Origin of the sequence: Nesiotobacter zosterae, assembly GCF_033843645.1 — a bacterium.
In the GTDB taxonomy this organism is placed as follows: domain Bacteria; phylum Pseudomonadota; class Alphaproteobacteria; order Rhizobiales; family Stappiaceae; genus Pseudovibrio; species Pseudovibrio zosterae.
Window position 1 is genome coordinate 230,687 of record NZ_JAWXVZ010000003.1, and the last position, 54,589, is coordinate 285,275.

A 54,589-nucleotide genomic window follows, 5' to 3' on the forward strand; every position below is an offset into this window, starting at 1 on the left:
GGCCCGCGGCCTGCTTCGTCCACCCCTGCGAAAGGGCCACCAAGCTCATTGCGTAGGGAATGTTCCCACTGGGCGTCAGGAGCCTCGGGAAATGCACTGTCAAATAGGGTCTGTGTATACGCCATATCGCATTTGTTACCTGAACGGATTAAGGGATCAAGAGGAACTGTACCGTCCAGACGGTTTTAGAACAGGGAAAGCTGCACACTGCCTTTTTCAGGCCCTATGAAATGCTCGGTTGAGAGTTTAGGCCCGCGGCTTGTAAGCCCCAAGCGCTTGCAGGTCAGTTGAAAGCGTTTGGAGAGCTGAGCAGCGTAGGGGCCGGCACCGCGCATGCGCCGGTTCCACTCTGCATCGTAGTCTTTGCCGCCGCGCATGGAGCGCATCAGAGACAACACATGGCGATAGCGGCCCGGTGCTTCGCGCAGCAGCCAGTCCTTGAAAAGCTCGCTCACTTCCCTTGGCATGCGCAGCAAAATATAGCCCGCCGCCGCCGCGCCCATTTCCTTGCAGTTTGCCAGTATCGCTTCAAGTTCATGGTCGGTCAGGCCGGGGATCACCGGCGCGATCAAAACACCCGTTGGCACGCCTGCCTCAGCAAGCTCTCGTATGGCCTTGTAGCGGTTGGCCGGTGTCGATGCCCGCGGCTCCATGGAGCGCGCCAGCTTCCTGTCTTCGGTGGTGATGGAAAGCCGAACGGAAACGAGATTCCGTTCAGCCATGCGGCAAAGAATATCCTTGTCCCTCAAGACCAGCGCCGATTTGGTAACGATGGTCACAGGATGTCCGGTGCGTTCAAGAACTTCCAGAATGCCGCGCATGATCTTCAGATTGCGCTCGACAGGCTGATACGGGTCGGTGTTCGTCCCAATCGCGATCGGTTTCGGCTGGTAGGAGGGCTTGGAGAGTTCCCGTTCCAAAACGTCAGCCGCATTACCCTTGGAGTAGAGGCGCGTTTCGAAATCCACCCCCGGTGACAAGCCGATATAGGCGTGAGAAGGACGGGCAAAACAATAGGTGCAGCCGTGTTCGCAGCCCCGATAGGGATTGATGGAACGGTCAAAAGGCAAGTCAGGAGAGGTGTTTCGGGTGATCACCGTGCGGGTCACCTCGTTTTGACATTCGGTTTTTATGGGCGGCAGATCCTCCAGAAGTCCCCAACCGTCATCCTCAAGTTCACGCTGCTCTTTTTCAAAACGCGCTGCCGGGTTCGTCGCCGCGCCGCGGCCGCTGACCAGATTCGCAGGAAAATGACCCGCGTCCTCGGCGTTTAGCTCGTTACTATCAAAGGCTTGAACCGATTTGCCCATTGCTGAAGCACCTTTATGAGAACATAAGAGGAACATCTACCATTCTTCAATAAAATTCAAGACGGTTCTTTTCAGCGCAGTTGAGCCGGTCTAAAACTCCAGCATGCTCAGTGTGATCATGACAACCCACAACAGCGAGCAATGTCTCGTACATACGTTGTCTTCCCTCGTGCCCGCCGCTGCTGAAGGCGTCTTGCGCGAGGTAATTGTAGTTGATCGCGGTTCCACAGATGCCACTCACGAGATAGCCGACGCCTCCGGCGCGCTATGGGTTTCGTGCGCTGAGGGAAATGTGCCCACGGTGGAACTTGCCTTGGAACACGCAAGACGCGGGGAGTGGTTCTTGTTCCTGCGGCCGGATGTCATTCTTGAACAGGGATGGCAGAACGAAGCCATGGCGTTTATTGAACGCGCCCAGCGGTCCAGCGCGGATACCCAGCTTGCAGTGCTGCGCTACAAGAGTGATGACTTCGGCTTCAAGGTGCGCCTCAAGGAAACGCTTGTGAATTTTTCCTCTCAAGTCCTCGGCATCACCCATCCATGTCAGGGACTTCTGGCCTCAAGATCTGCACTGCTGCGCAATTCCAACCGCACGGCCAAAATCAGCGCGCCCACTCCAGCGCAGATCCTGCGCAAGCTGCGGCAGGGTCGCCCCACCACCTTGCGCGCCGCAGCCATTCGCATCGCCTCACAATAAGTTCCTCTCCGCAATTGGCGTAAGGCCGCGCGTTTTTGTGGGCTCAAACTGCGTCCATGGTTGCATCCTGTGCCAGATCACATACCTAATAGTGCGTAGGTAGGACGCAGGCATTGGGGGGAATGCATGGACCTTTTGCGACAGGTAGACGCGTATTGCGAGCGGATGGGCTTTGAGTTCTGGGCCGAACCGATAAACGCGGTCACCAACCTTGCTTTCATAGTTGCAGCTCTATTGGCTTTCGCGGTCTGGACAAGGCAGGAGAACAAGGACGCTGGCTCCTTCATCCTCATTGCCTTGATTGCCATTATCGGCACAGGCTCTTTCCTGTTTCATACCTATGCCACCATCTGGGCCATGCTCCTGGATGTAATCCCCATCATGTTCTTCATGCTGGCCTACTTCTATCTGGCGACGCGGCACTATCTGCACTCAGGCATTTTGCAAAGCATCGTCGCCACTCTCGGTTTTCTTGGTGTGTTGCTCGGAGCACCGCAGTTCATAGAACCCTATCTCGGTTCTTCTGGCGGCTATGTGCCCGCGCTCCTCGCCATGTGGGGCTTTGCCGCCATCCTCATGCGCAAGGATCCTGAAACAGCCAAATCACTGGCACTTGCGGGCGCTGTCTTTACGGTCTCTCTGACATTCCGAACATTGGACGAACCGGTATGCGCGCAAATCAGCTTCGGAACACATTTCTTGTGGCATATCTTCAATGCGATCGTTTTGTATGTACTCACGCGCGCCTTTATCCGCTTTAAGCAGAGGAAAAATGCGTAAGGTGAATTGCGTGATGCTGTGTCCCGCTTAAAACCAGAGGGCACGCTCCATTCTGTGAACTCCTGCGCACTCTGTCTGTTCGTACCACACGCCAACACAAGAAGACCTGAAATGACCGACCCGAAGAAACCCGCAACACGCGATCTGGACGAAAACGCCCTCTACTATCACCAGTTCCCACGTCCGGGTAAGTTGGAAATTCAGGCCATCAAGCCGCTCGGAAACCAGCGCGACTTGGCGCTGGCCTATTCACCGGGTGTGGCTGCCCCTTGCCTTGAAATCGCAAAGAACCCGGAAAAGGCCGCGGACTACACGGGGCGCGGTAATCTGGTTGCGGTCATTTCCAACGGCACCGCCGTTCTCGGGCTTGGGGCCATCGGCCCGCTGGCATCGAAACCGGTGATGGAAGGCAAGGCCGTTCTCTTCAAGAAATTTGCAGGCGTTGATGTGTTCGACATTGAGGTGGACGAGCGCGACGTTGAGCGGTTTGTGGACGCGGTCACAGCACTGGAGCCCACCTTCGGCGGCATCAACCTTGAGGACATCAAGGCCCCTGAATGCTTTATGATCGAGAACAAGCTTCGCGAGCGCATGAGCATTCCTGTGTTCCATGACGACCAGCACGGGACGGCCATCATTGTGGCGGCGGCGGTCCGCAACGGTTTGGAGCTGGCTGGCAAACGGGTGGAAGATGCCAAGATCGTTGCCTCAGGGGCGGGCGCCGCAGCGCTCGCCTGTCTCAACCTCTTGGTTTCATTGGGCGCCAAGCGTGAAAACATCTGGGTGACGGATATTGAAGGCGTTGTCTATGAGGGCCGCGAAAGCCTCATGGATGAGTGGAAATCGGTTTTCGCCCAGAAGACTGACAAGCGCACGCTGGATGATGTGATCGGCGAGGCCGATGTTTTCATGGGCCTGTCGGCAGCAGGCGTTTTGAAGCCGGAGATGGTGGCCAAAATGGCTGCCAAGCCGCTCATTCTGGCGCTTGCCAACCCGAACCCGGAAATCATGCCGGAGGACGCGCTTGCGGTGCGCGATGACGTGGTCATGTGTACCGGCCGTTCTGACTATCCGAACCAGGTCAACAACGTGCTCTGCTTCCCCTACATGTTCCGCGGGGCGTTGGATGTGGGCGCAACCACCATCAACGAGGAAATGAAGCTGGCAGCGGTTGAGGCGATTGCAGGCCTTGCCCGCGAAGAACCCACAGACGTGGTTGCCAAGGCCTATGGCGGCGTCACGCACACCTTCGGCCCCAACTACCTCATTCCGTCGCCTTTTGATAACCGTCTGATCCTTCGTATCGCGCCAGCAGTTGCCAAAGCCGCCATGGACTCCGGCGTTGCCACCCGTCCCATTGAAGACTTCGACGCCTACATGGACAAGCTGAACCGCTTCGTGTTCCGCTCTGGTCTGGTGATGAAACCGATCATCCAGCAGGCCAAAATGGACAAGAAGCGCGTCATCTATTCAGATGGCGAAGACGAGCGCGTGCTGCGCGCCGCGCAGGTGGTGATTGAAGAGGGGCTGGCAACACCTATTCTCATCGGGCGTCCGAACGTATTGAAGACCCGCTGCGAGCGCTTCGGCCTCAAGATCCGCCCGGGTGTCGATTTTGAGTGCATCAACCCGGAAGATGATCCGCGTTACCGCGAGTATGTCGACACCTTGTTCTCGCTGGTTGGCCGCCTGGGCGTAACGCCGGAAGCCGCTCGCACCATGGTACGCACCAACAACACGGTCATCGCGGCCATTGCCGTTCACCGCGGCGAGGCAGATGCCATGATCACCGGCCTTGAAGGTCGGTTCGACAAGCACCTGCGCGACATCTCAAACATCTTGGGTCGAAAGGAAGGGGTGGCGGACTTCTCCACCTTGTCGCTGCTGATCAACAGCAAGGGGGCGTTCTTCCTTGCTGATACCTACGTCTCCGAATGCCCGTGTGCCGAGGAGATCAAGCAGATCACCAAGGCCGCCGCACAGCAGATCCAGCGGTTCGGCATCACGCCGCGCGCCGCCCTTCTGTCTCACTCCAACTTCGGCTCTCGTGACACGGTTACTGCGCGCAAGATGCGCGATGCCTTGGAGATGCTTTGGAAGGAATGTCCGGATCTGGAAGTGGACGGCGAAATGCATGGTGACGCAGCTCTGCGTGAAGAGGTGCTGAAGCGCTACATGCCACACTCCCGCCTGTCCGGTCCGGCCAACCTGCTGGTGTTCCCAACGCTGGATGCTTCCAACATTGCGCTGAACCTGATCAAGGCGATGACGGATGCGTTGCATGTGGGGCCAATCTTGCTTGGCACTGCCAAGCCAGCCCACATCATCACCCCGTCCATCACCTCTCGCGGCATTGTCAACATGACAGCCCTTTCAGCCGTGGATGCCCAGCCCCATCCCGATGAAGACTAGGGGCGCAGCCGTTTGTCACAGGCAGGCGGCAAACTGGCAGCGTCTTTGGCGTTGACCCTGCGAAGCATGGCGGTTTGCGGGCGGCATCATCACGGTTTCTTGTGTTTTTGCCGCCATCTACGTGCAATCAAGTATTGATCCGGGGGGTGCTCCCCGGCCATTAATGGGTTGTTCTCTTTTAAAAATCGAGAGCAAGTAGAGGAGCGTCGTGCAATCAGTACGCTGGTCGAGGGCTGACCCCCGAAAACCCCAGCGGAAAGGTGCCGATGCCGAAGGATTTGAGGCGTCATCCTCAGGTCCTGGGGCTGCATCAAACAGGTGCAGCACTGCCATAGGAATTCCCGCAGCATGCGGGGGCAACAATGACTATGGAGCGCTACTGAGATAAGAAGAGCTGCCGCGTTCAGGCAGGTGTTTTTATGAGGCCGCTGCGCCTTCTTCAGAAGCCTCCATCGTTTAGACATAAGAAGTAAAAACGATGGCGTTGATGAGCTATGCCGACTCGGCACTCTCCATTTTTCCACCGCTCGTTGCGATCACTCTGGCGATTGTGACCCGCAAAGTTCTGATCTCCCTGGGACTTGGCATTCTCATGGGCATCTTGATGCTCACCAACTTCTCATTGAGCGGCACCTTTTTCGAAGTCATCGACCGCGCCACAGGGCTTGTCTGGGATGGCTCGGGGCTTGCCCTCTGGAACATCTATACGGTCAGCTTCCTGCTGTGCATGGGCGCGCTGATGGCGCTCATCTCCGTCAGCGGCGGCACCCGCGCTTTGGCTCAGTGGGCACACCAGCGCATCGCCAGCGCCCGCGATGCCAAGCTCATGACCATCTTCTTGGGGCTGATCGTCTTCATCGACGACTATTTCAACGCGCTGCTGGTGGGCAATGTGGCGCGTCCGGTGACCGATCACTATAAGATCTCCCGTGAGAAACTGGCTTACTGCATCGATTCCACTTCCGCTCCGATTTGCGTCATCTCGCCAATCTCCACGTGGGGGGCTTACATCATGTCCCTTCTGGCGGGCATTCTTGTGGCCAACGAGGTGGTCGAATACAGCGCACTGTCCGCTTTCGTCTCCATGATCCCGCTGAACTATTATGCGCTTGTGTCCTTTGGCCTGTTGCTGTGCGTTGCTGTCATGCGCCTCGATATTGGTCCCATGGCCTCCGCCGAATACCGGGCCCAAAAGGGCAAGCTCTGGGATCCGGCCAAGGGGCTTCCTCCAGGCGAAGATGTAGGTCTGCCAGAAGCTGAAACCGGCAAGGTGTTCAACTTCGTTGGGCCGCTCCTTTTGCTCGTGGCGCTCGTTATCGGCTTGATGATGTATTCGGGGGCCTCCGGTCTTGCGGCCAACGGCGAAGCGTTCACGCTCATTGGCGCGCTTGAAAATGCCGATGGCGCATGGGCCATGGCTGCCTCAGGCATTGTCACGGTCGCGTTCACCGTGGCGCTTCTGATGGTGCAGGGCGTACCAACCGCACACATCGGGCAGGCGTTCGTAAAGGGCCTGCAGTCCATGCTGCCAGCGGTCTACATTTTGCTCATGGCTTGGACCATCGCAGGCGTCATTGGCGATCTTGAAACCGGCAAGTATCTGGCCAGTCTCGCCAGTGGCAACCTGCCGTCCGCTTTCGTTCCGGTGCTGGCGTTTCTCATTGCCGCTGCTGCCGCGTTTTCCACGGGCACCAGCTACGGCACCTTCGCCATCATGCTGCCCATCGCGGCCAACATGGCCTTCCATCTGGATGCCGAGCTGCTCATGCCAGCCATGGCTGCGGTTTTGGCGGGCGGTGTGTTTGGTGACCATTGCTCACCCATCTCCGACACCACCATCCTGTCTTCCACGGGGTCTGGCTGTCACCACATCGACCACGTGGCCACCCAGCTGCCTTATGCGCTGCTTGCAGCTCTGGTCAGCATGGCCAGCTATTTCACCGTTGGCCTCACCGGGTCATTGCTGGCCGGGCTGGGCGTCGCACTGGTCGGTCTGGTGCTCGTGGTGCTTGTTTTGCGTCGGCTCGCCAGCACCAGCACCCAAGGCAGCGAGAAGCTTGCGCACTAATTCAAAGCAATAAACCTTCCAGAAAAACAAACAGCGGCCTCGGTTTCGGGGCCGCTGTATTCATGTCGGGCACTGGCCTTTCGCAGTTCTAACTCCCCCGAAGGCCGCAGTTGTTTCCGCCGTCACCCTGCGGCACCTTAAGACCTCCATGTAAACTGGGAGGGAAACATGGGAGTTTCAGATACCAGCCGGCGGCGCATCGACCGCCTGCTTGCCGAATATGGCGACAGTCATCAGAACGGCCACAACAAGCTCATTCACTGGATTTGCGTTCCGGTCATCGTTTGGACGGTCACAGCGCTGCTGTGGAGCCTGCCGGTGCCCGCAGTGTTTCAGGGTGTGCCATATCTCAATTGGTGCACCATCGTGCTTGGCCTTGCCGTGCTGTATTATCTAACGCTGTCCGTCACCTTGGCCGTTGGCATGGCAGCCATTGCGGCGCTGTGCCTCTGGATCAACGCCAGCTACAGCTTCAGCCTGCCGCTATGGCAAACGGCTCTGATCGTCTTTGTTGTGGCTTGGGTTGGCCAGTTCATCGGCCACAAGATCGAAGGCAAAAAGCCATCCTTTTTCAAGGATGTGCAGTTCCTTTTGATTGGTCCTGCATGGCTCTTGCACTTCCTCTACAGGAAGGTTGGCATTCCGTACTAAGGATGTCGTCGAGTGCGCCGGTGGAGGAATGGGAACCGGCGCACTCGCTCACGACCCGATGTTGCGCGGATCGATGTAAACGTCATCCAGCTGGTGGCGCGTCATCTGACGCAGCTGCGGATGCGAAAGTGGGTTGTCGCAGTAGCCTGCCCGCTGGGCTGGCTTCGACTTCTGCGAGACGGCCCGATTGCCGCCAAGGGCCTGCGAGAGTGTCTTGAACAATTTTGTCATTGGGGGTCTCATTTATTTTTGTTTGTAATGGCATCAATATGAGAACACAATTAAGCTCGCGCCATCTCTGATTTCTGAACACCACTTTAGCGGCGCTATATGCGAAACCTCAATCAAGTCAGTTTGTCGGGCCTCAGGGCAGTCGAAGCCGTCGGCCGTTTAGGTAGCCTTAAGGCGGCCGCCGAAGAAATGGGCGTCACCAGCGGTGCCATAAGCCAGCTAATTCACCGAACGGAAGAGCAGCTCGGCCGCACCATCTTCACGCGCAAACCGGGCGGTGGGCTCGTGCTCACAGACAGCGGAGCCCTCATCTGCGAGGGGCTTACCGCTGGCATGCATCGCCTTTCAGAGGCCATTGCACTGGCAGATCGGGACCGGGAGGAAACGCTCACCATTTCCGCTGCACCCGTCTTTACGGAAAAATGGCTGGTTAAGCGCCTCAATGATTTCGTCACGCAGCATCCGGAAATCCGCCTGCGTGTTGAAGCGAGCGAAAAGATCGTCGATCTCAACACCTCTGATGTAGATGTGGGCATTCGCGTCACCAAGAAGGTTGAGGGCGATGTGACAGCGGACAAGCTTTGCAATCACTATATCTTTCCCGTCTGCAGCCCATCCCTTGCCGAGCAGCTCAAGGATCCTTCTGATCTGGCGCGTATGCCCATTGTCAGAGACATGCACTCCCAGTTCACGTGGGACACATGGCTGGAGCCGTTGGGCCTCAAGTCCTCCATCATCTCTCAGGGCACAGCTTATTCCAACTCATCCCTGTGTCTGGAGGCGGTCATTGGCGGGCAGGGGGTGTTCCTGGGGTGGGACACGCTGGCGGCAGATGCGCTCCATTCAGGCCTCTTGGTGGCGCCGTTCCGCCACCGCGTTCCAACGGGTATCGCCTATTGGTTCGTCACCCGTCACGGAGCGCTGCGAAACAAGAGCGTGTTGCAGTTCCACAAGTGGCTCAAGCACAAGCTCAGCAGCGACGTGGAGCTGCAAGAAGCCTTGCCACGCTAACCGTGTACCCAAAAGAAAAGGCCCGCAGCGAACAAACGCGCGGGCCTTTCTGTCATCTTGGTGGTGTGGATCAGGCTCAGCCGGAGATCTTGGAGAAGTCGGCAACCTGATGCATGGCACTGCGGATCTGCGAGAGAATGCGCAGGCGGTTCTGGCGCACCTCTGCGTCCTCCGCGTTCACGTGAATGTCTACAAAGAACGCATCCACCGGGCCGCGCAGCTTGGCCAATGCGGCCATCGCCCCAGAATAGTCTTCTGCTGCAACCAGCGGCGCAACTTCCTTGATGGCGGTGTTGATTGCACCTGTCAGTTCAATTTCAGCCTTCTCGGAAAGAAGCGCGTCAGATGGGTCGCCCTCTACAGGCGCGCCGTCCTTCTTTTCTTCCGCACGCAGAATGTTTGCTGCCCGCTTGTAGCCTGCAAGCAGGTTCACACCATCTTCAGAGCCCAGCAGCTCACCCAGTGCTTCCGTGCGCTTCACGATCAGCGCCACGTCGTCCTGATCGCCCAGGGCAAACACCGCATCAATCAGGTCATGGCGAACGCCCTTGTCCTTTAGAACCACCTTCAGGCGGTCCGCGAAGAAGCCGAGCAGATCATCAATCAAGCCGCTTTCCAGCGGGGTTTCAGGCACCTTGTCGGAGATCTTGTCGAGCACCGTGTCAGCAGCCTTGGAAACCAGAGCGAAGATGTCCTTTACAACACTTTCGCCCGCTTCGCCCTTGCCAATGAATGGCAGGTCCTTCAGGGCGCCTTCACCGCGTGCAGCTGCAACATCAGCAAGGTTCCGGCGCAGGCTCTGCACCAGCACGTCGCGCAGTGGCAGGCGCAGGTCATTGTCCAGCACAAGACGGATCACACCGAGCGCGGCACGGCGCAGGGCGTAAGGGTCTTTGGAGCCGGTCGGCTTTTCGTCAATGGCCCAGAAGCCGGTGAGGATGTCGATCTTGTCCGCCAGTGCCACAGCAATTGAAACCGGGCCGGTCGGCACGTCATCCGCAGCACCTGCTGGCTTGTAGTGGTCCTCGATTGCCTGAGAAACAGCGGCATCTTCGCCCTGTGCTTCGGCGTAATAACGGCCCATCAAACCCTGCAACTCAGGGAACTCGTAGACCATTGCAGAAACAAGGTCAGCCTTTGCCAGCTTTGCCGCGCGGCGCGCCTTGTCCACGTCCGCACCAACAAGCGGTGCGATTTCAGCGGAAAGGCGTTCCAGACGCTGGGTGCGCGCTGCAACGGTGCCAAGCTTCTCGTGGAACACGATGTCTTCCAGCTTGGTCAGGTTGCTTTCCAGCTTGGTCTTCAGGTCTGTATCCCAGAAGAACTTGGCGTCAGACAAGCGTGCCCGCACCACCTTCTCGTTACCAGCAATGATCTTCTTGCCGCCATCGCTGGCTTCAATGTTGGTGGTCAGCGCAAACTTGTTGGAAAGCTTGCCGCTCTTGGGATCGCGAAGCACGAAATTCTTCTGGTTCACCTTGATGGTCAGCTGAACCGCTTCATCTGGAATTTCAAGGAAGTCTTCCTCAAAGGAACCGATGAGCACCGAAGGCCACTCGTTCAGGCCCGCCACTTCTTCCAGAAGGCCCGCATCTTCAACCAGCTCAAGGCCAAGCGCGGTCGCAGCGTTCTTGGCATCGTGCAGGATCATGTCCTTGCGCCGTTCCGTATCCAGCACCACCTTGTGAGCTTCCAGCTTGCTCTGGTAGTCCTCAAGACGGCGCACTTCAAACGCCTCAGGTGCCATGAAACGGTGGCCCTTGGTCATGTTGCCAGACTTGATGCCATCCACCTCGAAGGGGATCACTTCAGGCTCTTCCGTTTCCGGTCCAAAGGTACACACGATGGAATGCAGCGGGCGCACCCACTTCAGGCTGCCTGTACCCCAGCGCTGAGACTTCGGCCATGGGAAGTTGCGGATGATGCCCGGCATCACGTCCGCCACGATGTCGGTGGTGTCGCGGCCCGGCTTTTCAATCACGGCAACGTAGAACTCACCCTTTTTCGGGTCGCTCTGCACCTGCGCCTCTTCAATGGAGGCAAGGCCCGCACCACGCAGGAACCCTTCAAGTGCCTTTTCCGGTGCGCCCACACGTGGACCCTTGCGCTCTTCGCGCGTTGCCTGAGAGCCGGTAGGCAAACCCGCCACCTGCAGGGCCAGACGGCGCGGCGTCACAAACGCCTTGGCACCTTCATAGGTCAGGCCAGCATCAACAAGAGCGTTGGTCACCAGTGATTTCAGGTCTTCAGCGGCACGTCGCTGCATACGGGCAGGGATTTCCTCGCTGAAGAGTTCGAGGAGAAGATCGGGCATCGGAAAATTACGCCTTTAACTGATCGTCAAATTGCAAAACACGTTGGGCTAGTGCCTAGCAACGAATGAGAGAAAAGTCACCCCTTTGCAGTGTTTTACCGGTGAGATTCACGAGGGCAGCCGCCTGTCGTGAGCTATCACCCACAGCGAACAGCTGAACAGCTGGATATCTGGCGGATATTGGGGCCTGATCGGTGCTTGCGGCACCGCAAATTCTCGGAACAACAACACTTTAAACGGGCATCTTGTTCATCATGCAGCTATTCTTGAGCGAGTCATTTCTGCTTTGGTGCCGAGCAAAGGGGATGCCCAGCCCATGTCCAGTTTCACAGATCCACTTGATATCCGTGTTCTGCAACGCGAGAAGGATGGCGCGGGCATGTATCAGCTGCTCTGCTCTTTCCGGTATTATCTGGGCAGCGAGGATGGACCGCGGTATGTGCTGGTGCCCATGGGGTTCGAGACGGATTTGGCCTCCGTGCCACGCCCGTTCCGTTGGCTCATTTCTCCAGGTGGCCTTCATGCCAAAGCTGCGGTGGTTCATGATTATCTCTACGAATTTGGCGTGATCCGAGGGCCAAACGGCCCCGAAAAGCCCACGCGCAAGCAGGCCGATGACATCTTTCTGGAAGCCATGGAGGTTCTGAAGGTGCCCTACATCCGCCGCCATGCCATGTACAGGGCAGTGCGCATGTTCGGCGGCCCGCTGTTCGACTAGCGCGGTTCGCCCATTCCGCACAGCTTTCAGGTTTGGCGAGATTGCAAGCGCGCTTCATTTCCAGCAGCATACCTGTCGCAGTAACCAGAAAGGGAACAGTGTGCCTGAAATAGTGCGCGCCACACCAGAAGATGCGGAAGGCTTGAGGGCCTGCGTCCTTGCAGCCTATGCCCGGTATCTCGGCATCGTGGATGATTTGCCGCCGGTTGCCGATGGGCTGGCAGAAGACATTGCAGAGCGCCTTGTCTGGGTCGTCCGGCACGAAGGCAACATCATGGCGGGCATTGTTGCCGGGCAACATGAAGGCGTGGTGCATATTGCCAATCTGGCGGTCAGGCCGGAAGCGGCGGGGCAGGGGCTTGCACGCGCACTCGTGGCTACGGTCGAGGCGCATGCAGCGCAGCTCGGCGCGGACAGCATCGATTTGACGACCCATCGTTTGATGCCAGACAACGTGGCCATTTACGAGCGTCTGGGCTGGCAGGTCACGGGGTCGGAAGGCAACCGCATTTTCATGAGCAAGCCTGTCAAGCAGGCTCTTTAGCCACCAAACAGGATCGCATCATAGACCACAAACCGGTCTTGCCCGAGTTGGACAATGGTTTCATCGCCTTCGCGGGTGGCTTGCCGCACTTCCTCTGCGTTCATGGGGTTGAAGTCATCGGCGCGGGTGAAGTTGCCTTTCTCAAAATACAAGCCGCGCGTGGTCAGGTCGGGCTTGGTCACCACAATTGTTGCTGAACCTTCGCCGCGGCGGATCACCCCGAAGGAGCATCTGTTGACGTCCGGTACAGTCGCAATGGCACACCTCAGCTCACCGCGTGCATGAAACAGGGTGTTGGGGATCAGCGCATCAGTGGCACCGGGCCCTTGCGCGCTCACGCCTTCTGATCTCACGGCCACGTCAATGGCATAGTTCGCCTCTTCATCCCGACGGGCAGCACTGCGCATCATGTAGACGCGGATGGTGTAGTCGCCGCCCTCGGCCAAGAGCCCTCTGTATCTTTCGCCGCTGGTGGAGCCGATGAACGTGGCCGCGTCGCTTTCGCTGGGCGGTATCACGTTGAAGTAACTGGCAGCACTGTCACTTTTCATGGTGACGGTGAGGATTTGCCCGCCTTCAACACCAATCAGGTAATCCTTGATCTCCGCGCCCTTTATGGTGCCTCGGATTTCCGCCCCAAACGCCCCTTGCTGAAAAGAGATGCGTTCCTCATTCACGCTTCGGTCTTGGGCGTTGGCAAGGTGGGGAATGCTGCTCGCAATGAAGGCCGCACCGAGCAGGCAGAGTGAGAAGATTGGTCTGTACATAGAGCCTCGCAAAGCTGTTCCGTTGCACGCCCACCTGCCCCTTGAAGGGCAATGGCGCGCTCCTCCGCCAATCAGGTTTGTAACTAGCGCCTTCCAGTTCCGTGGCCAGAGGCCTTACTGCGTCTCGCCAATTTCTTGCAGCTGATTGCGCAGGGTCATCTCGTCAAGAGAGGCAATTGGCAAGCTCAGGAACAAGGAAATGCGGTTGTTCAGCATCCGATAGGCTTCGCTGAAGGCAAGGCGCTTTTCCGCCTCCGTTCCCTCAACGATTTTCGGGTCTGGCACCCCCCAGTGAATGCTCATGGGCGCACCGGGCCAAATGGGGCAGGTTTCACCGGCAGCTGCATCGCATACGGTGAAAACGAAATCCATCTTCGGCGCGTCCGGCTTGGCGAACTCATCCCAGCTTTTGGGGCGCAGGCCGCCAGTGGGCAGGTCAAGCTTGTCGAGCAACTCAATCGCCATGGGGTGTGCTTGCTCCATGGGGTGCGAACCCGCCGAGAAAGCATGGAACCACCCGCGCCCTCCTGTGTTGAGAATGACCTCCGCCATCAAGGAGCGGGCGGCATTGCCGGTACATAGAAAGAGCACGTTGTATTCTGGATGACTCATTGGAGTGTCTCCGGTCAGCCCGTTTGCCAGCGCACCGGCTTGGGCTTTTCTGCGGTTTCTTGTTGTTTTTCAATTCGCAGGGTCTGGCAAGCGCGTTCCCTCAGGGTGACGCAGAGGTACTTGCCCGCCAGTTTCGGAGGTGATCATATGCCAATTTGGGGCGAAGGCACCAGCACTGTTCGTCATCTGCCCTTGCCAGAGCCTTAACTTGGCTGTGTAGTTGGTTTCCCAATGGTGCCCGCGCCCCGCTGGGAAGCGCGATAGGCTGCGGTGTAAAGCACAAGGCCAGCAAGGCCGGAAACCACCAGAGCGGACAGCATCAGGTCATAACCGCCTGCTCCCCAAAGGAGCGAGCCAAGGTAGGGTGCTGAGGCTGAGCCGATCAGATACGGCATGGCCAGCGCGCCTGACTTGGAGCCAATATTTTTCCCGCCCAGAATGGCCCGCGTGGTCAGCGGTCTCGTAATGCTAGTGGTGCCATAAGCGCCACCAAACAGAAGCACAAATCCGACCAAAAGCCATGGCGCACCAGCGGAGATCAGCAACAGCACAATCGCCGCGCACATGAACAAGAACGCCCCGCTCACCACCGCATTCAACGAAAGGTGCCGCTCAAACATCATGATGATGATCCGCCCAGCCACCTGCATGGGCCCAATCAGCGAAGCGATCAGAATTGCAAACTCGGCGGAGACGCCCTTGCTGTCCAGGATCGGCAGCAGGTGGTGCAAGGTTGCCCCGTGCAGCACCGCGCCCAACGAAAAGCCGATGGCCAGAAACCAGAAGACAGAGCCTTTCAGGAAGTCATAGGTGCCCGTCGCCGCTTCCTGCGCGTGCGCCTCGACTTCTTCCATGCCTTCTGCCTCCAGCATGCGCGCCCCCAGCCACAACAGCGGCGCGACAACGAAGATGACCAGCCCCGCAGCAAACAGCACGGCGTTTTCCCAGCCATAGGTCTCGGAAATGGCATACATCACCGGAAAACAAAGGGTGCTGGCAAAACCTGCAGCCAGCGTAATGGAGATGATGCCCTTCTTGGCGTTCATGCCCCGTGCCCGGTTCAAAATGGCGAAGCAGGGCTCGTAGAGGCAGCCCGCCATGGCAACGCCCATCACCGCCCACGCCCCATAGAACTGCCAAAGGGTGGTCACCTGCGCCAGCGCAATCAGGCCCATGCCACCCAGCACCGCAGACCCGCCCATCATCTGGGTGCCATAGCCCCGGTCGATCACGCGGCCAGCCAGCGGAGAGAACACCGCGGAAATCAGGACTGCCAGCGTGATGGCGCCGGTCAGGTCCGCCTTGCTCCAGCCAAAGGCGTGCTCCCAGCGCAAGATCAACGCCGGAAAAGTGTAGTAGAGCCCGGCCCAGCCAAGGGTCTGGCCAATGGCGAGCAAGATGATCGCTCGGTCTTTCAGCATGGGGAGTTGTCTTGTCGTTTTCATGAGATCAGCACAGCAAGGGGCACGCCGCTCTTTGGGGGAGCGGAAACAAGCCTTTTGGTTTTTGTGAAGAGAAAATGCCGGTCAGGAGACCGGCATCATCATTTGGAAAAGGATCCCGGAGAGGATGGCACCAAACACGCCAAGGCCGAGATAAACGCCGAAAACATGCGGCTTGACCAGCGACCAGACCGCCGCCATGGCCGGGATGGAGCTCACGGCACCTGCCACCAGAAAGGCCAGCGCGGCCCCCGCACTCATGCCCTGTTCCATCAGGCCCGCCAGCAGCGCCGGGGCCACATAGCTGTTCAGGTAGGCCGGCATGCCCACAAGTGCAGCCGTGGCAATGGGCACAATGCCATCTCCGCCCACAACGCTGGCAATCATCTGGGCCGGAACGTAGGTCACCAGCATGGCTTCCAGCGCATAGGCCAGCGCCAACCACTTCAACAGGAACCAGCCGTTGCTGGCAAACTCAGAGCGGAACACAGTGCGGCGGCTTTCTTCACCCCAGAACGCCCATGCCGGACGTCCATCAAAGGGGGAGGGGCCACAGCCACAGCTTGATGTAGACGCCTTGCGCAAGGGGGCAGCAAACGCGCCGTGCTTCATCAGGGCCTTCACGGCAAACCCGCCGAACAGCCCCAGCGCCACAGCAGACACAGCCTTGGCAATGGCAAACGGCCAGCCCAGTGCCGCCGCCGTAATCAAAAGCGTCGGTGGGTCAATCAGCGGTGATGACAGCCAAAACGCCATGACGGCAGAGAGCGGCGCGCCGAGGGCAAGAAGGCCCGCGATAAAAGGGATCACTTCGCAAGAGCAGAACGGGGCCAGCCCGCCAAAGGCGGCCGCCAGCAGGATCATGCGTGTTTCGTGTCCCTTGAAGGCACTGGCAATCATCGCCTCAGCACCTGCTGCCTTCAGATAGGCAATCAGCAGCACGGCAAAAACGATAAAGGGCAGGGTGTTGAGAAGGGCGTTGGCCGCAAACAGGGCGGTCTCGCCCAGTCGCGCCGGGTCCAGCAGCGCAACGCCCGCGAAGATGAGCACAATCACCGTGATGGGCGACTGCAACACCTTGAGGCGTGCGGTCCAATGTGGGCGCGCTGGCGTGCAGCAGCTTGTTGCTTCAGTCATCATTCACCGCCTTGGGCCGCACATCCGCACAGCATTCGCTCAAGATGAAGTTCGCAAGCCGGTTCAGATGGTCAAAAGCTGCCGTGTTGATAACAGAGCGTCCCGCCTTCTGCTGCGAAATCAACCCCGCGTCCCCCATCGTCTTCAGGTGATGCGCAAGGGTCGACGGTGCGATGCCCGTCTTCTCCTGAATTTCGCTCACGGTCATGCCACGGTCACCTGCACGCACGAGCGCGCGCAGCACTTGAAGCCGCGCTTCCGATCCCATGGCGGCAAAGCCTGCTGCTGCTTGATCCCATTCCATGCTGGCTCCTTACGATTCGATAAAACTAGTTTTATAGTTTTATTTGGTCAAACGCAAGCGCGACTTGAGCTTTGCGCGGGCGCGCGGCTCACAGTAGCGGTTAGGCGTGAGTTCAGGCGGCTTCTTGTTCTTTCATGGTCTCTTCAGACCAGCGCCGCAACTCATCTAGGAAAGCCAAGGTGGTGCGGCCATACTCGGTGATCTCATAGGTCACGGCGATTGGACGCTCGCACTGGACCTCGCGTTTGACGAGCCCGTGGGCTTCAAGATCCTTCAGGCATTTGTCGATCATGGTTTTGGTGGCCCCGCCCAAGATGCGGCAGAGTTCGTTGAAGCGCACTGGACCGTCCTTCAAATGCCAGAGCAGCGACGCGCGCCACTTTCCCCCAATCACCCGCATGGCCTTCTCGATCGGGCAAGGCTCAAGGCAAACCGCCATATGTCCGTCTTCGCTGTTGTGCATAAGCTGCCTTTCGCTAGGTGGTACAAAAAAATGTACTGGTTTACAGTATGTACCACCGATGATACCCCAGTGCCAACACCTTACGCAACCCACTTGAAGGACGAGGTAGCAATGCAAAAAGCACTGATCATTCTGGGCACTGAAACCAAGGCTTTTTCTGGCGGTCAGTTTAACCGTGGCCTGTTTGATATGGCCGTGGAAATGCTCTCTACCAAGTATGAAGTAACCACCACGATCATCGAGGAAGGCTACGACGTCGATGAGGAAATCGCCAAGTTCAAGGCGGCGGATGTGGTCATCTATCAGTACCCGATCTATTGGTTCATGCCGCCATCTGCCATGAAGCTGTATCTGGACGAAGTCTACCGGTTTGGCGACTTCTTCGGCTTCACCGATGGTCCATACGGCTCAGGTGGCATGATGCAGGGCAAGAAACTGATGCTCTCCACCACTTGGAATTCACCAAAGGAGAACTTTGGTGATGAAGAGGGCTTCTACCGCGGCAAGAGCATGGAAGACATGCTTCTTCCAATCATCAAGTCCCACGAATACTGCGGGTTTGAGGTGCTGCCGTTGTTCTCCAGCCATGACGTCGTAAAGAACGCAGACTATGCGAGCGATGCTGCCCGCTACGCAGAGCACTTGAAGAAGACGTTCGATCTGTGATCCTGCGATCAAACCAGCGGCGGCCATTGGCCGCCGTTTTTACTCCGGCAGCGCGATCATCAAATGGTCGCTCATGGGCGTTGCCAATACGGAGAACTGCTCGATGGGAGCGCACAGACGACCGCTCTCCTGAATGGCTTCAAGGCTTGCTTTCCAGCGCACAGCGCCAGTGGCAACCGGAAACATCATGCGCGACAGCATGGTGCCGACACCATCGTGAAACGTTAGAAAGCCAGCGCTAGGGCCCGAAGGCACCAGCCGGGTCGCCAACAGCAGCTTGCGGTCTTCGTCATGAATAGCCGTCTCCAGCAAGCCCGGTGGCACGGCGCAGACGCTGGAAATGCCCTCAGCCGTCACAGCATCATTCACTGCAACCAGTTTGGGCGCTCCATTTCCTGCAAGCGCCTCAAACTTGGCCAGATCGAGGGCGGGGTCACGCGGCCATACCGCCCAAACAGTAATCACCGCTACGGAGAAAGTCAGCGCGTAGTCGTTGAAGATGCGATAGGTGGGAGAAGGATGCAGCTTTGCCAGTGGGATCCAGATCACGCCGCACACAGCGTAAAAAATCGCTGCGATGGCCGCTGCTGGCAAGAACCAGGGCGCGCCATACCACACCCCTCCAAAAAGCATGAGTAATACAAAAAAGAAGGCGGGAAACACCTTCCTCCAGCCACCGCTATGGAAAATGAGAAGAGGCGAGGCAATCAATGCCAGAATGGTGAACAGCACGGGCAGGGCCTTCAGGAAAAATATGGTTAGGCCTCAGATAGGCTGGGTGCCGGTTCTCGCAAGGCCATAGCAAAGAAAAAGCCGACCCAACAGGATCGGCTTTGAACTCTGTTCACGTGTCGCGTAGGGCTCAGCCTTTGTAACCGACGCCGCCCGCTTCGGTCTGCAAAAAGGCAGCACCACAAGCGCGGGAAAGTTCGCGTACCCGCAGGATGTAGCTTTGGCGCTCGGTCACGGAGATCACGCCGCGCGCATCCAGCAAGTTAAATACGTGAGAAGCTTTGATGGCTTGGTCGTAGGCTGGCAGAACCATTTTGTAGAGGCCATCGCCCGCTTCTTCCATGGCCTTCTGGCCTGCTTCCAGAAGACGCTTGCACTCGTCCTCGTGGTCTTTGAAGTGGCGGAACAGCATTTCAGTGTCTGCATGCTCGAAGTTGTGCCGGGAGTATTCCTGCTCTGCTTGCAGGAACACGTCACCATAAGTGACCTTTTCGTCGCCTTCACGGCCATTGAAGTTAAGGTCGTAAACGTTGTCGACGCCCTGAACATACATGGCGATGCGCTCAAGGCCGTAGGTCAGCTCACCGGAAACCGGGTTGCACTCAAAACCGGCAACCTGCTGGAAGTAAGTGAACTGGGAAACTTCCATACCGTCACACCAGCACTCCCAGCCAAGGCCCCAAGCGCCAAGGGTTGGGCTTTCCCAGTCATCTTCCACGAAACGCACGTCATGCAAATCTGTATCGATGCCAATGGCCCGCAGAGACTCCAGATACAGCTCCTGAAGGTTCTCCGGGGAAGGCTTCAGGATCACCTGAAATTGGTAGTAGTGTTGCAGGCGGTTTGGGTTTTCACCGTACCGGCCATCAGTTGGGCGACGAGAGGGCTGAACGTAAGCAGCTTTCCAAGGGCGCGGACCAAGAGAGCGCAGGGTGGTTCCCGGATGAAATGTGCCTGCGCCAACTTCCATGTCGTAAGGCTGCAGAATAACGCAACCCTTGTCGGCCCAGAACTGTTGCAGGGTCAGAAGCAGACCCTGAAAAGACTTGGTTGGCTGCATGTGAGCTGGAACATCGTCGCGAGACATTTCGAGAGCTTCCTAAAGTCGCTGTGAAAACGTGGGGCGCGCAGAACACGCAAAAAACTGTTGGCTGGACTGGTGCCACGACAAAACGCGAAGGTCAAGCGCAGCTATGCCTAACACCCCGTTTTAGCAAGAGGTAATGCGCGTGGAGCGCCAATCTTGAGCGGTGAGGCGAAAGGGCTGGAACGGACAGAAGCACTTGGCCGTTCAAAAAACAAAGGCGCGCGGAAACCCGCACGCCTGAACGTTTATACATAACGACTTTTGGGAAAGCCTCAGTCGATCGGGCGGTACTTGCCGGTCACTGGGTCCTGAACCAGACGGGTGTAGGATGCGTCTGGTCGAACCTTGCGTGCCTTGGCATAGACTGGTTGCGCCATTGTTTCCTGGAAGCGTTCCATTTCCCGCTTTACGGTTTTGTAAAGCAATACACCACCAGCCAACAACGCAATGCTACCAAGTACTTCGGTCATACCAAGGGACTCCTCAAGTCGTTAAGGGGCCCTCGCAGGACAGCTTCACAGACCATATCGCGCCCAGAGCGCTTTTTCTTCCATCACGGATATGGTCGTCTCGGGAAGACCCTCTACGCTCCCAAGGTAGGGCGCGATTTGGGATTGCGCAAGAAGACGCCCAAATAATTTCCGCTTCCCATCGATCAGTTTCAGCTCTGTGTCTTTGCCGTAACGCTCCTTGATGGTGCTGCGCACATCGCTGATCCCGTCGACCAAACCAAGGTCCTGTGCCTTGGCACCCGTCCAGAATAGACCTGAGAACAGGTCCGGATCATCTGCCAGCACGTCGCCACGGCGGCTCTTCACCATGTCGATGAAGACCTCATGAATTTCCTTTTGCAAGGACTTCAGGTGCTCGATATCGCCCTTGTTCTCAGGGGCAAATGGATCAAGCGTGACCTTCTTTTCGCCAGCGGTGTAGACGCGGCGCTCGACGCCAAGCTTCTCAATTAGGCCAGTGTACCCGAAACCGGCTGAGACGACGCCAATCGACCCGACAATGGAGGACGGGTCCACGTAAATGTCGTCCCCCGCCAGGGCGATCATGTAGCCGCCGGAGGCCGCCACATCTTCCACAAACACCAGAACGTCTTTTTCATGCTCCTCAGCCAGCGCACGGATGCGCTTGAAGATGAGGTTCGACTGAACGGGCGAGCCGCCCGGAGAGTTGATGGACAGAGCAACGGCAGGAGCCTCCTTCATCTTGAAAGCGGTCTCCAACGGACCAGCCGCACTCGCCAGTGTCAGGCCGGGACGCAGAGGAGATGAGATGCCTATTGCACCATGAAGCCGCACGACGGGGATAACTGGTTTGGATTGACCCCATTTTCCCGGAAGTAATTTGCGCAGCTTCTTCAACACGGCGTTTCCTCTTAAAATCTACTCGTTTTATTCAAACCAACGCACGATCAACGCAAACCGCGTACGTGCCTTATTCCCCAATGTTAAGTGGGCCAGCCCATGGGTTGCTGCAAGCCTGCAGTTCCCGTTACCCCCTGATAGAAAGCGAAATATCGATTTTTTCCGGATAGGGGAATAACTTCAGGGCACGCAAACGGGCGCAACCCGATGGCCTGCATGAACGCGAGGGGGATAACTTGAGGGGGCTAAAGCTGCGTGAACGCGCTCTTGATCGCCAGCATGTCCCGCCAGACAAACCGTTTTTCGATCGGGTTTCGCAACAGATAGGCCGGGTGGAAGGTCGCAATGGCCTGCCGCTCGATGCCGCCCTGATCATAGGTCATCCAGCGGCCGCGCAGTTTGCGAATGCCGTCTCGTGCCCCCGCAAGGCTTTGAGCGGAAGCGGCACCGAGGAAAACCACAATGCTCGGATTTACAAGCTCAATTTGCCTTTGAATGAAGGGTCGGCAGATCTCTGTTTCCTGCGGCGTTGGCGTGCGGTTCCCCGGTGGTCGCCACGGCACCACGTTGCCAACGTAAACCTGCGAACGGTCCATGCCAGCAGCCGCCATGATACGGTCCAGCAACTGTCCGGAGCGTCCAACAAAAGGCACGCCCTGAAGGTCCTCATCCCGGCCGGGAGCCTCACCGATCATCATGATGCGCGCATGAGGATTACCGTCAGAAAAAACGAGGTTCTTGGCGGTCTGTTTCAGGTTGCAGCCGTCAAAGCGCGCGAGGATATCTTTGAGTTCATCCAGCGTCTTGGCGCTTGCAGCAGCTTCTCGCGCCGAGCTGACCACCTTATGATCTGGAATAACTGCAGAAACTTGAGCATTCGGGCCACTTGCGGGGGCATCGGAGCTGCGCTTGGTTCGGTCGAGAATGGCCTTGGCCGCTGCGCGCATATCTTGGTTGGCGGCTGCCTCCCGCGCTTGCTGAACAGGGGCATAAATGCGTCCGGAAGGCTGCTGGTTGCCCGGTGTACTCGGGTGCGGCTCTCGGGTGCTTGCTGCGCGCTGGCTCAGCTGCTGTGCCGATTGGGCATAGCGATCAACAGGTTCGTCATCCAGTGGGCAATCCACGCCAGCGGCTATCAGGAACTCCAGATAGGCCTCAAGCATTGCAGGATCGGTGGGGGATAACTCGCTCATGGTCTCCTGAAGTCGCTGGGAATAACTCTGGTCAAACGCCGTCTCTCCATGGGCGAGGGGCGCGTAAATGTCAAACTATTAGCTAAGCTGGGCATTTGGCAAATCCAGACCATTTAAATGAGCATGGTTCAGCGAATTCCGAAAAAGCGCCTGTTTACAATGGGGAGAAACCACCCGCTCAACGTTTGGTAGAATGGGTTTTCTTACAGAAAACCGCTCCAGATTGCTCCTTAAAACGCATTGCGGTGAGTTTTTTTCTCAATTACACCGAAATGAACAGATCGAAAAAACATATAGTTCGGGCGCACTGCACAAAAATTTGCAGGAACTATAGCAGTCGAAACTAAGGGCATTAGGCGGCCCAGAGGGAGTTGATAATGGCGGACGCACTGCCAGAACGCGAATCGATGGAATTTGATGTTGTGATCGTTGGCGCAGGCCCTGCTGGCCTTTCTGCCGCGATCCGGATTAAGCAGCTTGCTCAGGAAAAGGGCGAGGATATCAGCGTTGTCGTTCTGGAGAAGGGCTCCGAAGTTGGCGCGCACATTCTCTCCGGCGCGGTTATTGACCCGATTGGCCTTGATAAACTTCTCCCCGATTGGCGCAAAGATGATAGTGCGCCCATCAAGACGGAAGTTAAGGCTGACCACTTCCTTGCTTTGGGGCCTGCAGGCAGCGTTCGCATTCCGAACTTCCTGATGCCCAAGCTCATGAACAACCACGGCAACTACATCGTGTCCCTTGGAAACGTATGCCGCTGGCTCGCCGAGAAGGCCGAGGCAATGGGCGTCGAAATCTATCCGGGTTTTGCCGCTGCAGAGGTGCTCTACAACGAAGAAGGCAAGGTCATCGGTGTCGCGACTGGCGACATGGGTGTTGCGCGCGATGGCACGCCGAAGGACGCATACATGCGCGGAATGGCGCTTCTCGGCAAGTATGTGCTCATTGGTGAAGGGGTTCGCGGTTCTCTTGCCAAGCAGCTCATCGAGAAGTTTGATCTGGACCGCGACAGCGACCATCCGAAGTTTGGCATCGGTATCAAGGAACTTTGGGAGATCGATCCGAAGAAGCACAACCAGGGTCTTGTGCAGCACAGCTTGGGCTGGCCGCTGGACAACAAGACCGGGGGCGGCTCGTTCCTTTATCATCTGGAAGACAATCAGGTCGCCGTGGGTTTCGTGGTGCACCTGAACTACCAGAATCCCTACATGTCCCCGTTTGAGGAGTTCCAGCGCTTCAAGACCCACCCGGCCATTCGCGATGTTTTCGAAGGCGGGAAGCGCATTTCCTACGGCGCCCGCGCCATCTCCGAAGGGGGATATCAGTCCGTGCCGAAGCTGTCTTTCCCGGGCGGCCTTCTCATTGGATGCTCCGCAGGCTTTGTAAATGTTCCCCGCATCAAGGGCTCTCACAACGCCATGCTCTCCGGCATTTTGGCGGGGGAAACTGTTTTTGCCTCCGTGAATAAGGGTGAAGCGCAAGAGGAGCTTACCTCGTTCGATACCGCTTGGCGCGAAAGCGAAATCGGTCAGGACCTGAAGAAGGTTCGCAACGTGAAGCCGCTCCTGTCCAAGTTCGGTACCGTGTTCGGCATGGCGCTTTCCGGCCTCGACATGTGGACCAACGAACTGATGGGCTTCTCCTTGTTCGGCACCATGTCCCATGGCAAGACAGATGCACAGAGCCTGAAACCTGCCAAGGATTGCAAGAAAATCGAGTATCCAAAGCCCGACGGAAAGATCAGCTTTGACAAGTTGTCCTCTGTGTTCTTGTCGAACACGAACCACGAGGAGGACCAGCCGATCCATCTGAAACTGCGGGATGAAGCTCTGCAGAAGCTCTCCGAGCATGATGTGTATGCAGGTCCGTCAAACCGGTATTGCCCGGCAGGTGTTTACGAATGGGTTGAAGAGGGTGAAGACGCGCCGCGCTTCCAGATCAACGCTCAGAACTGCGTTCATTGCAAGACCTGTGACATCAAGGATCCGAACGGCAACATCACCTGGACAGTTCCCGAGGGAACTGGCGGGCCGAACTATCCGAACATGTGATCAGGCGGGCATTGGCCTTTGATCTAACAAGAAAAGCCCTCGCTTGGAGCGGGGGCTTTTTCGTTGGCAGCGATGAAGTGATCCGCTGTGATCAGGCAGCACCCGCATCTGCTTTGGCCGAAAGCGAGATCTCCACACCAAGGGCCTGCAAAGCGGAGGCCAGCGTTCCCACTGGCACATTGGCATCGCCTGCTTCAAGGCGTTTCACCAGCGCGGGGGTCACCATGAGTTGCTTAGCAAAAGCATCGAGAGAAAGGCCCGCTTCCTCACGAATGTCCCTGATGCCCTGACCAAGCGTCTTGAGTGTTTGCACCGTAAGGATGCACGGTAGATGTTTGATGGCGCGCATGAGTTATCCTCCCTGATGTCTGCATGTTTGTGACTGCATAAAGCAAGCTGAGATTCTGGAAAATTCGGTGAAGCTTCGCTGCGCCATACCGCGCAGTCAGAAGTGGCTTTTCAGAATGCGGTGCGCACAATACCTCAGGCGCAGTTCGCAGTATCTTCCTCAGCGAGAAGATTGCTGATTCCCAGATATTGCAGCGCAGTAATCAAGGTTCCCACAGGAACCCGCGCATCCCCGGCCTCAAGACGGCTCAACAGCAAGGGGTAAGTCCCCATCTGCTCCGCCAGATCTTCCAGGGTGAGATGTTGCGCCTTGCGGATCTGCCGAATGCTGCGGCCAAGTGATTGCAAGGATTGCACAGTGAGAGTGTCCGGCGCTTTTTGAATGCTGCGCATGAGTTATGCCCCATATGACTTCAGAGTTGATTGCGGTTTATACTAAAGTCGATATGAGGGGAATATAGATATGTTGCGTAGCGGCAATTTATCCGACCAGAGGCTTTGACTTGATCAGCCTCTGGGGAAGCATCCTGTTCTTCAGCGCTCGCTTAGTGGCTTCTGCAGGGGCAAAGGATCATCTGGCTTCGGTGCCGCTGTGAAAATGGAACCGCGTGTTATTGGGTTTTGAAGTGAATAGTTCAGAAGGTTTGAGTATTCAAGTGGCGGTTCGAAAACGATTGCAAGTAGACTGGTCAACGCTAGTGCTAACCCGAAGTATGTTGCTTTTCGGTGAAAAGCTTCTTGTTTTGCAGAAGCACAAGCTTGGCGGATAACCTCTTGCTCGCGTTCTAGCTGTTGTTGTCGCATGTTTTTATCGCGGATAATTTGGTAAATCGCTTCGGACTGTTCATTCAGTTCCCTGATCCGTTGCTCGATCCGGAGGCTGTCACTAATGAGGTTCCAGTAAGCGTTGAGCTCTACATGCCCACTATTTTTTAAAGGGGAAACAAAAGCATACGCTGCCGTAAATGTAGCGATCCGCTCTCTCAGCTCATAGAGGACGTCGTATGAGCATTCATTATTGCGTACTCGTAGGACCGTTTCTGTTTGCTCTACTATGAAATCATCTAGGCACGATCGATAGGTCAGCGCCAGAGCATGGATGATTGCAAGCCGCCTTAAACGAGATCCAACCTTTTCGATGCCTTTGTGGGTGTCAAAGTTGTCATTGAAAACAACTGCGGTGTCCCGGCCGTTGGACACGCCCAAAAAGTTCTCTGTGAGTTTTTTAAAGTCATGGGCTTGTAGAGAATTGGTGCCTCTCAATGCCTTCGAGGCTGATCTTCGGACTTCTTCAATCGGGAAATGTTTGTCGTCAAATGTTTGAAGATAGGCAGCAATGCGTCCAGAGTTTGCTGGCTCTCCATCTGCCTTCGACGCTTCCAAACTCTTTGTATAAAACCGGACCTCTATTGCAGTCGCCCCATCGAACCCTGAAAAAAGGTCAATTCTGAGCGGCTTTAACTCACTGTTGCCCAGAAACGAATTCCTGTTCTTCGCAGTATCTTGCCAGCTTGTGCTGGTGTCGAGTTCTGAAACGCGGACCGCATTGAGTATTGGATCCAGCAGAAAATTTATACGTTCATCACCCAGCCTTGGCTTTGGGTTATCCCCTCCGCCGCGATCAGTGGCCAAATTGGTGTTCTCGATAGACTCAAAAACTGCTTGCAAAAACATCTTAACCCAACCTCCGGTAGTTTTGGGTTAAGTGAAGAGAGCAAAAAAATAATTAAATCAATCGCGTATTAGTTCTTTGGCCTATGTTCATTTGGGTGCTACCCGATCTTGATGTCGAGGCCGAGGTCAAGAACAGGGGCAGAGTGGGTGATCCAGCCAGTCGAGACCAGGTCAACGCCGCTTTCTGCGATCGCTTGAACACTGTCTAGGTTGATGCCGCCGGAAGCCTCCAGAATGGCTTGACCTTGGTTGATCTCAACCGCCTCAGCAAGCAGCTCTGGCCCCATGTTGTCCAGCATGATCACGTCAGGCTTTGCAGTGAGTGCATCACGCATCTGATCGAGCGTATCCACTTCCACCTCAATGCGAACAAGGTGACCTGCGAAATCACGGGCGCGGGAAATCGCGGTTACGACATCACCTGCAACAGCGATGTGGTTGTCCTTGATTAAAATGGCGTCATCCAGTCCGAAGCGGTGGTTGGCCCCCCCACCGCACCGCACCGCATACTTTTCGAAAGCCCGCAATCCTGGCGTTGTCTTGCGGGTACACACGACCTTGCACTTGGTATGCTCGATCTTGCGCGCAAACAGATTGGTTGCGGTTGCAATGCCGGAAAGATGACCCAAAAAGTTCAAAGCCACACGCTCGGCGGAAAGCAAGGCGCGGGCAGGGCCCTCAATTGTCGCAACAACGCTGCCGGGTTCAATATGGTTGCCATCATCTTCATGGATCTCCAGCAGGAACTCTGGATCACTCTGGCAGAACGCACTGATCATCAGGTCAATGCCTGCCAGAACGCCGTGTTGGCGTGACACGAGTGACGCCTTGGCCCAAGCATCTTCTGGAATTGTGGCCTGGCTGGTAATGTCGCCTGCGCGGCCAAAGTCTTCAAGAAGGGCCGCTTTGACTGCCTCATCAACGATAAGGCGTGGAAGCTCTGGCAAGGGCGAAGTCATAGGGTGTGTTCCTCTCTGACAGCAGCGCGGCCCACGTCGCTTTCCAGCGCATCAGCGGCCAAGGCTTGAATTTGGCTGTATTTGACGTAGGAGCGGTGTGCCCACTGCGCGGATTTCTCAGGGAAGTCAGAACGGTAGTGACCGCCGCGGCTTTCTTCACGCATGAGAGCGGAGCCGGCGATAATCTTTGCGGCAACCACCATGTTGCGGATGGAGCTGCGGTGGCAGCGCTCTTCTGCCTTGCTGATCAACGCAAGCGCCGTCTGCAGACCTTCTGCATTTCGTTCAACGCCCACATGCTGAGCCATTACGCGGCGCACAAGAGCGACTACGGCGCGTTCCTGAGGATTGCGTTTGGAAGCCTGATCCTCGCGGTCATCAATCTCAGCCCAATGGCGCACGCGCGGATGCGGCATCAATCCTTGAATGTCCTCCGCAATGCGTGCTGCAAACACAACAGCTTCCAGCAGGGAGTTGGAGGCGAGCCGGTTTGCGCCATGCGCACCCGTTCCAGCCACTTCACCTGCAGCCCAAAGACCATCAACGGAAGTGCGGCCTGAGGCATCTGCCATGACGCCGCCCATGTGATAATGCGCTGCCGGGCAAACCGGGATCGGCTGTGTGACAGGGTCGAGGCCAGCAGACTTGCATGCCTCATAAACGGTAGGGAAGTGCTCGGGGAAGGAAGCGCCGATGGCTTCACGGCAGTCCATAAAAGCCTTGCCACCCTTCATCAGCTCCCGGTGGATGGCACGAGCCACCACATCACGTGGTGCAAGCTCCATATCCGGATGGACGCCCTCCATGATGCGATTGCCATCTGCGTTGATCAGGCGCGCGCCTTCACCGCGCAAGGCTTCGCTGGCAAGCGGCGCAGGGTCCAGATCAACGTTGAGCGCGGTTGGGTGGAACTGGACAAACTCCGCATCAGCCACATACGCGCCGGAAAGAGCCGCCATAGCCAGGCCGTGGCCATTGGCCTCGCGCGGGTTGGTGGTTACGTCATAAAGGTGACCGATGCCACCGGACGCCAGAACCACAGCGCGAGCGGGAATGGTGATCCGCTGCGTGCCACCGCGACGACGGGCGGTAATGCCCACCACATAACGGCCTTCCGTGAGGAGTTCACTGCCGATGTAGCCTTCAATCACTCGAATGGACGGCGTATTTCGTGCGGCCGCCAGCAGGGATTCCATGATGGATTTGCCTGCCATGTCGCCGCGCACGCGCACCACACGGCTTGCTGTATGCGCGGCCTCGCGGGAGAGTTCCAGCTTGCCAGCCAGATCCTTGTCGAAAGGCACGCCATAGGAGAGCAGGTCGTGAATGCGGTCCGCGGCTTCAGCGGTCATGCCCTGAACAATGGAGCGCTCACAAATGCCATCGCCTGCCGCAATGGTGTCGCGGGCGTGCTCTTCGGCGGTGTCGCCTTCAGCAACAGCTGCGGCAATCCCCCCTTGAGCCCAAGCTGACGAGGCACCGCCCCCAATGGGCGCATTTGTCACAATGGTGACCGGCCGCGGCGCCAATTTCAACGCGCAAAACAGCCCCGCAAGGCCGCCTCCCAGAATCACGACATCGTCAACGCCGTTCAACGATAGGTTTGGCGCGAGAAAGGAGGCAATCTGTGTCATAGCTGTTCAACTGTCGAGTTAAAGTGGGGTAAGGCGTGGACGGCCACCCGGAACGGATGAAGCCGCCAGTTTTATGACCGGCGGCTTAGCACTTTATACCAGAGGAATCTAGTTCTTGAGATTGATCATGCGTTCAACGGATACGCGCGCCCGTGCCGCAATCTCTTCGTCAACCTCAACCTCTCCACTCATGTCCACCAGCGTATCGAGGATCTTTGCGAGCGTGATCCGCTTCATGTGAGGACAAAGGTTACAAGGCCGAATATACTTCACGTCCGGTGTAGCGCTTGCCACATTGTCCGCCATGGAGCACTCGGTGATCATCATCACCTTTTCCGGCCGGTTATCCTTAACCCAGTCAATCATGTGTGCGGTGGATCCTGCAAAGTCTGCCTCATCAACCACTTCTGGTGGGCACTCTGGGTGGGCAATGATCTTCACGTCCGGATCGATCTCGCGGTATTCACGCAGTTCTTCAGCTGTGAACTGCTCATGAACTTCACAAGAGCCTGCCCATGTCAGAACTTCCACATCGGTCTTTCGAGCAACGTTGGCAGCCAAATATTGATCAGGCACCAGAAACACCTTGTCGGTGCCCATCGCTTCAACCACTTGCACAGCATTGGAAGAGGTGCAGCAGATGTCGCACTCGGCCTTTACGTCTGCCGAGGTGTTCACGTAGGTGATGATCGGCACACCCGGATTGGCCTCACGAAGGCGGCGCACGTCTGCACCGGTAATGGATTCTGCCAGAGAGCACCCGGCATCCATATCCGGGATGAGTACGGTCTTTTCGGGGCTCAAGATCTTGGAGGTCTCAGCCATGAAGTGCACGCCGCACTGAACAATCACCTCAGCCTCGGTCTTGGCGGCTTCCTTGGCAAGCTGCAAGCTATCTCCAACGATGTCGGCAACACCGTGGAAGATGTCCGGCGTCATGTAATTGTGCGCCAGAATGACGGCGTTGCGCTCTTTCTTGAGTTTGTTGATAGCATGCACCAGTGGCGCAAGGGCCGCCCATTCGATCTCAGGAATGAAGTCCTTGACCTTCTCATAGATTGGCGCGGTCTCACGTGCCACTTCCGCGGTGTACTCAAGGGAAGGGCGGGCCACAGGGCCGAATTTCTCAAGCGCGGTAAGCTTGTGTTCCTGCATCTGGTCGTCGATACGTGCCGCGTTTGCAGAGATTGTCATACGCTGTTCCTTAGGGATCTAACCGGTAACTCTGACATATGCTCAATTTGAGTATAAGGTGGTCACTAAAAAATGCGGCCCGGCCGCCATCCTTATGCTCAATTTGACTATAACATATACGCAGGTATTCCTACTTGCCAAGCCTCATATTGCATCTGCATGGAAATAAAATTCCATTTGTCTCTCGATTTTTCCTAAGTTGCTGAAATGCTGAGGCAATGCTGCGGGTTTGTGTCGGAACTTTTTTCTTTAATTGTGCCTGCTCCTTTTTTCCTAGAGCCCTAAATGGCTCATGGCAGCGGCAAATCGATGGAGAAGCGGGCGGTGTTGGAATTGTTTTTTGAGAAGGGGACGGCGCTGTTTCGGTTGTTCTGCTACCCTAAAGTTCCGTGGGAATGGCGGACTGTTGAACACTGGTAAGTGTACGGTCTTGCGTCAAGCTATGACCTCTGCGAGCCTCCCGTCCACAAAACGTAAGCTGGAGCTTAAATCCCATGGAACAATTCAAAGCCTTCTGGATCACGAAGGAAGAAGACGCCAAGAAGCCGAATGCTGCTGAATGGCGCGATATCACGATTGATGATCTGTCCGCAGGTGACACCGTCGTGCGTGTTGTAAATTCTACCGTCAACTACAAGGACGGTTTGGCGTTTGCCGGTAATCCAGGTGTGCTGCGCAAGTTCCCAATGGTCCCGGGTATTGATGTTATCGGCGAAGTCGTCACCAGCGAGAGCGATCGCTTCAAGGAAGGTGATCAGGTCATCATGAATGGCTTTGGCGTTGGTGAAGTTCACACTGGTGCCTATGCAAAGTATGCCCGTCTTAAAAGCGAGTGGCTGATCAAGCGTCCGGAAGGTCTTTCTGCTGAACGTGCCGCGGCAATTGGCACTGCAGGTTACACGGCGATGCTCTGCGTAATGGCTCTGGAGGACTATGGCATAAAGCCGAACATGGGACCAGTTGCCGTTTCTGGGGCAGCAGGCGGCGTGGGCTCTGTGGCTGTCAGCATCTTGGCCAAGCTTGGCTATACGGTAATCGCTTCCACCGGTCGTCTGGAAGAAGCTGATTTTCTAAAGGGGCTTGGTGCCTCTGAAGTTATGGACCGTGCTGAACTTTCTGAGCCGGGCCGCCCGTTTGGCAAGGAAAGCTGGGCCGCTGCGATCGACGTTGCAGGCAGTCACACGCTGGCCAATCTTCTGGCGCGCACCAACTATGGCGGTGCAGTTGCGGCCTGTGGTCTGGCTCAAGGGATGGATCTTCCCGCAACGGTGATGCCGTTCATTCTGCGCGGTGTGTCTTTGTTGGGCGTTGATTCAGTCATGGCGCCAATTGAACGCCGCCAAGAGGCATACCGCCGTCTTGTGGAAGATCTGGAACTATCCAAGCTGGACGCGTTGTCTTCCAAGATCAAGCTTTCTGAGGTGCCGGAAAAAGCAGCGGACATCCTCAAGGGGAAGGTGCGCGGTCGTCTGATCGTGGACTACTCTGAGCTCTAGGAGCTTCGCCAAAGCCGAGCGGCTGGATTAACTCCAGCCGCCGCCATAGGTCTTATAGAAGATGTGCTTGCCGATACGGTTCAGCTTCTTCATGGTGCCAGCCCAGCGAGGGCGCACATAAGTCGCATGATAGTGGGTGGAGGCATCCACTTCGCTCAGGTTCACTTCCCCGTCTACTGCCTTTTCGGCAATCTCCTGAGACTGGGTCCAGGCGCGGCCTTTTTGAACCCGCTCTGGAATGCCATCGCAGGCAAACGAGAACTGACAAGCGTTGCGCATATGCCGGTTCTGATAGACCACCTTGCAGATGGTGTTCGGATAGGCCGGGTTCTTTACACGGTTCAAGACCACTTGAGCGACAGCCTCTTGACCCTTGTATGGCTCGCCGCGCGCCTCAAAGTAAATGGCTTCAGCAAGGCAGAGCTTTTCCTTGGAGCTATGAACACTTTCAGGAAGCGGGGCCTTGTACCACCAGTGTGGGTTGGTCTTGGCTAGTTCCTGAAGTTCTTGCTCTGACAACTGGGTTTTGCCGGCAACAGAAGCAGTGCCACCCAAAAGCGCATCAAAGGGCGCACGAAGCGCCTCTGTGGAAGAAGGGGCGTAGGCTGATGCCAGAGACAAGCTTGCCGCCGCGCTGTTGCGGGCAATGGCCATCTCGGTCAGATCGAGCGGTTGTCCATCGCGCGTGTTTTTCGCCATCATGGTTGAAGAGGCGTTTGCTGGAAGGTGCTCGGGCGAGACAAACGCGACCTGGGGTAAGGTGTCGCGTGCAGCTCCGGTCAGGAGACTGGATAGAGCGAAGATGGAACCGGCGCTGCCCTGCAGCGGCTGGCGAGCGGGCGCCATGGCGAAGCCACGATCGCCTTTTGCGGAACGGTTGACGCGCGGCCCCTGTGAGGGATCGTGGGTGCCATCGTTTGCAAGGACTGAAGCGAGTTCGGGAAGGTGTGTGCCGGTGCCACTGGATGCTGGTGAGTTCAGCACATAGTCGGCGGCATGTGTTGCCGTGTTGGCAGAGCCAATGAGCGTCGGTTCAACAAGCGTGGCATGATTGGCTGTTTCAATGGCGCGCATCCAGCGCGGGGTTTGCTGCTCCACTGCCATCACCAGCTCCAGCACATCCTGCTGTGCAACCGGGAGCGTGGAACCACAGTAAACCAATGCCGTGAGCGTAGAGACAGCTAGTCCCTTTTTCCACGTGCTACGCTTGCGCGCACGCTTTGAATGTATTGGGCCCGACATACGCATTAAACTCCAACAAATTCGCGCAGTAAGACAGCGGACTGTCTTGCGCCGGACGCCAAAAAACTCACGCGGCACCCGAACTCATTTCCTTGCAGGCTAGGAAATATTCGCCCATTAACCTTGATAAGGTGTTAAAGCGCTGAAAAACCGCAGAATGCCGTCAAAGGGCACTGCTGTTTCACGCAAACAGGGTTAATTATGAGGAGCATAGAGCGTTTGATCGAAAGCCGGTTCAGTGTCTGCCGACGCGCAAGCCGAGCGTTGGGCGCTCGGTGAGTATATCTCTTCTGAACTGGTAGAGTGCGGCGGGTCTACCCCCGGTTGCGGTAGAGAGTCGCCCGGTTGGCTCAACGAGATGGGCTCCTTCAACGAGTCGCCGGAAGTTCTGTTTGTGCAGATGCTGGCCGGAAATGGCCTCAACAGTGCGCTGCAAATCCGTCAGGGTGAACTCTGGCGGCATCAACTCGAAAACCACCGGGCGGTACTTCAGCTTTGCGCGCAGGCGAGACAGGGCGGTTGCCAAAATGCGCCGGTGGTCAAATGTCATGCTTTCCCCGAATGGGGGGATCTCATCGCAGTGCTTTGCTTCAGGGCGCCCATCCCTGCGGGCTTCGTAGGTAAGGCCAGCACCATAGAGCATCTCGTAGCGATCCAGAGCCCGCTCTTCATCCCAGACACCGGAGCCTGCGCCAAAACTCAGCTGAAAGCGATCCCGGTGGCTGATGGTGCCAGAAGGCATGTCTGGGCCATGAGGCTGGTCACAATAATCTCGCAGCAGCGGGAACATGGCTTCCTCAAGAAGCGCAGGTTTGCCCTGCCGCCAGTCTTCCCATGGAAAGAAGTCATACCATGACCGCCACTTTGCGCCTTGAGCCGCCAGGATCTCATCGGACTCGGGCGTTTGGCGGGTCAAGGCAAGGTAACCAACGGACACCACATGGGGCTTTGCTTCCGGGCTGACCATGTGCCGGCCCCTGTCCCCAAACGTGTAAAGCTGTTCAACGTGGCCCAGTTTAAGCGCTGTCTGCATCTCGACAAAAGATCGCAGGCCGATTTCAAAGGTGCGGTGCTGGAGCGGGTCGAACGGTCCATAAGGAAGACCCTGTTCACCTTGGCGTGAGGCATGAGGAACGGTGAGCACGTAAGGCGTTGACTGATCAACGGACACAATCACGGCGTTGAGGTCAATCTCGATCATCACGCCTGATGGGCTCATTGGGTTCCTCTCTTCAAGGTGCAAGCTGGACCGGATAGCAAAACGGAGTGCCTTCGTAGGCGTCGGCCCCCCGACCTATGCGAGCAATAGCATCAATCATTCGGCCGTCACGTTCAAGCAGCTGATCTGCATACTTCACGAGAAGTGGGTTCGGAGTGGCACTTGGTGCAAGTGTACGCAACCTGTCTGCCAAGTGGGCTTCCTGCCCAGGCTCGTTTCGAGCGCAGGCGATAAGGTAGGCCGCTGCTGTGGATCGGCTGATCCCTGCCCAGCAGTGAACCAGAACTGGCCCCTTTGTGATATGGGTCTGTGCAAATCGGAGCAGCTCCACCACATGCTGAGGCGCTGGGGCAACATAGCCTTCGCGCTCCTCTGGAATGTCATTGAAGCGCAGGGTCAGATGGGGAAGTCGAGCCGCCGAACCGGGGACTTCAAACACCATGCTGGGCGACATCAAGCTGATCAATGCAGAGAACGGATGGGCACTTGCCACAGTCTCAAGTTGGGAGAGAGGGCAAACGTGGAGCATCAGGACACTCCGCGTTCCTTGATGATGCTGATGTTCTGGCTGGCCAGGTGAACTTCCGTGTTGATCTGTTCGAACCGCTCCAGAAACTGCTCTTGTGCCTGAGAAGTGGTTAGAGGGTTCATGCTGGAGCGTACACGGGCAAGCTGCTCTTGGGTGAGGCCTCTTGGTTTGCCGAAGATCTTCTGTGCTTCTTTTTCCTCAAACCCTGCCAGCACGATGGCCTCATGATAGGCGCAAATGATGTCGGCCTTTTTGGCCAGCTTTGTGACATAGAGAGGCAGATGGGCTGGGAGCCCGAAGCTGACATGCACTGCTTCGTGAAGGCGTTCTTCAACATGCTTGTAGTTGCCCCCCATGACAGTCTTGAAGGGCGAGATCATATCACCAATCACATACTCAGGCGCGTCGTGCAGAAGTGTTGCAAGGCGCCACTTGGCCGCCAGATCCGGCTTGAGCATCATGGCGATCTCTTCAACGATTACGCAATGCTGCGCCACGGAAAACGCGTGCTCTCCGATGGTTTGACCGTTCCAGCGCGCTACGCGTGCCAAGCCATGGGCAATGTCGGAAAGCTCGATGTCAAAGGGAGAAGGGTCCAATAAGTTTAAACGTCGGCCCGAGAGCATTCGTTGCCACGCGCGTGGCGGAAGATCAGGGCGGTCGGCTGGCATTGGAACTCCTGCGGTATCAAGCTGTTTCTATCAGGAAGGCCAGTCGAACCCGGCCCAGTCCGGAATGGTGACCTCAAGTGCCACATCTCCGGCCAGAATGGGCTCTCCGGCGTCAATCGCCTGCTTAACGCGATCAAGACGCAGCAGCGCAAGGCCGTGGTCGCCTTCCGAGCTTCCCATTACGCCGAGGACCTTACCCGAAGCAGTCACCTCAGTTCCAGACTCAGGAAGACTAGATGTGCCTTGAACCACAACAATCCGCTTTCGAGCAGTGCCGCGGTGCTTCATGCGGGAAACAACTTCCTGACCGACATAGCAGCCCTTTTCAAAAGCAACACCGTTGAGACTGTCCATGTCTGCATCATGGGGGAAGGTGTCGCCGAGGGCGAAATCAGCCATGCTTTCGGGCACTCCAAGGGATAACCGGTGTTGATGCCAAGCTTGTGGTGTAGACAGCACAGTTTTCTCTAGTGGCAATGTCGTTGCGACCGGGAGAACCGCTCGCCCACCAAGGGAGTTCAGGCGAGGGTCTGGCACGAAACCCTCTGGCAATGGCCCGTCCCAGCTAGCAGCTACAAATACAGTTTCGCTTACATCGTCGATGGTAACCTTGGCGCGGAGCTTGTAGAACGTCAGCCGCTTTTGCAAAGCTGCCAGTTCATCTTTCGGTGCTTCCAGATAGAAGCTGTGTTCAGGCGCGGTATGAATAAAGAAGTCCCAGAGGATTTTCCCCTGAGGGGTCAACAGTGCGCCAAAGGTTGCCCTTTCAGCGCTGACCTTCTCTATGTCGCAGGTCACCAGATTGTTGAGGAAATGCAGGGCGTCTTCGCCGCCAATGCGGAGCACTCCACGGGTATTCAGGGATGTAACCTTGGTCTGCATCGTCCACCTTCCAACAACCGAGTCTCTTGCTTAGCGTTGCACTTAACTCGGAACCATTCGCAATTCCAAGAGAATGTTTTTCCATTGAAGAGGGAGCTGTGAAAAATATACCTTTGGTGTAGCGGGAGACGTTAGCGGTAGTTCTGTCAAGCAACTGTCACCAAAGTGTCGCCCCGCTGCCTTAAATAGACGCTGAGTAAAGACAACAGCCAACTAATGGGAGAGGTTCTGTGTCGTCCCCCTTGCAGCAATCTAAGCAGCGTTTGAATTCCGCAGTCCATCGATCAAATGCGTCCACTTGGGACGGCTTGCTGGAGCGTATGTTTACCTTTGCTTTCAAGGGCATGGTTTACCCGCAGATTTGGGAGGACCCAGAAGTCGACATTGAGGCTCTGGCTCTCAAGCCGGGCTCCCGGCTTATCACGATCGCCTCAGGTGGCTGTAACGTCATGTCCTATCTGACGACGGACCCTAAAGAGATTATCGCGCTGGACTTGAACCGCGCTCATATCGCCTTGAACCGGCTCAAACTTGCTGCCGTTCGCGAGCTGCCGGACTATAAGAGCTTCTATCAGTTCTTCGGCCACGCAGACGAGAAGGCGAACATCGATCTGTACAACCGCTATCTGAAAGAGGCCATTGACCCGGTCAGTCGCAGCTATTGGGAAGGGCGGGACCTTACCGCGTGGGGCCGCAAGCGCATTACATTGTTCTCGCGTGATCTCTATCACCACGGCATGCTGGGTTACTTTATTGGTGCCGGTCACTTGGTTGCGCGTCTATATGGGGTCGATCTCAAGCAGCTCGCTCGGGCCAAGACCATGGATGAGCAACGCACATTCTTCGACAAGACCTTGGCACCGTTGTTTGACAAGCGCCTTGTGCGCTGGGCGACCTCCAAAAAGATGTCGCTTTATGGGCTTGGCATTCCACCCGCGCAATATGACGCGTTGGCCGCTTCCGGTGGCGGCAACATGGCATTGGTGCTCAAGCAGCGCCTTGAGCGTCTGGCCTGTGGCTTTCCCATGAGCGAAAATTATTTCGCTTGGCAAGCATTCAACCGCGGTTACGCCTCGAAGGGCAGAACGGTCTCTACAAGAAGCCCCGCAGGTCCTTTGCCACCCTACCTGCAAGAGCGTCATTTCGACGTGATCCGCGAACGGGCGGACCGCGTCAGCGTCCTCAATCGCTCTTTCACGGAGTATCTCGCAGATGACCAATCCGAGGGCTTTGATGGCTACGTCCTTCTGGACGCGCAGGATTGGATGACGGATCAGCAGCTCAATGATCTTTGGGAGAACATCACCAAGACTGCAAAGCCGGGGGCTCGGGTGATCTACCGCACTGCGGGTGAGCCAACGATTTTGCCCGGTCGGGTTCGCGATGAGATTCTGGACCAATGGGTTTATGATGAAGAGAAGAGCTTGCGCTTGAACATGCAGGATCGGTCTTCCATCTACGGTGGCTTTCATATCTACACCTTCAAGGGTGCCGTTCAATGAGTGGTGGGTCCTCTGCCGCGCTGATGGACGACATCTATCGCTATCAGCGCCACATCTATGATCTGAGCCGCAAGTACTATCTTCTGGGCCGTGATCGCCTCCTGGCAGATCTTCGTGCAGAGCCAGGCGAGACAATTCTGGAAATGGGGTGCGGAACGGGGCGTAATCTCGTGAAGGCCGCGCGCCTTTACCCTCAGGCCAAACTATACGGTATCGATCTTTCAGAAGAAATGCTGGCAACTGCGCGCAAATCGGTGGCCAAGGCTGGGCTTTCGGATCGCATCCAGTTGGCGAAAGCCGACGCTACTCAAGTGGATGCCGAGGCCCTGTTCGGCATCTCGTCGTTCGATCATGTGATGTTCTCTTACAGCCTCTCCATGATTCCGCCATGGCAGGCGGCTCTCGATCAAGGGGCGCGGCTTCTTGGCGAAAGCGGGCGTCTCCATCTGGTTGACTTTGGCCAGCAAGAGAACATGCCAGCGCTCTTCAAGCGGTTGCTGTTCAAATGGTTGGCAGCTTTTCATGTGGAGCCGCGAGCGGGCATGGATCGTTTCTTGGAGCAGCTGGCAGTGCAGTATGGAAAACAGTCCAGCCACAAGGCGCTCTACCGCGGCTATGCCACCCTAGGGACGCTGAGCCCCAACTAATCGCCTGCCACGAAATACATGAGCTGGCCGTCCGCCGCGATGCCGAGACGATAAAAGGTCCACGTGCCGTAGTCCTTCATTTCGAAGTAATCGGCGGCGGTCACAATGCGGAACATCTCCGTCTTCTGCTTGTTTGTAAGCTCGTTCATGGGATAGTGCGCGAAGTACGGCCAAATGTATGTTTCGTTCTCGGTGCCTGCATTCCAGCGCACAAAGCCCGCGTCCAGAATGTCGGCCATGATGGCCATGATCTCCAGGCCTTCCCCGTCTCCAGAACTCTGCTTCAAGTAGGTAACTGGATCTTCCATCTCTCCGAACAGAAGGTGCGGCGGGAATTTCTGCGCCTCGATTATCGCCCCGATTTTTTCAATGGAGCCTTCGCGAAGGGCTGAGACCAAGGCATTGCGTGTCGCACGCACAGGCTCTGGCAATAGATTGACGTCATAGTACACAGTCGGAGCGTCGCCAGAGGTTGCGGCGGGTTCCTCTGGGTATTTCAACGTGTCTTCTGGGTCAATCTGAGGAGTTTCCTGTGGAGGTGGAGTAATCCGGATGGTTTCTGTTTTGACGACTGCGCTATGAACAGTCAAAGGCATAAGGCATGCCAATACAGCCGTGACAAAAAATGCAGATTTCACCGTTTTCTCCAAATGCGGCCCGAACCATCGCTGAGACATTGGCAGTTTAATCGCAGTATGTCTCTGATTAAAGGAACCGCAGAGAGGCTTTGCACAGACTTGGGCTGCCAGGGGATTTCATCACAAAAAGTGAGAGAAACTAGGGTATCAGCACAGTCTAACTAGGAATTCCATCGGTTTGTTTGAATTGAAATACCTCTTGGGTGGCATGATGATTGGCATCGCCACGTCAGCGCCGGTTGGCCCGGTCAACATCATGGTGATAAGCCGTTCTTTGCACTTTGGGTTTCTACCCGGTTTCTTGGCAGGGGCGGGGGCTGTGTTTGCCGACACGCTATTTGCGCTCATCGCAGCGTTTGGTGTCACCACCATCTCAAACTTTCTCACGCTTCATCTTGAGATGATTCAGATCGTCGGAGGGATGTTGCTGCTCGGCTTTGGCGTCAGCGTGTTTCGCGCACATCCCCACATCTCGCGTTCCGAAGCGGGGAAAAGCCGGCTGGCGCAGGGTTTTGCTGCAGCGCTCGCCATGACGATTACCAATCCCGGCACGATTTTTGGCTTTTTGACGCTGTTCGGGGCTTTAGGGCACTTGGCCCCAAAAGCCGGAAACTATGTTGGAGCTGCCACGCTCGTCACGGGAGTGTTTTTGGGGGCGATGAGCTGGTGGGCCTCCGCATCGGCCCTTATCGCCACCTTCCGCCAGCACATCAACGATGCCTGGCTTACTTGGATCAATCGCGGGGCCGGAGCCCTGCTGTTCCTGCTCGGCGTGGTGATCCTGATCCGCGCCGCATGGCTGGCAGGAAGCCTGCACTAAATCTAGTGCAGGTTCCTATCGATGGAGTAATCACCGCGCTCAACGCGGGCAGGAATCTCTTCTGCAAACTTGGTCACCGCTTCTTCGCCGAACATGGACACCAGATCCATCATGGCCGTGAAAAGCGCCGCATGTGCCATAGCCGCAGAGTCGATGCCGTGTGACAAACCCTCTTCCCAGGCCTCGTGGATGAAACCAAGCGCAAGGCGCCGAATGTCAGCATCGCTGACTTCGATTTCCTCGACCTCTTCTTCCATCGCGATATCAAGGGTTTGATCTTTGATCATACCGTCCCGCCGTTTTTGTGTTGCCTCTAGTGACACGCCGCTAACAAGGGGGCCTGAGCAAATCAAACCAACGAGTCAGCGGCGCGACAAGAAAGACCCTAACACGACGGAACGCCAAGAAAACCGAACTGTAAAAGAATACTTAAGATCATCCAAAGCTTCGAAAATTTATGGTTAACACGGGCCTTGGGGAAAGTTATCCAAAAACCCTACATTTTTCACCTGTGGATAATAGGGGTAACTTGGATAATACTCAGTCACGACTGTATTTAGCTGTGACTTCCTGCGTAATCTTGGAGCCTTGTGCTGCGTAACGACGTGAAGCTTCCTCAGCTGAAGGCGTGCAGCGTTGGTAAACGGAGGCGAAGCCTCTGTACCCCTGGTTGAAGCGTTCAACGAAACGGCGACGGCGCAGCTCGTTCGTAACTTCTGCGCTCAAGAGCGCTTGCATCCGTCCGCTCCACTCTTCCTTCTCGTCATATCCGCAAAGCGGCCGCAAGTAGTGCAGGGCGCCAAGAATCTCAGCCAGGCGCATCAGGTCAGCCTCATAGGGCGGCACTTCTATTTTAGGGCGCTTTGGGTCCGTGTTTTGGCTTTCTGAGGCTTCAGAGTTCGACTGGGCGTGCGCAACGTCGACCGGAGCTTGAGCCAGAAGGCCCATGCTGACCGCCAATGCCAGGCTGATCTGCTTGATCGCTCGTGTCACGTCTTCCTCCCAAAGCGCCAAAACTACGCCCTACCTTTTTACAGTGTGATGCAGGCATGGAAAAAGGCCAAACCGCGAATTCCACGGTGAAAACCTAAAGGGCACTCCAATGTGCCTGGGGGAAGCGAAAATCAGGTTAATTGGCCCGCTTCAAATCGCGCAAACAAGCGTCAATTCCCGCAGCAAGGGGGAGCCGAAGGGCCTCATCCACCTTAAACCACTCCGCGTCAGTGGCATCAGTGCGGGCCGTTACCGGCGTAACTTCTTGGGACGCGAAGAAAACATGAATCTCATAGGTTGGTGCAAGCGCGCCCTGCTGCGGTCGGCTGATCCGCCACAGCTCGGCACTTGGAGCCTTCAGTCCAGTTTCTTCATGAAGTTCGCGAATAGCCGCTTCTTTGGGAGTTTCGCCCGCATCAACTTTGCCTCCGGGAAAGGCCCAGAGCCCTTGGGAAGGTGGGTTCGCCCGCCTTACCAGCAGAACGCTTTGGTCGGAGCTGAAACAGCACACGCTCGCGGCAAGTTTCATTGCAAGTCCCTCAAGCGCGGTAGACGCCTTTTGTTATGGGAAGAGAGCGTCCACATCAGCCTGAGTGAACTCGTCCAGATCATCGGAGGACTCTGGCACGTGCCCGTGGATGATGCCGCTGGCCTGACTGATAAGGGGTCTCACAAACGTGGTTGCACGATACTGGATCTTGAAGAGCACCTCTGAGGTAAGTGCCTCAGCATTTTCGATGAGGGCTTTCAGTGAAATAACCTCAGCATCAATTAGTGCAACGGTCTGGCACAACGCATCACGCAGATGCTCTGGGCAAGCCCCGTAAGCCTTAATAGCGAGCCTCTTCTCGGAAAAGCCGGAGTTCTCAAAGTGCTCTTCATAGGAGCAGGGCTCCCACAGGAGCACGTCGCTGGCGCAATCCGGAATATCCGGGAGCATTTCCAGCATCATCACTACTTCATTGAAGTGATTAAGATAATCTGTAGCCAAGCCCGTCTGCGGATTGATATTGGCGCGATCGAGGTTTTCGGGAGACATGTCCCCTTGTCCCAATTGCTCCGTTAGCGCTTCCATCAATTCCTCCGGCCTTGTAAACCTACTTTAGCGTCTATACAGAGTAACTCGTTGCAAATTTACTAAAACATCGTCAGGGCAATCGTTCATGTGTGGCCGATATACTCTTACCGCATCCCCAGAGGAAGTTCGTGAGCTCTTTTCATACATCGAGCAGTCGAATTTTCCTCCGCGGTACAACATAGCCCCGACGCAACCGATTGCTCTAGTAAAAAACGAACATGGTCAACGTCATTTTGCACTGGCAAGATGGGGATTTGTGCCTAGTTGGGTCAAGGATCCTGCCAGTTTCACGCTGCTTATCAATGCGCGGGCGGAAACGTTGCTTGAAAAACCTTCATTCAAAGCAGCCATCAAGCACCGCCGTTGTTTGATACCTGCAAACGGCTTTTATGAATGGCAGCGTGCCGTTTCCGCCAAGCAGCCCTACTACATTTCCGCGGCCAACAATCAGCCCTTGGCGTTCGCAGGGCTGTGGGAAACTTGGTCGCACCCAGAAGGTGGGGATATCGACACCGCCGCCATGATCACAGTTGAAGCAAATGAGGATATGGCACCGATTCACCATCGCATGCCAGCGCTGCTGGAGCCACATCAGTTCGACGCGTGGCTTGATACCGGTACGGTGATGGCGCGGGAGGCGGTCACCTTTTTGAAGCCGGCACCCAAGGGCGTGTTGTCGTTTACACCTGTTTCGACGCGGGTAAACAGCGCATCCCACGATGACGAAGGCCTGATCCGGGAAGTGGAACTGACGGAACCAAAGAAACCAGAGCCTAAGCCTGCCAAGCCTCCGCGCAAGAAGAAGACGGGTACTGACGACGGTCAGCTCGATCTGTTTTAGCCCTCATAAGGTATCAAGAGCGCTCCGGGGAGCGCTCTACTTTGTTTGTCAGAGAATGCGTCCGGGGTTCAGGAGCGCCTTGGGATCCAAAGTCTCTTTGATTGCCCGCATCAGTTTCATCTCGACGGGGCTCTTTACCGTCGGAAGCAGCTCGCGCTTCAAGACGCCGATGCCGTGTTCTGCGGAAATTGAGCCATTATATTGGGCCGTGATGCCGTGGACGATTTCATTGACCGCATCCCATTGCGCAAGGAATGCCTGCTTGTCAGCGCCTTCTGGCTGGCTGATGTTAAAGTGAATGTTGCCATCGCCCATGTGACCGAACGGGACCGGACGGCAGCCGGGAATGAAAGCCTCAACCGCCGCGATTGCTTCTTCCAGAAACGCAGGTACTTTCGCCACAGGGACCGACACATCATGCTTGATGGAGCCGCCCTCCAGCTTTTGCACCTCAGACATGCCGTGGCGCAGGCGCCAAAAGTCTTCGGCCTGAGCATTGCTCTGTGCCAGAACGGCGTCGTTCAGAAGCTCAGCTTCGAAGGCTTCTTCAAACACGGCTTCCGTCAAGCTGGCAAGGTCGATGTCCTTGGAGCCAGCAGATAGCTCTACCAAAACGTACCAGTCATGCTCATCGGCCATGGGGAAACGGGCATTTTCCTGATGGCGTACACTGAACTGCATGCCGATTTTGGGCAGGATTTCAAATCCGGTCAGCATGGCACCTGCGTGCTTTTGGGCCACCGACAGCAAGGATAGTGCCTGATGCGGCGAATCTAGGCCGCACAGTGCAACTTCTACGGCAGCAGGCTTTGGGAAAAGACGCAGGCTTGCAGCTGTAATGATCCCCAAAGTGCCTTCAGAACCGATAAATAATTGTTTCAAATCGTAACCGGTATTGTCCTTGCGAAGGGTGCGAAGTCCCTCCCAAACCTCACCATTTGCAAGCACAACCTCAAGCCCCAAAACAAGGTCGCGGGTGTTGCCATAAGACAGTACGGCGGTGCCTCCCGCATTGGTCGCAATGTTGCCGCCGATCTGGCAGGAGCCCTGCGCGCCGAGCGTCAGAGGAAAGATCAAATCGTGCTCTTCGGCCCGCTCGTGGATCGTTTGAAGCACGGCCCCAGCCTCAACAACCATGGTCCGCCCCAAAGGGTCGATATTGCGAATTTTGTTGAGGCGAGAAAGGCTTAAAACAACTTCACTTCCGCCGTTTTTAGGGATTTGCGCGCCAACAAGGCCGGTGTTTCCGCCTTGCGGGACAATTACAAGATCATGCTCGTTTGCAAGCCTCATGCACGCGGCAACTTCGGCCGTCGAACCGGGGCGCAACACCATGGGAGTTGTGCCTTTGAACTTGTCACGCCATTCCACCAGATAGGGGGCTTGATCCGCTGCTTCTGTGAGGACGTTTGCCTCTCCAAGCAACTCTTGAAAAGCGCGGATTAGGCTGTCTTGTGTCATGGTATTGTCGCTGTGTTAGGGATTGATCGTAGTAACGCTATCAGATAAGCGCTGCTCTTAAAGCATCTATGGCTGTTAGAACATACCTATCGATGGCTTGAAGCTGGCGTAACAGTATGCAATAGCAATTTCAAACTGCTTGGTAGGTCAAGTGATATTCACTCAGGAGAAAAATATGGCAGAAGCGCGAGGATTGATGGACGGTAAGCGTGGCCTGATCATGGGTCTTGCAAACAACCGCTCTATCGCTTGGGGTATTGCCAAGGCATTGCGCGAAGCTGGTGCTGAATTGGCTCTGACGTATCAGGGTGAGCCGCTGAAGCGCCGTGTTGAGCCGCTTGCAGAGCAACTCGACGCGTATGTAGCAGGTCATTGCGATGTAACAGATGATGCGTCGGTCGAACAGGTTTTCAAGAACCTGGAAGAGAAGTGGGGCAAGATCGACTTTCTGGTACACGCTATTGCGTTTTCCGATAAGGACGAGCTGACAGGCCGTTTCCTTGACACGACTTCTGACAACTTCAAGAAGACCATGGACATCTCGGTCTATTCTCTGGTGAAGGTAACAAAGCACGCAGAGAAGCTGATGACAGACGGTGGTTCCGTGCTCACGCTCACCTATTACGGTGCTGAGAAGGTAATGCCTAACTATAATGTTATGGGCGTTGCCAAGGCAGCTCTTGAAGCGAGTGTGAAGTATCTTGCCGTTGATCTGGGTCCTCAGAAGATCCGTGTAAACGCCCTTTCTGCTGGTCCAATCAAGACGCTGGCCGCTTCTGGTATTGGCGACCTGCGCTACATCATGAAGTGGAACGAGTACAACTCCCCACTGCGCAGCAATGTTACCATCGAAGAAGTGGGCACCTCAGCCGTGTACCTCTTGTCCGATTACAGCAAGGCCGTTACTGGCGAGACGCACCATGTTGATTGCGGCTACCACGTTGTCGGCATGAAGGCTGTTGACGCGCCTGACATCGCAACGGTTCTCAAGGACTGACTGCAAGCGCAATGCTCAGGAATTAAGAAGGGGTGCTCGAGAGCGCCCCTTTTTTGTAGCAATGCTTTACTTGTGTGGAACGGCGCTCATTTCTCTGAAGAGCCGGGGTTTAAAACTTCTGCTTCATAGTCTTGTCGAAGCTTTGCGGCACGGTATAAAACGTCGAACTAATCCCGCAAATCAGCCTGAAACAAAAAGCAGTAGTTTAGCTCATGGAACAAAGCACCAATATTGCGCGTCTGGCACCAACTCCCATCATCTTCATACGCCACGGCCAGACAGACTGGAATGCGGAAGGTCGCATGCAGGGTCAGCAGGATATCCCGCTTAACGATACCGGCCGCGAGCAGGCAAGACGCAATGGCCGTGAGCTCAAAGGCTTTTTGCAGCGGGAAGGTCTGAGCCACGCTGACTTTGAGATCATCTCGTCGCCGATGCTGCGTACCCGCCAAACCATGGATCTGGTTCTTGAGGAAATGGAGTTGGAGGCAAACGCCTACGCTTTGGATGACCGCCTGAAAGAGATCACTTTCGGTGCCATGGAAGGCAAGACAATCCCGGAGATCAAGGCCGTCAACCCGGAACTCGCCGAGGCCCGCAAGGCAGACAAGTGGGGCTTCGTGCCGCCAGAGGGGGAGAGCTACAAAATGCTTTCTTACCGGATTGAGGGCTGGCTTATGTCCTGCTCCAAGCCGATGATCATTGTCTCTCATGGCGGCGTGATGCGGGTTTTGCGTGGTTTGCTGCTTGGCTATCCCACAACTGAAATTCCAACGCTTGAAGTGCCTCAAGACCAGTTTCTGGTTTGGCGTGATGGCAAGGAAAGCTGGGTTTAAATAATGGAAATTCAAAGGCTTGAGAGCGCGCAGGTTGAATGCGCTCTGTCGATCTGGCTCGCTGCCTCCATCAAGGCTCACGACTTCATCGAAGCCGGATTTTGGGAAAGCATGGTTCCAGCCATGCGCGACACCTATTTGCCAGCCAGTGAAACGTGGGTATGCGTTCAGGAAGGGCAAGTGCTGGGCTTCCTCTCGCTTCTGGAGAATAGTCTGGCAGCGCTTTTTGTTGCGCCGCATTCGCAGGGCAGGGGCCTTGGGTATGCACTGATGAAACACGCAAAGGCACAGCGGAATACGCTTGAGCTTTCCGTCTACAACGCGAACAAGGGAGCCTATGAGTTTTATCTGCGTCAGGGGTTCAATGTTGTTGAGGAGCGCCTTGACGCGCATACCGGGCACCCAGAGGTGCTGATGGAGTGGCAGGCGCAATAAACGCGTCGTAGCTCTTGAGAAAAACAGCGGTCCTTCTGCCTCCCCCCACAATTGACCGAATGGGCGAACCAACTTACAACCGGGGAACTTTACTAACCCGCGTGCACGTGCCGCGCCTTTGATTTTGGAAAGAAATGTCCCACAACAGCTTCGGAACCCTTTTCCGCTTTACCACCTGGGGCGAGAGCCATGGCCCGGCATTGGGCTGTGTGATTGATGGCTGCCCTCCAATGCTTGCCATTTCTGCCGAGGAAATTCAGCAGTATCTGGATCAACGCAAGCCGGGACAGTCCAAGTATACAACTCAGCGCCGCGAGCCGGATCAGGTAAAGATTCTTTCCGGCACAATGGAAGACGAAGACGGCGTTCTGCGAACGACCGGAACGCCAATCTCATTGATGATCGAGAACACCGATCAGCGCTCCAAGGACTATTCCGAAATCAAGGAGAGGTATCGCCCCGGTCACGCGGACTATACCTATGACGCTAAGTACGGCATTCGCGACTATCGTGGAGGCGGGCGCTCTTCGGCGCGGGAAACCGCAGCCCGTGTTGCTGCAGGGGCAGTGGCACGAAAGGTCATTCCGGGGGTCACCATTCGTGCAGCGCTCGTGCAAATGGGGCCGCACAAAATCAACCGGGACAATTGGGATTGGAGTGAGGTGCACAATAACCCGTTCTTCTGCCCAGACAAGGAAGCCGCGGCTTTCTATGCGGAGTACCTGGATGGCATTCGAAAAGCGGGTTCATCCGTTGGCGCTGTCATCGAAGTCATTGCAGAAGGGGTGCCTGTAGGCCTCGGCGCGCCAGTCTATGGCAAGCTGGATCAGGATATCGCCTCGGCCATGATGTCCATCAATGCGGTGAAAGGTGTTGAGATTGGCAACGGCTTTGAAGCTGCGACCCTGACCGGCGAGGAAAATGCCGATGAGATGCGCATGGGCGCAGATGGTCAGCCGGAATTCCTGTCCAACCATGCAGGCGGAGTGCTGGGCGGCATCTCAAGCGGGGCACCTGTGGTGGCGCGTTTCGCGATCAAGCCCACATCCTCCATCCTGACACCGCGCAAATCAATTACCCGTTCAGGCGATGAGGTGGATGTGATGACAAAGGGCCGTCATGATCCATGCGTTGGTATCCGAGCGGTTCCCGTGGGAGAGGCCATGATGGCGCTGGTGCTTGCGGATCACTTTCTGCGTCACCGCGGCCAGGTTGGCTGAGCCCAGACATTGCGCGTAACGATCGGAGGTCACAGCTTTTGAGCTGTGGCCTTTTTGCATTTCGGGGGCTCACTATCAGACAATCGACTGAAGTGCGAAATCAGACCTTGATTTTTAATGGGAAGCAGACCACCTTTCAGTCACACTGAAAAGATCTCTGAATCTTCCCTCAACTGAAATCGCAGGAAACCCATGCGTCTCGACAAGTGGCTCGCACAGAACTCAGAAAGCCGAAGCGCCTTCGCACGCCGGGCAGGGCTTTCCCCCGCCTCAGTTACAGCTTTGTGCAACGATCCTTGTGTTTGGGTCTCCCGCGAAATGGCTCAAAAGATTGCCGAAGCAACCGGTGGGGAAGTGACCCCCAACGATTTCTTGGGCCTTAAAGAAACCAAGGAGTATGCTGTGTCCCAGACCCGTGTCGCTGAAGCGCTGCGCGCCTTTGAAAACGGTGAGATGGTCGTTGTAACCGATGATGACGACCGCGAAAACGAAGGCGATCTGATTGTTGCTGCAAGCAAGATCACGCCGGAACAAATGGCTTTCATCATCCGCCATACCTCAGGCATTGTCTGCGCGCCGATGACCCGCGAAACCGCGTCTCGCCTTCGTCTGGACCCGATGGTAAGCAACAACGATGCGCCACTGGCGACCGCTTTCACCGTTTCCGTGGACTATGGGCCGGGCCTGACCACAGGCATCTCCGCTGAAGAGCGCTGCAGCACCGTTCGTGCGTTGGCAAACCCGAACGCGGGCGCAGCTGACTTTGTCCGGCCGGGCCACGTTTTCCCCCTTATCGCAAAAGACGGCGGCGTACTGATCCGGTCTGGCCATACGGAAGCGGCTGTTGATCTGTGCAAGCTGACTGGCCTCCCGGAAGTTGGTGTCATTTCCGAGCTCGTCAACGACGATGGCACTGTAAAACGGGGGGACGCTGTTGCAGCTTTCGCTGAAGAGCATGGCTTGAAAATGGTCTCTGTTGCAGACCTCATCGCTTGGCGGCAGCGCAACGAGTCTTTCGTGACCCGCGGTGCGGAACAGCAGATTGCAACACCGCACGGGCCTGCCTACGCGATTTCTTTCAGCACGCCCTTTGACAAGATGGATCACCTTGCCATTATCTATGGCGACATTCGGGATGGCCGTAGCGTTCCAGTTCGCCTGCAGCGTGAAGCTGTTGTTGATGACGTTTTTGGCACCAGCAAGTCTCTCTCCAATGTGATGAAGGACTTCGCTGAGCGCGGTCGCGGGGTTATTGTGTACCTGCGTGAAGGTGGTGTTGGGGTGGCTCAACGTGCTGAGCGCGCGCGTGAAGGACTGGAAGCGGCAGAAGAAGAGCAGCATCAGTCCGCTCAAAGCCGTGAGCAAGGGTGGCGTGAGATTGGTCTTGGCGCACAGATCCTCAAAGACCTTGGCGTCACCTCAATTCGTGTGATCGCCAGCCGCGAACGCCACTACGTCGGCCTTGAAGGCTTCGGTATTGAAATTGAAGGCACGGAGATCGCCGGAGACTGATCGGTGCTCCCAACCTCGGAGTGACCTGACCCTTGGTACAGACGAATTTCTCAGACCCGTGGGATGACGCTGCAAATCCGCAACCTGAAAGCTTTGCAACTGGCTATTCTCGTGGGGCTGGGGAAGGGCTCGTCTATGGTGGGGGCGCTGTTGCGCTTGGCGCCATACTTTTTTCTGTTTTTGGGTATCCGCTTGCCGCGCTTCTTGCAATTGGTGCGGCAGCGGTTGCCATCTGGTTCTATCCAACCGTTCTTAAAGAGCCGCAGATAGGTGGCCGCAGCGATGGCCTGTTTGTCGACGGTATTGGCTTTATTGACTGGGCTAGCATCACCGAGATGTCTTTGCATACGACCGCGGTGCGATCTATCCTTCTGACAAAGCTTCATATTCGGCTAAACACTGACCTGCAAAAGGCTGTTTCAAAGCCTCAGAAGCTGCCGTTCTGGCGCATGGTGATGATGAAAAACTGGGTGCTGAAGCAAGATGAAGACGGTATGCAGACCATCATCGTGAATATGCACACATTGCGCATGCCGGCCGAGCAAGTTCTTTCCCGTTTAAGGCGCTTCCGGTCCGCTTGACGTGCTCAAGTTGCAACACTGTGATATTTTTGTGTTTGCCGTCACCGTTTTGGCGATATTTCAGGTAATCTTGGGAACATGTGGACGTTCTGTTAAAACTAGAGGGCTTACGCTTCGTTATGTAGGCCAATAAAAACGGTGATATCGCGATGCACATGAGCCAATCGAGCACGGCGCCGGACCACCATCGGCTTTCTTCACTGGACAAAACGTGGGACGACGACGATCAGTTCCTTCTAGGCTTTGCGAGCCGGACGGGATCAAGCGCCCTTCAGATCGCATGTGGAACTGGGGCCTTGGCTCATGAGTTGAGCAAGAATGGTGTTGAGGTTGTGGGCGTTGACCGCAATCCACGCAAGATAGCCCAGGCCATCAAGCGAACGAGAGCCGTGACATGGGTGGGTGCAGACGCACGAACCATAAGGCTCAACAGGCGTTTTGATACAGTTGTCATCAGTGGAAACGCCTTTCACGCCTTCACCACGGACACAGATCAGGTTCTTCTATTGGAAACGGTCACCGAGCACTTGAAAAGCGGTGGCCGTTTTGCTTTTGGGATGCAAAATCCATCAGCACGGCCTTGGGAGAGCTGGCCGCAGCATGAACGGCCCATGCGGGTCCGCAGCGCAGATGGCGAAGATGTTGCCTTCTGGCAGGACTTTGACGGGCCCGACACAAATGGCTTGGTGTCCATGAAGACCCACTACGACAGCCACGGCGAACGATGCTCATTGAACAAGCAGCGCCGCTTCGTCCCAAAAGATCACTTGGTGAACCTTTTTAAGGCTGTCGATTTGGAGCCCGCTGCCTGGTATGGCGACTGGTCCGGTGCGGAGGCGGCCGAAGGCAGCCCGTACATCATTGTAACGGGCCGCAAGTATTAAGCAGGGCCTTAGATGCCTTCAACGATAACGAGGGTGCAGTCAGCATTCGCGTTGCGGATGGCTTTAACTGGCGCGTATTCCGGTGAGTTGGCAAAAGTTTCTGCCGCTTCCATCGTTGGAAATTCCAGCACAACGATACGGGATGGTGACCAGAGTTCCTCTTCCAGAACTTTCATCTTGCCACCCCTTGCCCGGTAAATGGCACCGTACTTCTCTGCAATCGGGCGCGCCAACGCCTTGTACTCTTCGTAGGCTTCTGGGTCGGTAATTTTTGTGTCGACAATAATGTAGGCAGACAACGCAGTTCCCTCATTTGGTTCTCAAGTTCAGCTTCAAATACTAGTCAATCAGAGGTCGCTGTCTTCGCCTTTTTTCATCAGCTTCTTGAAGTAGCGGGGGCGTGTACGCAGGAGAATGCGCCGAAACCTGCCAGTGCTGCGGTCTTCAATCCATGAAATGGATCGGTTCAATTTATTGTGTGTGCGCCGACGATGGCGTAGCCACCGCGCGGCACCACGACTGGTTGCAATAAGCAACACAAAGCCGAGCACTAAAAGAGGCAGTCCGGTTGGAATGGGAAGCCATACGGTCAGAAGCCCAAGGGTGATGCACAGGAATGCCCCGAACCAATAGAACCACTTGATCAACTTAAAAAATCCAATTAGCCGCTTGAGCGGCTGACGCTAGGGCGATGCTGTGAATTTAGTGTTACAGCCTCACCCATTTCCCCCGCATTTTCCAAGTTCGATCAGGTTTTGGTAAACCTGTTGATGCGCGAGACAAATGCGAGGTCAGTGGCCGCCAGCGTCAAGCCTTCAGTGCCAAACAACCCTTCGATGTCTTCCCGTGCATAGGTTGAAAAGTAAGGCTCATGAAACAGCACAGGGAAGGCTTCCAGCGCACCGTCGTACTCGGGCTTGTCACCAATCAACAAACTGTCCATGAAGATAAACTGCCCGCCTGACTTGAGAACGCGTCCTATCTCGGCAGCTACCTGTCTGCGCGTCTTGGGCGGCAGCTCATGAAACAGATAGACGCAGCTTATCAAATCTAGACTGTTCGACGCAAAAGGGAGGCTTTCCGCGTTGGCGCAGACATAACTGGACCGTGTCGTCGCGCTGCGTTCTCGGGCGACGCGAAGATACTCCTCGGAAAGGTCAATTCCGGTGCCGCGCAAGCCGGGAAATGCCCGAGTTGCGGGGTTGAGCAAACCGCCCGTGCCACAGGCTATATCCAGATAGGAAACTTCTCGCCGATCCTTATTCAGAAGGGCCTGTGCCATCTGCGCTAGCGCCAGCCGTCGCATGACAGCTGTGGTGCCCTTGAACAGAACATCAACTTGGAAATCGTAGATACGGGCAGAATCTTCGCTCAGCCACCCATCTGTTTGATAGTGGAAGTTCTGCCGGTAATAGCGTGGCAGTTGGCGCGAGGTTCCTGAGACTTCCTGATGGCGGCCTTCTGCTCGCCGTGAGGCGACCTTGGGCACATCCGCAAGGAACCGGCGACCGGTGGAAAGCAGCTCACCGATATCCTTGTAAGGCCCACGTTGCATTGGATAGATGCCGCGTTCCATATTGCGAAAGTCCCGGTCGAAGACTTCCATAATGTCCGCAAACATTTTCTGGCGGTCAGGGAACGGGCCTTTGGGACGCGCCTTGCCCTCTGGAGCGATAGGGTACTTGCGTGCAATACGGCCCATGGCGCGCTCGTAAAGTGCGTAGAACGCAACCCGCGCCCCTTGCTCCATCAGGTATCCAGACTTGCGAGCAATTACCAGGGGCGACGGTCGGGCCATTTTGCTTCTCCTCAGTCAGCACGCTCCAATTGGGCGACAACCTCAATATGGGGCGAGTAGAGGAACTGGTCTATAGGCGTGACACGTTTCAGTACGTAGCCGCCGTCCAACAGTTCTCTCAGATCGCGGGCCAGCGTCGCCGGGTTGCACGAGACCGCAACAACACGCTTGACCGGAGAGTTTGCAAGTTCCTTGGCCTGTGCCTGGGCTCCGGCTCGAGGGGGGTCAAATACCACCGCGTCATAGCCCTTGCCGAAGTTGTCCATCTCTTTGGCGTTGAGGGGACGGCGGAACAGGTCGCGCCGCTCCGTCGTGACCTGCTTCAGACCCTTGGCGACCCGCCGGGCAGTGTCCAGCGCCTTGAGTGCAGGTGCATCACTCTCTGCTGCGTGGACAGAAGCAACCTTGGCAATACGAAATGTGAAGGTGCCTGTTCCAGAGAAAAGGTCCGCAACGCGTTTTGCCTTTCCGATGCCTTCCATGACAAGTTCGGCCATGACGTTTTCTGCATGCTTGGTAGCTTGAAGGAACCCGCCTGAAGGACCGGTCACCATGGTGCCGCCCATGTCGAGCTGAGGTGGTTTGATCTCCAAGATGGTTTCACCATCCGCCGTCAGCCGGGCAAAGCCGTATTCCATGGTCGCTTGGGAAAGGGCCAGAAAATGCTTCTCTGCGTTCTTTCCAAGGCCTTGAATTGCAACATCAAGTCCGTTTAGCGTGGCTGTCACCGTGAACTTCAAGTCCCCCTTGCGCGGCATTACTTCGCTGGCGAGACGGCGCAGCTTGGGTAGCGCAGACACTATCTCAGGCACAAGAACGGGACATTCTTCTACGTCCACCAGGCGATGAGACTTTGCCTCATGGTACCCCAGAAGCACCTTGTGGCCGGCGCGTACAGCGGTAAAGACAGCACGGCGACGGCTTTGGGGTGCGCAGCTGACAACGGGGTCCACCGCCACCTCGATGCCACGCGCCTTGAGCGCATCGACGACCAAGTTCCGCTTGAAGTCGCTATAACCCTCCGCTGACATATGCTGGAGGGTACAGCCACCACAGGAGCCGTAGTGCTTGCAGATCGGCTCGGCGCGCTCGGGGCTGGCAGTTGTCACTTCGACCAGCTCGGCGCGATCCCCCTTGAGCCTAACCGTAATGGTTTCCCCGGGCAGCGCACCAGAAACGAAGATTTGCTCACCGTTCAGGTTTGCCACGCCATCGCCCTTGTGAGCCAGACGGTCAATGGTAAGGCTCTGAAGCTCAGGTGCACTCATGAGGGCTCTCTCTATTAGAAATTATTATGTCACGGGCTTCTCTAGCAGACTTTAGCGGTCTTTGCAGGCCGCGAGCAGAAATTCCCTGTTTCCGTCTCCCCCTAGAATGGGCGAGGGGATCATGCCCATTACACGCCAGCCCGGCTGTTCCTCGAACCAGGTGTAGAGGTCTTCGGCTACGCGCGTTCCAATCTCAGGCTTTACGATGCCACCCTTGCCGATCGCCTCACGGCCCGCTTCGAACTGAGGCTTGATCAGGAACACGCCTTGCGTACCAGCCTTTGCAAGCTCCAAAGCGGGAGGCAAAGCAAGTCGCAGTGATATAAAGCTGATGTCGCTCACGAGGAAAGTCGGGCTTTGGTTCTCAAGGTCTGCCAGAGTAAGGATGCGTGCGTTGACACCGTCGCGCTGGTTCACCCGTGGATCTGCAGCAAGTGAGGCATGCAGTTGGTCATGCCCAACGTCGATGGCATGGACCCGCCGCGCGCCCTGTTCCAACAGAACCTGTGTGAAGCCGCCCGTGGAAGCCCCCAGATCGACGCAGATCTGATCCTTGGGCGACAGCTCAAAAATCTTGAGCCCTTCCTTGAGCTTCAAGGCAGATCGAGAAACATAAGTCTGAGCAGGGTCATTGATTACCACCAGACAGCCTTCAGCCACGTTCTGA

59 protein-coding genes and 1 riboswitch (2 of these 60 cut by a window edge) are annotated in these 54,589 nt (G+C 56.2%); of the genes, 22 read left to right on the forward strand and 37 right to left on the reverse strand.

All coding sequences use genetic code 11. From position 1 onward, the window contains the following. Together Q3Y58_RS05765 and Q3Y58_RS05770 are read right to left on the reverse strand one after the other, a co-directional pair. Positions 1-125 carry the start of a ribonuclease HII gene (locus tag Q3Y58_RS05765; RefSeq protein ID WP_319621435.1) on the reverse strand. 520 nt of this gene lie to the left of the window's left edge, so only the first 125 of its 645 coding nucleotides appear in the window; it begins with the start codon at positions 123-125; the stop codon falls past the left edge of the window. A gap of 60 nt (positions 126-185) precedes the next feature. Then, positions 186-1,310: a PA0069 family radical SAM protein gene (locus tag Q3Y58_RS05770; protein WP_319621436.1), complete on the reverse strand. Its 1,125-nt coding sequence runs from the start codon at positions 1,308-1,310 to the stop codon at positions 186-188. A gap of 118 nt (positions 1,311-1,428) precedes the next feature. On the opposite strand from Q3Y58_RS05770, the gene Q3Y58_RS05775 reads away from it, so the two are divergent. From Q3Y58_RS05775 to Q3Y58_RS05795, 5 genes are all read left to right on the forward strand, one after another. Then, complete coding sequence (locus tag Q3Y58_RS05775) at positions 1,429-2,007, forward strand: glycosyltransferase (RefSeq protein ID WP_319621437.1); 579 nt, start codon at positions 1,429-1,431, stop codon at positions 2,005-2,007. Between the two features lie 126 nt (positions 2,008-2,133). Next, the gene (locus tag Q3Y58_RS05780) at positions 2,134-2,787 is read left to right on the forward strand and encodes a ceramidase domain-containing protein (protein ID WP_319621439.1); all 654 of its coding nucleotides are present in this window, start codon (positions 2,134-2,136) and stop codon (positions 2,785-2,787) included. Between the two features lie 111 nt (positions 2,788-2,898). Then, complete coding sequence (locus tag Q3Y58_RS05785; RefSeq protein WP_319621441.1) at positions 2,899-5,199, forward strand: NADP-dependent malic enzyme; 2,301 nt, start codon at positions 2,899-2,901, stop codon at positions 5,197-5,199. A 188-nt stretch (positions 5,200-5,387) separates the two neighbouring features. Continuing rightward, a riboswitch (Lysine riboswitch) is annotated at positions 5,388-5,586 on the forward strand. 91 nt (positions 5,587-5,677) lie between these two features. After that, a complete protein-coding gene (locus Q3Y58_RS05790; protein ID WP_319621443.1) occupies positions 5,678-7,267 on the forward strand; it encodes a Na+/H+ antiporter NhaC family protein in 1,590 nt (529 codons plus the stop codon). Positions 7,268-7,435: 168 nt separating this feature from the next. Continuing rightward, on the forward strand, positions 7,436-7,918 hold the full coding sequence (locus Q3Y58_RS05795; RefSeq protein WP_274219406.1) for an Mpo1 family 2-hydroxy fatty acid dioxygenase: 483 nt from the start codon (positions 7,436-7,438) through the stop codon (positions 7,916-7,918). A 48-nt stretch (positions 7,919-7,966) separates the two neighbouring features. Here the strand turns inward: Q3Y58_RS05795 and Q3Y58_RS05800 are convergent, their stop codons facing one another. Then, positions 7,967-8,149 carry a hypothetical protein gene (locus tag Q3Y58_RS05800; protein ID WP_319621444.1) on the reverse strand — a complete coding sequence of 61 codons (183 nt, stop codon included), beginning with the start codon at positions 8,147-8,149 and terminating at the stop codon, positions 7,967-7,969. Between the two features lie 99 nt (positions 8,150-8,248). Here Q3Y58_RS05800 and Q3Y58_RS05805 point away from each other — a divergent pair, with 99 nt between their 5' ends. Next, on the forward strand, positions 8,249-9,160 hold the full coding sequence (locus Q3Y58_RS05805; protein WP_319621445.1) for a LysR substrate-binding domain-containing protein: 912 nt from the start codon (positions 8,249-8,251) through the stop codon (positions 9,158-9,160). A gap of 76 nt (positions 9,161-9,236) precedes the next feature. On the opposite strand, the gene glyS is transcribed toward Q3Y58_RS05805, so the two are convergent. Next, positions 9,237-11,474, reverse strand: coding sequence for a glycine--tRNA ligase subunit beta (glyS, locus tag Q3Y58_RS05810; RefSeq protein ID WP_319621446.1), 2,238 nt, complete (start codon positions 11,472-11,474; stop codon positions 9,237-9,239). A 316-nt stretch (positions 11,475-11,790) separates the two neighbouring features. Between glyS and Q3Y58_RS05815 the strand changes: the two genes are divergently transcribed. Next, positions 11,791-12,192, forward strand: coding sequence for a DUF1353 domain-containing protein (locus Q3Y58_RS05815; protein ID WP_274219402.1), 402 nt, complete (start codon positions 11,791-11,793; stop codon positions 12,190-12,192). 100 nt (positions 12,193-12,292) lie between these two features. Next, complete coding sequence (locus Q3Y58_RS05820; RefSeq protein ID WP_319621447.1) at positions 12,293-12,736, forward strand: GNAT family N-acetyltransferase; 444 nt, start codon at positions 12,293-12,295, stop codon at positions 12,734-12,736. On the opposite strand, the gene Q3Y58_RS05825 is transcribed toward Q3Y58_RS05820, so the two are convergent. From Q3Y58_RS05825 to Q3Y58_RS05850, 6 genes are all read right to left on the reverse strand, one after another. Next, positions 12,733-13,503 (reverse strand): hypothetical protein, encoded by a 771-nt coding sequence (locus Q3Y58_RS05825; protein ID WP_319621448.1) that lies wholly within the window; start codon positions 13,501-13,503, stop codon positions 12,733-12,735. The two genes, Q3Y58_RS05820 and Q3Y58_RS05825, sit on opposite strands and share 4 nt — an antisense overlap. A gap of 114 nt (positions 13,504-13,617) precedes the next feature. After that, positions 13,618-14,115, reverse strand: coding sequence for an arsenate reductase ArsC (locus Q3Y58_RS05830; RefSeq protein ID WP_319621449.1), 498 nt, complete (start codon positions 14,113-14,115; stop codon positions 13,618-13,620). 203 nt (positions 14,116-14,318) lie between these two features. After that, positions 14,319-15,536 (reverse strand): MFS transporter, encoded by a 1,218-nt coding sequence (locus Q3Y58_RS05835; protein ID WP_319621450.1) that lies wholly within the window; start codon positions 15,534-15,536, stop codon positions 14,319-14,321. Between the two features lie 105 nt (positions 15,537-15,641). Next, positions 15,642-16,694 carry a permease gene (locus Q3Y58_RS05840; RefSeq protein ID WP_319621452.1) on the reverse strand — a complete coding sequence of 351 codons (1,053 nt, stop codon included), beginning with the start codon at positions 16,692-16,694 and terminating at the stop codon, positions 15,642-15,644. Beyond that, a complete protein-coding gene (locus tag Q3Y58_RS05845) occupies positions 16,687-16,998 on the reverse strand; it encodes an ArsR/SmtB family transcription factor (protein ID WP_274219396.1) in 312 nt (103 codons plus the stop codon). The genes Q3Y58_RS05840 and Q3Y58_RS05845 overlap by 8 nt, the downstream gene beginning before the upstream one ends. Before the next feature lie 112 nt (positions 16,999-17,110). Then, a complete protein-coding gene (locus Q3Y58_RS05850; protein WP_274219395.1) occupies positions 17,111-17,461 on the reverse strand; it encodes a winged helix-turn-helix transcriptional regulator in 351 nt (116 codons plus the stop codon). A gap of 111 nt (positions 17,462-17,572) precedes the next feature. On the opposite strand from Q3Y58_RS05850, the gene Q3Y58_RS05855 reads away from it, so the two are divergent. Further along, a complete protein-coding gene (locus Q3Y58_RS05855) occupies positions 17,573-18,127 on the forward strand; it encodes an NAD(P)H-dependent oxidoreductase (protein ID WP_319621453.1) in 555 nt (184 codons plus the stop codon). Between the two features lie 39 nt (positions 18,128-18,166). Here Q3Y58_RS05855 and Q3Y58_RS05860 read toward each other — a convergent pair whose 3' ends face one another. The 5 genes from Q3Y58_RS05860 to Q3Y58_RS05880 form a co-directional block, all read right to left on the reverse strand. Further along, the gene (locus Q3Y58_RS05860; RefSeq protein ID WP_319621454.1) at positions 18,167-18,760 is read right to left on the reverse strand and encodes a hypothetical protein; all 594 of its coding nucleotides are present in this window, start codon (positions 18,758-18,760) and stop codon (positions 18,167-18,169) included. A 229-nt stretch (positions 18,761-18,989) separates the two neighbouring features. After that, on the reverse strand, positions 18,990-19,919 hold the full coding sequence (locus tag Q3Y58_RS05865) for a glycine--tRNA ligase subunit alpha (RefSeq protein ID WP_274219582.1): 930 nt from the start codon (positions 19,917-19,919) through the stop codon (positions 18,990-18,992). Between the two features lie 299 nt (positions 19,920-20,218). Further along, complete coding sequence (locus Q3Y58_RS05870; RefSeq protein WP_274219392.1) at positions 20,219-20,416, reverse strand: hypothetical protein; 198 nt, start codon at positions 20,414-20,416, stop codon at positions 20,219-20,221. A 45-nt stretch (positions 20,417-20,461) separates the two neighbouring features. Next, complete coding sequence (locus Q3Y58_RS05875) at positions 20,462-21,319, reverse strand: S49 family peptidase (protein WP_274219391.1); 858 nt, start codon at positions 21,317-21,319, stop codon at positions 20,462-20,464. Positions 21,320-21,564: 245 nt separating this feature from the next. Then, a complete protein-coding gene (locus Q3Y58_RS05880) occupies positions 21,565-22,512 on the reverse strand; it encodes a uracil-DNA glycosylase (protein ID WP_319621455.1) in 948 nt (315 codons plus the stop codon). Positions 22,513-22,889: 377 nt separating this feature from the next. Here Q3Y58_RS05880 and Q3Y58_RS05885 point away from each other — a divergent pair, with 377 nt between their 5' ends. Further along, on the forward strand, positions 22,890-24,563 hold the full coding sequence (locus Q3Y58_RS05885) for an electron transfer flavoprotein-ubiquinone oxidoreductase (protein ID WP_413697787.1): 1,674 nt from the start codon (positions 22,890-22,892) through the stop codon (positions 24,561-24,563). A 91-nt stretch (positions 24,564-24,654) separates the two neighbouring features. Here Q3Y58_RS05885 and Q3Y58_RS05890 read toward each other — a convergent pair whose 3' ends face one another. From Q3Y58_RS05890 to nadA, 6 genes are all read right to left on the reverse strand, one after another. Beyond that, positions 24,655-24,912 carry a helix-turn-helix domain-containing protein gene (locus Q3Y58_RS05890; protein WP_319621457.1) on the reverse strand — a complete coding sequence of 86 codons (258 nt, stop codon included), beginning with the start codon at positions 24,910-24,912 and terminating at the stop codon, positions 24,655-24,657. A gap of 134 nt (positions 24,913-25,046) precedes the next feature. Beyond that, the gene (locus Q3Y58_RS05895; RefSeq protein ID WP_319621458.1) at positions 25,047-25,304 is read right to left on the reverse strand and encodes a helix-turn-helix domain-containing protein; all 258 of its coding nucleotides are present in this window, start codon (positions 25,302-25,304) and stop codon (positions 25,047-25,049) included. Between the two features lie 141 nt (positions 25,305-25,445). Then, the gene (locus Q3Y58_RS05900) at positions 25,446-26,585 is read right to left on the reverse strand and encodes a hypothetical protein (protein WP_319621459.1); all 1,140 of its coding nucleotides are present in this window, start codon (positions 26,583-26,585) and stop codon (positions 25,446-25,448) included. Between the two features lie 98 nt (positions 26,586-26,683). Further along, positions 26,684-27,544 carry a carboxylating nicotinate-nucleotide diphosphorylase gene (gene nadC, locus Q3Y58_RS05905; protein ID WP_319621460.1) on the reverse strand — a complete coding sequence of 287 codons (861 nt, stop codon included), beginning with the start codon at positions 27,542-27,544 and terminating at the stop codon, positions 26,684-26,686. Further along, a complete protein-coding gene (locus Q3Y58_RS05910) occupies positions 27,541-29,178 on the reverse strand; it encodes an L-aspartate oxidase (protein ID WP_319621462.1) in 1,638 nt (545 codons plus the stop codon). The genes nadC and Q3Y58_RS05910 overlap by 4 nt, the downstream gene beginning before the upstream one ends. Before the next feature lie 108 nt (positions 29,179-29,286). Continuing rightward, positions 29,287-30,333, reverse strand: a complete 1,047-nt coding sequence (gene nadA / locus Q3Y58_RS05915; RefSeq protein WP_413697792.1) for a quinolinate synthase NadA — start codon at positions 30,331-30,333, stop codon at positions 29,287-29,289. Between the two features lie 533 nt (positions 30,334-30,866). Between nadA and acuI the strand changes: the two genes are divergently transcribed. After that, complete coding sequence (gene acuI, locus Q3Y58_RS05920) at positions 30,867-31,868, forward strand: acrylyl-CoA reductase (NADPH) (protein ID WP_319621464.1); 1,002 nt, start codon at positions 30,867-30,869, stop codon at positions 31,866-31,868. A gap of 27 nt (positions 31,869-31,895) precedes the next feature. On the opposite strand, the gene Q3Y58_RS05925 is transcribed toward acuI, so the two are convergent. From Q3Y58_RS05925 to ygfZ, 5 genes are all read right to left on the reverse strand, one after another. Continuing rightward, positions 31,896-33,110 (reverse strand): cell wall hydrolase, encoded by a 1,215-nt coding sequence (locus Q3Y58_RS05925; RefSeq protein ID WP_319621465.1) that lies wholly within the window; start codon positions 33,108-33,110, stop codon positions 31,896-31,898. Positions 33,111-33,345: 235 nt separating this feature from the next. Next, positions 33,346-34,329 (reverse strand): NUDIX hydrolase, encoded by a 984-nt coding sequence (locus tag Q3Y58_RS05930; RefSeq protein WP_319621466.1) that lies wholly within the window; start codon positions 34,327-34,329, stop codon positions 33,346-33,348. Positions 34,330-34,342: 13 nt separating this feature from the next. Continuing rightward, the gene (locus tag Q3Y58_RS05935; protein ID WP_319621467.1) at positions 34,343-34,858 is read right to left on the reverse strand and encodes a tyrosine phosphatase family protein; all 516 of its coding nucleotides are present in this window, start codon (positions 34,856-34,858) and stop codon (positions 34,343-34,345) included. Next, positions 34,858-35,529 (reverse strand): HD family hydrolase, encoded by a 672-nt coding sequence (locus Q3Y58_RS05940; RefSeq protein ID WP_319621468.1) that lies wholly within the window; start codon positions 35,527-35,529, stop codon positions 34,858-34,860. Before Q3Y58_RS05940 ends, Q3Y58_RS05935 begins: the two co-directional genes overlap by 1 nt. Positions 35,530-35,559: 30 nt before the next feature. After that, positions 35,560-36,411 (reverse strand): CAF17-like 4Fe-4S cluster assembly/insertion protein YgfZ, encoded by an 852-nt coding sequence (gene ygfZ, locus Q3Y58_RS05945; protein ID WP_319621469.1) that lies wholly within the window; start codon positions 36,409-36,411, stop codon positions 35,560-35,562. Between the two features lie 320 nt (positions 36,412-36,731). Between ygfZ and Q3Y58_RS05950 the strand changes: the two genes are divergently transcribed. Both Q3Y58_RS05950 and Q3Y58_RS05955 read left to right on the forward strand, forming a co-directional pair. Further along, positions 36,732-37,913 carry a BtaA family protein gene (locus Q3Y58_RS05950; protein WP_319621470.1) on the forward strand — a complete coding sequence of 394 codons (1,182 nt, stop codon included), beginning with the start codon at positions 36,732-36,734 and terminating at the stop codon, positions 37,911-37,913. Further along, the gene (locus tag Q3Y58_RS05955; RefSeq protein ID WP_274219376.1) at positions 37,910-38,560 is read left to right on the forward strand and encodes a class I SAM-dependent methyltransferase; all 651 of its coding nucleotides are present in this window, start codon (positions 37,910-37,912) and stop codon (positions 38,558-38,560) included. Before Q3Y58_RS05950 ends, Q3Y58_RS05955 begins: the two co-directional genes overlap by 4 nt. Here Q3Y58_RS05955 and Q3Y58_RS05960 read toward each other — a convergent pair. Next, positions 38,557-39,198 (reverse strand): hypothetical protein, encoded by a 642-nt coding sequence (locus Q3Y58_RS05960; RefSeq protein ID WP_319621473.1) that lies wholly within the window; start codon positions 39,196-39,198, stop codon positions 38,557-38,559. The genes Q3Y58_RS05955 and Q3Y58_RS05960 overlap by 4 nt on opposite strands. A 208-nt stretch (positions 39,199-39,406) precedes the next feature. Between Q3Y58_RS05960 and Q3Y58_RS05965 the strand changes: the two genes are divergently transcribed. Then, the gene (locus Q3Y58_RS05965; RefSeq protein WP_319621474.1) at positions 39,407-40,018 is read left to right on the forward strand and encodes a LysE family translocator; all 612 of its coding nucleotides are present in this window, start codon (positions 39,407-39,409) and stop codon (positions 40,016-40,018) included. Positions 40,019-40,020: 2 nt separating this feature from the next. Here Q3Y58_RS05965 and Q3Y58_RS05970 read toward each other — a convergent pair whose 3' ends face one another. From Q3Y58_RS05970 to Q3Y58_RS05985, 4 genes are all read right to left on the reverse strand, one after another. After that, positions 40,021-40,305 (reverse strand): hypothetical protein, encoded by a 285-nt coding sequence (locus tag Q3Y58_RS05970; protein ID WP_274219373.1) that lies wholly within the window; start codon positions 40,303-40,305, stop codon positions 40,021-40,023. A 253-nt stretch (positions 40,306-40,558) separates the two neighbouring features. Then, positions 40,559-41,011 carry a TIGR02301 family protein gene (locus tag Q3Y58_RS05975; RefSeq protein WP_274219372.1) on the reverse strand — a complete coding sequence of 151 codons (453 nt, stop codon included), beginning with the start codon at positions 41,009-41,011 and terminating at the stop codon, positions 40,559-40,561. Positions 41,012-41,147: 136 nt separating this feature from the next. Continuing rightward, positions 41,148-41,540 (reverse strand): NUDIX hydrolase, encoded by a 393-nt coding sequence (locus Q3Y58_RS05980; protein WP_319621476.1) that lies wholly within the window; start codon positions 41,538-41,540, stop codon positions 41,148-41,150. Between the two features lie 33 nt (positions 41,541-41,573). Continuing rightward, a complete protein-coding gene (locus Q3Y58_RS05985; protein WP_319621477.1) occupies positions 41,574-42,086 on the reverse strand; it encodes a hypothetical protein in 513 nt (170 codons plus the stop codon). 88 nt (positions 42,087-42,174) lie between these two features. Between Q3Y58_RS05985 and Q3Y58_RS05990 the strand changes: the two genes are divergently transcribed. Then, positions 42,175-42,930, forward strand: a complete 756-nt coding sequence (locus Q3Y58_RS05990; RefSeq protein ID WP_319621478.1) for an SOS response-associated peptidase — start codon at positions 42,175-42,177, stop codon at positions 42,928-42,930. A gap of 48 nt (positions 42,931-42,978) precedes the next feature. Here the strand turns inward: Q3Y58_RS05990 and Q3Y58_RS05995 are convergent, their stop codons facing one another. Further along, a complete protein-coding gene (locus tag Q3Y58_RS05995; protein ID WP_319621479.1) occupies positions 42,979-44,391 on the reverse strand; it encodes an FAD-binding oxidoreductase in 1,413 nt (470 codons plus the stop codon). A 175-nt stretch (positions 44,392-44,566) separates the two neighbouring features. Here Q3Y58_RS05995 and fabI point away from each other — a divergent pair, with 175 nt between their 5' ends. From fabI to Q3Y58_RS06030, 7 genes are all read left to right on the forward strand, one after another. Beyond that, positions 44,567-45,388, forward strand: a complete 822-nt coding sequence (gene fabI, locus Q3Y58_RS06000; protein ID WP_319621480.1) for an enoyl-ACP reductase FabI — start codon at positions 44,567-44,569, stop codon at positions 45,386-45,388. A 212-nt stretch (positions 45,389-45,600) separates the two neighbouring features. Beyond that, a complete protein-coding gene (locus Q3Y58_RS06005) occupies positions 45,601-46,224 on the forward strand; it encodes a histidine phosphatase family protein (RefSeq protein ID WP_274219366.1) in 624 nt (207 codons plus the stop codon). Positions 46,225-46,227: 3 nt separating this feature from the next. Then, positions 46,228-46,659, forward strand: a complete 432-nt coding sequence (locus Q3Y58_RS06010; protein ID WP_319621481.1) for an N-acetyltransferase — start codon at positions 46,228-46,230, stop codon at positions 46,657-46,659. Positions 46,660-46,793: 134 nt separating this feature from the next. Beyond that, positions 46,794-47,879: a chorismate synthase gene (gene aroC, locus Q3Y58_RS06015; protein WP_319621482.1), complete on the forward strand. Its 1,086-nt coding sequence runs from the start codon at positions 46,794-46,796 to the stop codon at positions 47,877-47,879. 192 nt (positions 47,880-48,071) lie between these two features. Continuing rightward, on the forward strand, positions 48,072-49,391 hold the full coding sequence (gene ribB / locus Q3Y58_RS06020; RefSeq protein ID WP_319621483.1) for a 3,4-dihydroxy-2-butanone-4-phosphate synthase: 1,320 nt from the start codon (positions 48,072-48,074) through the stop codon (positions 49,389-49,391). 32 nt (positions 49,392-49,423) lie between these two features. Further along, a complete protein-coding gene (locus Q3Y58_RS06025) occupies positions 49,424-49,972 on the forward strand; it encodes a hypothetical protein (protein WP_274219362.1) in 549 nt (182 codons plus the stop codon). 155 nt (positions 49,973-50,127) lie between these two features. Further along, on the forward strand, positions 50,128-50,856 hold the full coding sequence (locus tag Q3Y58_RS06030) for a class I SAM-dependent methyltransferase (protein WP_319621484.1): 729 nt from the start codon (positions 50,128-50,130) through the stop codon (positions 50,854-50,856). Between the two features lie 8 nt (positions 50,857-50,864). On the opposite strand, the gene Q3Y58_RS06035 is transcribed toward Q3Y58_RS06030, so the two are convergent. The 5 genes from Q3Y58_RS06035 to Q3Y58_RS06055 all read right to left on the reverse strand — a co-directional run. After that, positions 50,865-51,155, reverse strand: coding sequence for a DUF1330 domain-containing protein (locus tag Q3Y58_RS06035; RefSeq protein ID WP_274219360.1), 291 nt, complete (start codon positions 51,153-51,155; stop codon positions 50,865-50,867). A 48-nt stretch (positions 51,156-51,203) separates the two neighbouring features. Then, complete coding sequence (locus tag Q3Y58_RS06040; protein ID WP_274219359.1) at positions 51,204-51,503, reverse strand: hypothetical protein; 300 nt, start codon at positions 51,501-51,503, stop codon at positions 51,204-51,206. A gap of 101 nt (positions 51,504-51,604) precedes the next feature. After that, positions 51,605-52,654 (reverse strand): class I SAM-dependent methyltransferase, encoded by a 1,050-nt coding sequence (locus tag Q3Y58_RS06045; protein ID WP_319621486.1) that lies wholly within the window; start codon positions 52,652-52,654, stop codon positions 51,605-51,607. Positions 52,655-52,665: 11 nt separating this feature from the next. Further along, on the reverse strand, positions 52,666-53,922 hold the full coding sequence (locus Q3Y58_RS06050) for a class I SAM-dependent RNA methyltransferase (protein ID WP_319621487.1): 1,257 nt from the start codon (positions 53,920-53,922) through the stop codon (positions 52,666-52,668). Between the two features lie 51 nt (positions 53,923-53,973). Continuing rightward, positions 53,974-54,589, reverse strand: partial view of a TlyA family RNA methyltransferase gene (locus Q3Y58_RS06055; RefSeq protein WP_319621488.1) — the 3' portion only. The gene runs 116 nt beyond the window's last position; 616 of the gene's 732 nt are visible here — the last part of the coding sequence; the start codon falls outside the window, past its right edge — the gene reads right to left on this strand; the stop codon is at positions 53,974-53,976.

Excerpts from the sequence above, each read along its gene's own strand:
- Q3Y58_RS05825 (WP_319621448.1), bottom strand. The coding sequence starts at position 13,503 with ATGTACAGACCAATCTTCTCACTCTGCCTGCTCGGTGCGGCCTTCATT.
- Q3Y58_RS05940 (WP_319621468.1), bottom strand. The coding sequence starts at position 35,529 with ATGCCAGCCGACCGCCCTGATCTTCCGCCACGCGCGTGGCAACGAATG.
- Q3Y58_RS05990 (WP_319621478.1), top strand. The coding sequence starts at position 42,175 with ATGTGTGGCCGATATACTCTTACCGCATCCCCAGAGGAAGTTCGTGAG.
- Q3Y58_RS05890 (WP_319621457.1), bottom strand. The coding sequence starts at position 24,912 with ATGCGCGCCATCAAACATCTACCGTGCATCCTTACGGTGCAAACACTC.
- Q3Y58_RS05930 (WP_319621466.1), bottom strand. The coding sequence starts at position 34,329 with ATGAGCCCATCAGGCGTGATGATCGAGATTGACCTCAACGCCGTGATT.
- Q3Y58_RS05935 (WP_319621467.1), bottom strand. The coding sequence starts at position 34,858 with ATGCTCCACGTTTGCCCTCTCTCCCAACTTGAGACTGTGGCAAGTGCC.
- acuI (WP_319621464.1), top strand. The coding sequence starts at position 30,867 with ATGGAACAATTCAAAGCCTTCTGGATCACGAAGGAAGAAGACGCCAAG.
- Q3Y58_RS05980 (WP_319621476.1), bottom strand. The coding sequence starts at position 41,540 with ATGAAACTTGCCGCGAGCGTGTGCTGTTTCAGCTCCGACCAAAGCGTT.
- Q3Y58_RS06005 (WP_274219366.1), top strand. The coding sequence starts at position 45,601 with ATGGAACAAAGCACCAATATTGCGCGTCTGGCACCAACTCCCATCATC.
- Q3Y58_RS05790 (WP_319621443.1), top strand. The coding sequence starts at position 5,678 with ATGGCGTTGATGAGCTATGCCGACTCGGCACTCTCCATTTTTCCACCG.
- Q3Y58_RS05830 (WP_319621449.1), bottom strand. The coding sequence starts at position 14,115 with ATGAGTCATCCAGAATACAACGTGCTCTTTCTATGTACCGGCAATGCC.
- Q3Y58_RS05775 (WP_319621437.1), top strand. The coding sequence starts at position 1,429 with ATGACAACCCACAACAGCGAGCAATGTCTCGTACATACGTTGTCTTCC.
- Q3Y58_RS06050 (WP_319621487.1), bottom strand. The coding sequence starts at position 53,922 with ATGAGTGCACCTGAGCTTCAGAGCCTTACCATTGACCGTCTGGCTCAC.
- Q3Y58_RS05950 (WP_319621470.1), top strand. The coding sequence starts at position 36,732 with ATGTTTACCTTTGCTTTCAAGGGCATGGTTTACCCGCAGATTTGGGAG.
- Q3Y58_RS05840 (WP_319621452.1), bottom strand. The coding sequence starts at position 16,694 with ATGACTGAAGCAACAAGCTGCTGCACGCCAGCGCGCCCACATTGGACC.
- Q3Y58_RS05845 (WP_274219396.1), bottom strand. The coding sequence starts at position 16,998 with ATGGAATGGGATCAAGCAGCAGCAGGCTTTGCCGCCATGGGATCGGAA.
- Q3Y58_RS06010 (WP_319621481.1), top strand. The coding sequence starts at position 46,228 with ATGGAAATTCAAAGGCTTGAGAGCGCGCAGGTTGAATGCGCTCTGTCG.
- Q3Y58_RS05795 (WP_274219406.1), top strand. The coding sequence starts at position 7,436 with ATGGGAGTTTCAGATACCAGCCGGCGGCGCATCGACCGCCTGCTTGCC.
- aroC (WP_319621482.1), top strand. The coding sequence starts at position 46,794 with ATGTCCCACAACAGCTTCGGAACCCTTTTCCGCTTTACCACCTGGGGC.
- Q3Y58_RS06030 (WP_319621484.1), top strand. The coding sequence starts at position 50,128 with ATGAGCCAATCGAGCACGGCGCCGGACCACCATCGGCTTTCTTCACTG.
- nadA (WP_413697792.1), bottom strand. The coding sequence starts at position 30,333 with ATGCAGGAACACAAGCTTACCGCGCTTGAGAAATTCGGCCCTGTGGCC.
- Q3Y58_RS05870 (WP_274219392.1), bottom strand. The coding sequence starts at position 20,416 with ATGACCGAAGTACTTGGTAGCATTGCGTTGTTGGCTGGTGGTGTATTG.
- Q3Y58_RS05985 (WP_319621477.1), bottom strand. The coding sequence starts at position 42,086 with ATGGAAGCGCTAACGGAGCAATTGGGACAAGGGGACATGTCTCCCGAA.
- ygfZ (WP_319621469.1), bottom strand. The coding sequence starts at position 36,411 with ATGCAGACCAAGGTTACATCCCTGAATACCCGTGGAGTGCTCCGCATT.
- Q3Y58_RS05835 (WP_319621450.1), bottom strand. The coding sequence starts at position 15,536 with ATGCTGAAAGACCGAGCGATCATCTTGCTCGCCATTGGCCAGACCCTT.
- Q3Y58_RS05910 (WP_319621462.1), bottom strand. The coding sequence starts at position 29,178 with ATGACACAGATTGCCTCCTTTCTCGCGCCAAACCTATCGTTGAACGGC.
- ribB (WP_319621483.1), top strand. The coding sequence starts at position 48,072 with ATGCGTCTCGACAAGTGGCTCGCACAGAACTCAGAAAGCCGAAGCGCC.
- Q3Y58_RS05865 (WP_274219582.1), bottom strand. The coding sequence starts at position 19,919 with ATGCAGCCAACCAAGTCTTTTCAGGGTCTGCTTCTGACCCTGCAACAG.
- Q3Y58_RS05900 (WP_319621459.1), bottom strand. The coding sequence starts at position 26,585 with ATGTTTTTGCAAGCAGTTTTTGAGTCTATCGAGAACACCAATTTGGCC.
- Q3Y58_RS05895 (WP_319621458.1), bottom strand. The coding sequence starts at position 25,304 with ATGCGCAGCATTCAAAAAGCGCCGGACACTCTCACTGTGCAATCCTTG.
- nadC (WP_319621460.1), bottom strand. The coding sequence starts at position 27,544 with ATGACTTCGCCCTTGCCAGAGCTTCCACGCCTTATCGTTGATGAGGCA.
- Q3Y58_RS05965 (WP_319621474.1), top strand. The coding sequence starts at position 39,407 with ATGATGATTGGCATCGCCACGTCAGCGCCGGTTGGCCCGGTCAACATC.
- Q3Y58_RS05850 (WP_274219395.1), bottom strand. The coding sequence starts at position 17,461 with ATGCACAACAGCGAAGACGGACATATGGCGGTTTGCCTTGAGCCTTGC.
- Q3Y58_RS05860 (WP_319621454.1), bottom strand. The coding sequence starts at position 18,760 with ATGCTTTTTGGAGGGGTGTGGTATGGCGCGCCCTGGTTCTTGCCAGCA.
- Q3Y58_RS05885 (WP_413697787.1), top strand. The coding sequence starts at position 22,890 with ATGGCGGACGCACTGCCAGAACGCGAATCGATGGAATTTGATGTTGTG.
- Q3Y58_RS05805 (WP_319621445.1), top strand. The coding sequence starts at position 8,249 with ATGCGAAACCTCAATCAAGTCAGTTTGTCGGGCCTCAGGGCAGTCGAA.
- fabI (WP_319621480.1), top strand. The coding sequence starts at position 44,567 with ATGGCAGAAGCGCGAGGATTGATGGACGGTAAGCGTGGCCTGATCATG.
- Q3Y58_RS05855 (WP_319621453.1), top strand. The coding sequence starts at position 17,573 with ATGCAAAAAGCACTGATCATTCTGGGCACTGAAACCAAGGCTTTTTCT.
- Q3Y58_RS05770 (WP_319621436.1), bottom strand. The coding sequence starts at position 1,310 with ATGGGCAAATCGGTTCAAGCCTTTGATAGTAACGAGCTAAACGCCGAG.
- glyS (WP_319621446.1), bottom strand. The coding sequence starts at position 11,474 with ATGCCCGATCTTCTCCTCGAACTCTTCAGCGAGGAAATCCCTGCCCGT.
- Q3Y58_RS05880 (WP_319621455.1), bottom strand. The coding sequence starts at position 22,512 with ATGAGCGAGTTATCCCCCACCGATCCTGCAATGCTTGAGGCCTATCTG.
- Q3Y58_RS05815 (WP_274219402.1), top strand. The coding sequence starts at position 11,791 with ATGTCCAGTTTCACAGATCCACTTGATATCCGTGTTCTGCAACGCGAG.
- Q3Y58_RS05780 (WP_319621439.1), top strand. The coding sequence starts at position 2,134 with ATGGACCTTTTGCGACAGGTAGACGCGTATTGCGAGCGGATGGGCTTT.
- Q3Y58_RS05785 (WP_319621441.1), top strand. The coding sequence starts at position 2,899 with ATGACCGACCCGAAGAAACCCGCAACACGCGATCTGGACGAAAACGCC.
- Q3Y58_RS05970 (WP_274219373.1), bottom strand. The coding sequence starts at position 40,305 with ATGATCAAAGATCAAACCCTTGATATCGCGATGGAAGAAGAGGTCGAG.
- Q3Y58_RS05925 (WP_319621465.1), bottom strand. The coding sequence starts at position 33,110 with ATGTCGGGCCCAATACATTCAAAGCGTGCGCGCAAGCGTAGCACGTGG.
- Q3Y58_RS05955 (WP_274219376.1), top strand. The coding sequence starts at position 37,910 with ATGAGTGGTGGGTCCTCTGCCGCGCTGATGGACGACATCTATCGCTAT.
- Q3Y58_RS06045 (WP_319621486.1), bottom strand. The coding sequence starts at position 52,654 with ATGGCCCGACCGTCGCCCCTGGTAATTGCTCGCAAGTCTGGATACCTG.
- Q3Y58_RS05995 (WP_319621479.1), bottom strand. The coding sequence starts at position 44,391 with ATGACACAAGACAGCCTAATCCGCGCTTTTCAAGAGTTGCTTGGAGAG.
- Q3Y58_RS05800 (WP_319621444.1), bottom strand. The coding sequence starts at position 8,149 with ATGACAAAATTGTTCAAGACACTCTCGCAGGCCCTTGGCGGCAATCGG.